Genomic DNA, 47,263 nt, shown 5'->3' with positions numbered 1-47,263 from the left:
CGGATGGAGATAGACTTTGCATCTAATCTAGTAGCAGAAGCTACCCTGTGGGAATGCGACTTCTTGTCGCACCATAACTCCCGTTATCGGTAGCAAATACTTTGATAGAATCCTTGTAGCTACAGGGATTCTTCTTTTTTGTCTGTTTATTTGGTATACAGGATTTTATACATCGTTGATGTAGCGGGGATTCTAGGGGTTTCCGCTATTCTTTTTTTTTGTAAACAACCTTGCATACTCTTAGTATGGTTTCTGATGAAGTGAGAACAAAAATAACGAGATATACATTTAAAGGGTCTCTTGGCTCGTCTGAGGGGATTATTTGTTGTGTACGGATAAGAAATTGAAGGTTAGTTAGAGATAAATCTGAAGTGTTTGAGAGGTATATAACAAGTTTGGGTATTGTTGATTTTATAGAAAAAAGATATAAAAGAGTCGTAGCAGTTTTTGAAAGAGCACCAGTAAAAAATTAGTGAAGGAGTAGCATTTGCTACTCCTTTTTATTTTGACAACTTTTTTGGTACTGAAAGAGTATTGAATTTTGAGTGGGGTAAAGACCTCCTAGGTGCAGTTTATTTTACTGGATAAATAACTCCACTTGCTTGACAACCAGTTTCTAATTCCCTTGGGTTTCCACAGTATAATCTCAATGAATATTGCGATAAATCACCAGTCTTTATGGTAGTAGTGAATCTCTTTGTATTATAAAATACATAGGTATCGTAATACTCACCATTACGATATATTATACCAACAATTGTACCTCGCCCTTTTTCATTAAATTTTTTGGGTTCTACGTTCATACCTAAATTGTCGCCACTATAAAGTTGTAGTCTAGATGTAGACTGCGACTTGTCCTGTGTTGAAAGATAAACATTTCTTGGAAGTTGCTCTTTAATTTTAAGGGCTGCAGCATATGGAGGTCTAATTATCGAATCTTCAGAATCTTTGTAATCATCATAATTTTTATCCACTAAAAGTTCAGGGTTTGTTGGGTAATATTTCTCCACCCCTTCTGGAAGAGATTTGATAGTGTCATCATTAATTGTATTAGCGCTAGCATTTTGCGTAGATCCTAAGATGATTGCACCGAACATAAAAGATGTTAATAATAGTTTTTTAATCCCCATAAGTTCCATAATCCTCCGTTCTTAATATTTTTTTCTGTTTACACAATAACCTTAACACGTTTCACAAATATTGTTAGTTTGTTTAACTTGATAAAATAATATTTGAATATTCAAAAATAAAAAATAAAATTGACATATGTCATGTGGCGGTAACTCTTTTAGCACTCTCGGTCATTTCATTATTAAATGCAACAAGTTTGCGCTTTCCTTTCCTAAACACAAAACGCGCATTATAAAACGCCCATTTCAAGCGATTTAACGATAGATTGTACACAAAACAAAAGATAATCGTCTTAAAATTGCAATCTCGGCAATCATTCTATAAATAGTTGTACATATATTCGTCGTTACACGATATGATTTTACTATTAGGGGTCACCATATCATTCCGGGAAAATTATACGCTAAGGATTACAAAACCTTATCATTACAGCATTTTTTTAGGTGAATACATGTTCAGAAAGATAAAAACTTAAGTTTAACTGAACATTGATTTGTTTACATACTTTATGAACACAGTTATAGATAGAAAACGTTGATATTATTAAGTTTTGCTCTCTGTTCATAAACATAAGGTTTTCTGGACAGATGCCTCTTAACGTACAGAAAACGTTTAAGATGTGTCCCAATTGTGTCTAAACGTACAATATTCCCGAAATGGTATGGTGATGCCTATTATATCATTTAGTCTTTTAAGACGTAGATTGTTGCATAGTTTTATGTTTTATGGAGAGGTACATTGTATCTAACAGTTGTAGGGAACACAAAGAATCCCCTTGTTGAAATTTTTATTAATTTTTTAATATATTTTGGTACGTGAAATTATATTCACTAAGGTGTTTCTTTGTTTTTCTTTCGAAAATTCTTATAGCATTCTATATAAATGTTGTGTTATTATATAGATAGAAAATTTGTTTCCATTGTTTATACTCTATTGTACGTAGCGTGAAGGACAAACCTTACGCCCAGTTAACTCGGGCGAGGTTTGTCCTTTTTTTTACTTTAAGGAGGAATTTACTATGAATAAAGTCTACAAAATTGGAGCAATTGTTACTACATTATGCGTTGCTTGTATCGCTATCTTTACTTTAACTAAAAATGAATCTGTTAACCCAGAGACTGTAACACCAAACAAAACAATTGTATCAGCTGCAGAAACAAAAGGATCGCCCGAAAATATTAAAGATATTTCAAAAGAAGAATTAAAGCAAAAAATACAATCCCATGAAGAGTTTATTGCGTACTACTATCAACCAACTTGTCATTATTGTAAAAAAGCAGCACCAGATATCAATAGTATGTCAAAAAAGCATGATAGAACCATCTATCGTATTGATATCTCTACGCCAGAAAATCAAAGTGCCTTTCAAGAGTTCGATATTCCTGGCACTCCAGTTGTTGTAGCTTATAACAGAGGTGAAGAAATTGAACGCCTAGAAGGTGCAGTGTCAGCTGCTACATATGACGGATTCTTTGCGAGACGTAATTCGAGCGCTAGTTAATATAGTGCTCGTTTTTCTTTTTAAGAAAGGGGAATTTACATGCAACAAAACGCCCGTATTTATTCTTTAGACGCAATAAGAGGTATAGCCATACTATGTATCCTGTTTTCTAATCTACCTACTATGACGGGACTAGATCCCTTTAACCAGGCCGGTTATTCCGGTACAGATAAAGGGATTCGTTTTTTAATAGATTTGTTTATACAAGCAAAATTCTATACTATTTTTGCATTCTTATTTGGGGTAGGATTTTATATCTTTATAAAAAACGCGGAAGCAAAAGGATATTCTATATATAAGCTATTTAGCCGTAGATTGTGTATTTTGCTACTCTTTGGTTTACTCCACTTTATCTTTCTATGGTATGGAGATATTCTACACGCATATGCCTTAGCTGGTTTTATCCTATTGTTCTTTTATAAGCGATCTACAAAGCTTATCTTTATAGTTAGCTGCATCTCTCTATTTGTTAGCTATACACTACATGCTATTTTATTTATACAAGCAAGTTCTTCTATTTCTGCCGTACCTAGTTACTATCAATATATGTTTACAGGCAACACTACCAATCACACTGTAAATCTATTTACACATTATTCACAACAAGTAAAAGCTCGTCTGTTCTTTTTAATAATCGAGGAATTTCAACAATTACTAATAGGAATTCCGGAATATATAGGCTTGTTCTTAATTGGTTTATGGGCTGGTAAGAAAGATATTTTTAAAAGGGTACCGGAATTAATAAAGGAAATTAGATTTATCCAGTGGAGTTCGTTATGCATTTCATGTCTTCTCTCTTGTCCTATTATCTACTATTTTATAAAAACGGATGTCTATTACTCTCAGGATATTAAACTATGGATTCTATTTGGAGGGAAAACGCTAGCTATATTCTATGTTTGTACTCTACTTAGGGTTTGTGAGAATAAAAAATATATAGAGCAGCTGCAACCCTTTATGAACGTAGGCAAGTATGCTTTAACGAATTACATTAGCCAAAGTATACTAACTCTTGTCATTCTTTCGTTGTACTTTAAAGATGTCTCACAGGTATATTACTGGCAATTATGTATCTTCGGGATTTTAATTATCTTTGCGCAAATTATATTCAGCAAAATTTGGAGTAAATATTTTCGCTATGGTCCCATTGAATGGATATGGAGAAAAGGAATTTACAAAAAATAACCTATTTTTCACCAGTTCCATGCAATTAACTGAAAAAAATGATAAAATATCATATGAAAGATTAAAGATATATTTGTGATTGTAAAATGATGTTATTAAAATTAAAGTGGTTCAAGTCAGAGGAAGGCACCTTAGGTGTCTTTTCTTTATTAAAATATGTATTTTAACAAAGCTTTAATACTTATGTATTAGATAATAATATTATTTAGTAAAAGGCATTTATGGATATAAGAGCCAATAAAAAAAGCCCTAACAGGGCTAAATAATTTTCTTCATACCACATTGACGACATTCTCTTAGAAAGATGAAATCTTTAACGGAACTCTTGAACGCGGTATTGCCACAGTTATCGCAACGGCCGCTAATCTTATCTGGCAGCTCTTTGTATGTGTATATTTTACTTAGATCGTAGTGTTGTTCAGGTTGTTTATTTTCCATTCGTTTCACCCACATAGCAATTTGAATTAGTATAGCTAAACCATAATAACACGAAGTGTCCGCATAGTGGCAGCTTTTTATTTTTTAAAGGATGTTTGTCCCAGCAGAACCCTATAGAAAAAGCTCCCACAATTAAAATGAGAGCTAACTTCATGCAAAAAATGTTTAAAAATAATATAGTACTTTACGAACTATGAAATAAAACTTTCCTTAATCCTTGCTTTAGAACCGTATAGATTTTTTCTTCTCAATAAATCTAACGTTAAGTTTTCCATTAAAACAAATTCTCCATTGATTAGTAATTCTGCTAATTCTATTGGATACTCGTTTGAACCTTCATCTAAAACCAACCCTTTATTTCCCGAAAGAAATATATAACCATAAATATACCCTTCTCTTTTTCCTGATTGAAATTCACTCATTGTAAAATACCTCCTTATATCTATTTATATATCTAAAATTATTATTTTAATGCATTGCTTTATTTTTCGACCAGTGGAATTAAACATCTTTATTGTTACTAATCACCACTTGTTAAAATTTTACCTTCATAAAAAATATTAAAAAATGTTTTCAAGTGCTACATTAAGCAAAGAAGAAAATTTAAAATTCGCTTGTGTTTCCTCCAAAGAATCAGCAATTCGAATTGTTCTTGTTCCAGCCTTCTTCCCTGCACATATATCGGTTTCTTGGTCACCAATCATATAACTGCTCGCTAAATCAATATCGTGCCTTTGAGCTAACTGCAGCAGCATACCAGCCTCTGGTTTTCTACAGGAACACCCATCTTTTGGCCGATGGATACAGGCAACAAATTCATGTATATGAGCATCGGCGTTTTCATTAATTAATTTTTCTTGCATATGTTCATGTATTTCTAAGAGCTTGTGACTTGAATCATAAATTTGCCACGATAGGAACCATTTACTTGCCGTAAACGGTTGTTATATGGGGAGTATTTTTATAATTTTGGAAGCATAACCTCGCCATAGATTCTATATTGAACCATAAGCTTGCCAAAATAACTAATAAAAATACCCCATTTGATTCCTGATAATAGCCTATTTACTCACTCCTAACGTATATCTCGGATAATTCACGCGAGATATACTACTATTTGAAGAATCATAAAATTGCCGCCAAAAGAAGCATAATTTTGCCGAAAATCAAATATTCTTGATTAATTAAAATAAAGTATACTCTGTTTATTAAGAAATCTAAAGTGAGGTTAAATTAATTTTCATTTGGAAGCTTATTCTAATACTAACTCAATAAACCTCTCGACTGCAGGAGACCGCCATTTATTTGACTTGACTAAGAGATATGAGTACATAAATTCAAATTCTTCATAGTGTTCCATAACATTTAAAGATCCATTCCCAACCTCATTTTTGACGGTTATATAGGGAAGTGCAGCGAATCCTAAACCACTCATTACAGCTTGTTTAATTGCTTCTAGACTCCATAGCTCCATAGTTTGAAAATTGAATATCCTATTATTAGCTAGGTGTCTCTCAAACATAGAACGATAGCTGCATCCCTTTTCATTTGTAATAAAGTAATCAGTAATTTTCTTGTTCTTGTAATCATCAAAATGTTTGTTTTTGTTTGGACCTGTGATTAAAACAATCTCTTCCTTGTGTAATTGATAGCAATCACACTTTTCTAGCTCTAATTTTGTCCAAATCATAAAAGCAACATCGACCTGTCCACTTGTCAGGTCTTTTTGATTTTCCCCACATGTTCCGTTACTCAATATAATTTTTACATCAGGATATTTAATTGAATACTCCCTCAAAATCGGCCCCAATCTAGAAATCGTTAATGATTCGGGTGCCGCAATTCGTAACTCTCCACTTACCTTATTCTTATGATTTCTTAGTTCGGATATACGTTTGTATGAATGGAGCAATTCATCAACTAATGGAATTAATTCTTTTGCCAAAGCGGTTAATTTTAACTCTCGTTTAACGTAAGAGAATAATTGCCCACCAATCTCCTTTTCCAATGCTTGAATATGAGAAGTAATGGTTGATTGCGTATATCCTAATTTTATGGCAGCATTTGTATAACTTCCAACATCAACAATTGTTCGAAATGTAATAAGATGTCTTATTTCCATATATACTATCCTCCTCTTATCTATTCAAAAAAATGATAATGACTATTTATAATTTTAATTTTACTGATAGATAGACCTATATTACAATGAACCATAGAATTTATTCAAATATTATCATTGAAGGGACGAAACAACTAGATGAATCTTATAGCATTCCTTTCTTATTTAATTATTACATCCATTACACCAGGACCAAGTAATATTTTGATGATGAATGAAGCGAGAAAATTTGGGTTCAAGGGATCTATACATTTCCAATTTGGAATTATTTCAGGATTTATTATTCTTGGTTTGATAACATCATTGTTAATAACAAGGATCTACCATTGGATTCCAATGTTAGAATCTTATTTTAAAATAGGCGGGGCTATATATTTGTTGTATCTCGCATGGAAAATTGCTTTTTCTAAAAAAAGTAATAATGATACCAGTTATAGCCAACCTTCTTTTGTTTCAGGGCTACTTTTCCAAATTCTTAATCTAAAAAGTATCTTATACTTCTTAACTGCAATGTCAACTTTCGTACTTCCTTATCATGAGTCAAGTGTAGCTATTTTCTCGTTTATGTCCTTAACAATACTAATAGGTTGTGCAGGATTACTACTGTGGTCCATTTGCGGCTCAGCTTTTAAAAGAGTATTTTTAAAATACGATAAGGTAGTGAATATAATCATGTGTTTGTTACTTATCTATTCTGCAATTACAATCTTTTAGCTGAAAATGTCCGAAAAAATTGATCCTTTTTTTATTTTTATGAAACCTACTAGATTTTATGTAATTGTTGCAATTTAATGTATGTCAGAAAAACGAAGTTTGGACGCTAACTTCGTTTTTGTTTATATAGTGCATGCATCATCTCACTTCCCTTCCATACAGATTATTAGACATAATCTATTTTTGAAACTATAACTTTGCCACAAGGATAAAGAACCATAACCGTGCCTAAACGGCAAATTTATGGTTCAAATCACAGAGCTCTTCTTGAGTCATATAACCCAATCCGACGCCCGCTTGATTTGTTGTTACTAGGACCATATATCCCTTTCTATTAAATATAGCAATTGCGTCAGCTGCACCAGGTAGCAGGTAAATATCTTCTGGTTTATTTACAAATCTAACACGATCTGTAAGTACTTGATTAATGACCCCATCACGGTCTAAAAATATTGCCTTTTTTTTAGCCAAGTTACTCTCTCCTTACCTACAAATTTTCTATTGAAAAATCTGAAGTATAACAATTATTAAGTTCATAGTAGCATGCACAACAAATGATACTAGTAACCTATTAGTACGTACATATATTGCCGCAAGTACAAGTCCAATTAGAAAATATCCAAATACAAAAGGAAAATCAAAATGCATGATAGAGAAAAACAATGCACTAACTAATATACACACAATTTTATTAAATTTACGGCTTAATATATTTATGGCCGCGTAACGAAATACAAGCTCCTCAACTAGTGGAGCAAGAATTACAATTGATAAAAGAGCAAGAGGAGAATTTGCTACAGATTCAATATTACTTGATGTATTTACTGATTGTGTAGTTAAGTGAAATATACTCTTATCCAAAATACTACCAATTGTCTGTGCAAAGAATACTGCAACTATTCCTATTAAAATCCAACCGAATAATACTCTTGATAATTTAATCGATAACTTCGAATCATTCATCGTTTCTTTCTTATATATAAGATAAATGAATATTAATATGAGTGAAAACCCTATTAGTTCCCAATGAACAAGTAGTTGCTGAATTGCTTTCTGTTGATTTCCCTTAATATCATACCAACCTGTCTTAGCTAGCAATTGTACTCCTATAATCCCAACAAGTTGAGTCATTACAAAGTAGATGAGTATAACATAACCTGATTTATGTAAATTACTATGATTCATTTTACTATATTCACCTTTCATTTACCTCCAAATTTTATATTATTCGAATTTTAAATCGAAATAGTATTATCTACTCTTCTTTAAGAATTTTATTTATACCTGTAGGTTTATACATAACAAAATCCCCTTCACTATTGCTGACTCTTTTTGTTTCAAAGTAGATTCGGTATTCTTCCCCATCTTTTTTTATTTCTGATACTAACTCTTTAGTTATCCAGTAATTTCGATTCAGCAGATCTCCTGGTACAGCAGTCATTCGAGAATATTTATTATCTGTATTTAATTTTTTCGCAACCATTTCCTCTGCAACTTTCACGTTACTCCTAGTTTGTTCCATCCTTATCTCATGATTCTTATCTTGTTCCGCCCTAAATTCCTGAGCAAATCTAGCACCGATACTGAGTATTAAGATTATGCCAATAAATATAAAGAATGCTTTTGCATTGAACTTTTCCATTTCCATAACATCAAATCCTTTCACTTCCTAATAATACGAAACCATTTTATTATTGTTTAAGGTGAGATAACCGAGAGAAATAATATATAACTACTGCTATATATAGAAAAATCGTTAAATTACTAATAGCCATTAACGTTTCTTCTACTGTAAAACCTTTAGTCATTGTCATTCTCCCTACCATCTTTAAATGTTTTTTTATTGTAAATTGTTCATTTCCTTAACAATTCGTTTCGTTCTTGCAACTAACCAAAATTCTAATACCATGAAAATAAAAGGAACTACATAACATGCTATAATATATAGCCACACAGAGACATTAGTATCAAACAAATCCTTAGTTACATTACCAAAAATAATACTGATAATTGCACCAATTAAAATAAGAAACGAAGATAAAACATTGCTCCCAAATTCTTCTTTCAAGTCTTTCATAGTTTGAAATTTATTCATAATTCATCCCTCCATTTTTTCTTCTCAAATAATGCTTTTTTAAACTTCTTTTAAATCCTCGTACAGAGGAATATGATCACTTTTCTTCATCTCCCTTTCTACACAAAACTCAAATTGTATTAAATTGAATTTATTCTGTGGAAATTCCAATAAACATTGATAAATTACCGGTAATCCTTTCACCTACTCTTAAAAATAATCCCGCTGGTTCTCCACCAATTAAATGTGACCCTATTAATAATTTACCTGTATAATCTCCATCCCACGTATCTATAGTGCAGTCCGGCATTTCAATATACTTTTGATAAATTTTATGTTGTTGCTCGTAGTAAGGCGTTTTATCTGCAGCTACTTCTTTCCCTTCATTGATGATGGAAACCCCACCGCCTTCCCTTCCAAATGTCGCTTTTTTCACATAATCTATATCATTTTCTTCAAATTTGTCCTTTGAGAAATAAGTTGGCAAAAAGTACTTTTCGATAATTTTATGTTCTTTTTCTGTAAACCATTTATTTTGCTCGTGAAGTTGCCAGATAAGAGCTAGTACACCTTTATTTTGAATTAAGAATGCTGAAGGAGGATTAATAATTTTCACTCTCCCCTGTGCAATATGGTCTAAAAATATAAGGCCGATTGATTTTCCACTATAGTCTTTATCTTCTAATAAGTACTCTAATGGATATAATCGATACAAATATTTAATTTTGACACCATCTGGTGTATATAACCCATCGTCTGCAACTATAATACTCTGTATCCCCACATAATCACTTGGATGCGGACAATATTTTTGAATAAATTTTACTGTTTGATAATCTTCTTCATGCCAATCATAACTAGTGAAATGTATAACATCATGAGGTTTTAATTCATAATCAGAAATGATTTTATGCCACGTTGTTTCTAGCTTCTCTTCTATGCGATTTGGATTTATAACTTGATGATAATCACATAATACTTGATTAGCTACAGATGGCTCCAAATAGCCAGTGGGTGTGTCTGCATTAATTTCTATTAGTTTGATTTCATCGTTTGCAACAATGAAATCAAGCCTAGTGAAATATGAAAATAAAACATCATAATTTGTTCTAGTCACTTCCCATAATTCGGTGGGTAATTTTAATTGTAAAAAACCCTCGTGACTTTCTAGTAAGTATTTATAAACCTTTTGAAAAATGGTTTTTACTAATTCAGTTGCTTCTATAATATTATCATATTCCTCTTTTTTGATTCTTTTAATACCAGTAGACATATACTGACACCATTCATCATTCTCTAATAAGCTTGGCCAAGTAAAACCACGTGAACAAGCTTGCTCAGATAAAGCAAACCATTTTTTCATATAATCTTGTTGCTGTTGATTGTCTAACATTTTTTCTCCTCCTATAAATTAAGATCCAGCTGGAGCTTTTGCATTTCCGATACCACTAGAACCACTGGTAACCTTGCTTGTTGAAGATGATTTTGATGGTTGAGTTGGATTAGTTGTTTTCGGTGTAGATGCGTTACTTTTATTCGTGTCACTTTTATTTAAATTAACTTTATCTTTTGATTCACTTTTATTTGTAGAAGCAGAATTATTTGCACCTCCACTACTTGTAGCAGCACTTGTACTTGTCCCTCTCCCTTTTTCCTTCTCTTTTTCTTTTGGAACTTCTGGTAAAGGTCTTTGTGTCATTGGTGGTCTATATGTATGGTTGGTATTATTATTAATTTGCCCTGGATTTTTCTTATTTAATGAATTAATTAACATCATGCCAGCTGCACCTGCGGCAAACGGAACTAAAGCCGAACTCCAACCATTATCATGCTCTACACTTGGATTATCCTGTTTTTCTTCGTGCTTAACTGGTCCTGTAGTTGGCATCTCTTCAAAACACTCATTTTCATTTATTTGATTAGACGTACATTGTTTTTGCGTTCCTTCATTATCAGTTGTGTCTTGATCAATTGCTAGTGAATTATTTTCTTCGAGATCTCCTACGCATCCCGTTAATAAAGCTGTTGAAATTCCAAGGTTTGCAGCGATTTTCATAAATTTTTTATTACTCATTTTCATAACTAAAGAGCCTCCTATATTTTCCATCCGTATGGTGAGTTCAAAATCAATTACAATAGCACCTTTGCTTTTCAAGGTTCTCTGCTACCATCATTATCACTAACCATATATAGTTATAAATACATTAAATCTTGTCCTATACTTGTTTAACTTATAAAGGATTAATTAAATCCCATTCATGTTGAACTTCCCAAAATTTTTTATCAGGATGTTTCCAATTACAATCACTATAAAACCCCTTTTTTATTACTAAGTATTCGTCAAAAAACTCATCATAAAAGTAGGCTAGTATATTATCTTTATTAACAGGATAGTAAATCCCCTCGACAGAAAACATATAGAGAGCAACTTGTGATTCTTTCGTATCTAATTCTAATTGTCCATTTAAATCAGCATTCAAAAAGCATTTAACACTTTGTTCTGGTATTGATAGCATTTCGATTCCTCCTATGTATACTTTTTTAAACTTATCTTGGATTGATGGAATCCCATGTTTGTTGGACACTAAAAAAACCCTCATCCAGTTCTTTCCAAATGCAATCACTATAAAATCCTTTTTTTATTACTAAGTATTCTTGGTATTCTTCATCGTAAAAGTAAGCTAATATATTGTTTTGATTTACTGGGTAGTAAATCCCCTCGACAGAAAACATGTATACATGTACAAAGTCGTATTCATCAACTTGTGGTTCTTCGGTATCTAATTGTAATTCTCCATTTATATCAGCATTCAAAAAGCATTTAACACTTTGTTCTGGTATTGATAGCATTTCGATTCCTCCAATATTAACTTTATAATTTTATATAAGGATTATATGATTATACAATCTAAATAAATCCCTATACCACTTAAACTTATGCTACTTGCAAATGCTTTAACCCAATCTCTAACGCGCCTGTTCCTCCAAAACCCTGATTAAATAAAAGCGGGACATCATACTTCTTTGCGTATTCTTTTGCTACATCAATAGACACATGACCACATGCACCTTTCTGCACTACAATAACATCACATTTTTTTATAACACTACGAAATGTTTTCTTTACACCACCATGATTTTTTCCATCGTGAAAAATCACCTGACAATCTCTTTTTTTAGCTAACTTCTCTAATGTTCTACCATTTGAACCACCTAAAACTAGAATTGTACTCATTTCCATTCACTCTCCACATCTTTATTTTTTTTATATGTACTTGGTGATACTAATAATACAATTGTACAAATGACAATATTCAGGAATACCACACCCACTATTAATACAATTGCGAAGACTGGTAACAATAGCATGAAAATAAAACCACTTACAAGCAAGCAGATGAATATAAATCCATTGCTCATGTCTTCATAACCATCTAATCCTGTTACAATATCTAAACTGTGCATCCAAACTGTGATACTATCCCAATTTGTTATCAACAGGTATCCACTACCTACTAATAAAGCCCACCCAAATATTGTCCCTAAAAGTCCCGAGCCTCTTCCAGAAGAATATCCTGCAAAATAGTTTGCTGCGGTTCCCAATAATAATCTCATTCTTTTTACCTCCACATCTATATCATTTCACTAATATATACAAATTTCATTTAACCATAACTTTATTATATCAGAAAATTAAGAATATTCAATAAATATTTTTAGGTACTCTTTATATTTTTTAATAAGGGCTGTGATTTTTATTCACAACCCTTATCTTTCAGTTAATCCACAGGAACTTCTTCTTGTCCATGTGGTATTTGTTCAATTGGTGTTACAATTTGCGCATATTGATTTACCTGAATTTTAAATTGTCGTGGTTCCAAGAAGTTTACCTGTTGTATTAAAACCTCTATATGAAATGTATCTACTTTTTTCCCGCGGTCAATTTTGGTAATACGTGCGTTGTAAAACTTATCTCCATTTAGGAAATATCTTTGAACAGCTTCTGTAGCAAGCATACGTTCATTACTTGTCATTTTCATTGGTTCAATACCAAATCCAGCCTTTGTAAACAAATACGGAACATCATAACTACTATTAGAAATTTTTCGTAGTAAATCCTCTACTGTTTTTGTTTTCGCAATATATTCTTCTTCTTTTGTATCAAATCCCTTTGGTTTATCTCCAAGCATTTCGATTTCATCTTGATTTACTTGTTCTTCCTCTTGCACTTGTGATTTCATCATATAATCATGAATAGTATTATAGGTGGCAACACCTGCCACTAGTACGATAATCCCTAATATGACCAAGTACTTACGAGGCATATTGGATAAAATGTTAATTATTTTCTTCATCTACTCTCGTCCCTTATCAGTCTATAACATTACGAATTTGCGTCATATGTTGACCTCTTGCCGTATAGTTAAGACCTGTAATTTGTACACCCTTATTATCACCAATATGAATCATTTTTTGATTCCCCATATAAATCGCAACATGCCCTGGATTTTCATAGAAAATTAGATCCCCTGGTTGCGCATGATTGATGTCTGGCACTTGTTTTCCTTGTCCGACTTGAGCACCAGTCCAATCTCCAAGTTGCACACCTATACTTGTTCTAAATACATACTGAGTAAATCCTGAGCAATCTGAAGTACCTCCTGGCGGATTACGATCCCCTAAGACATATCTCACTTTTCCTTGACCAAGCCATTTTTTCGCTTCTGCTAATACTTTTTGTCGTTTGTCATTCGTCATAATAGGAGAACCACCAGATGATAATCCTGGATCATCATTTTTCTTAAAGAATTTCATTGGATCTGTTGGTTGGTCGTTAATACGAATTTGGAAATCTAAATGGACAGCATATCCATTCATATTAAGTAAACCAGTATCTTTATTATAATTAGAACCACCCATCTCCCCAATTATTTGTCCTTTTGTTACCATGGTCCCTGGTGCAACTGATATTTTACTCAAGTGTAAATAACGAGATACAATGCCATTTCCATGGTCCACATAAACTCCTAAACCGCCACCATTTACATTGCCTGTTTGGTTTGTTACAATCCCTGCTTCCATCGACCACACAGGGTCTCCTGCTTTTCCGGCGGTCATGGCCCCAATATCTACAGCATTATGTTGCTTTCCACCACGAACTGCATCAAATGTATCTGTAATACGCCCTGATTTAGTTGGCCATTTCCAACCTTTATCGGAAATCCATTCTCCATCTCCAGATGCCACACAACCTAAATCTTTATAATATTTCAAAACTTTGGAAACGTACGTGTAATCTCCATAACACGCTCCAACTTTGGTTCGGAAGTTATTAGGGTCAGAACAACCTGCTGGATTTTCACCAGCATGCTCCCTAGAAAACGCAATGGCTGTTTCTTCTGAATATCCACCTTTCGCTAATGCATAACTAATGAATCCAGGACCGTAATTATAACTCTGTAAAGCAAGTGCTATATCTCCATTTGCCTTTGCTAAAACATCTTTAAATTCTTGTACACCTGCTTCAATAGAAATATTGGGGTCTTTAATACACCCTATACGAGCACTTCCTTTAAGACCTATACAATATGAACTTAAGTCTCCATAATGCCCTTCTGCAGCTTGCATCGGGTCACTTCCCTCTCCTTGTGATTCCTGCATCATTTGGGCAGCCAAAATACCAACATATTGAGCTACACCATGTTTTTCTGCCATTTCTTTAATTTTAGGAAGGTATCCTGTAACTTTAGCATTAAGGTTAACAGGTTCTCCGCCAGGGCTCACATTACCTACACACATACCACCAACAAAATTACTAGAAGGTGCCAGATGTCCATACAATCCTTCTAACATTCCTGCTGCTAATATCTCACGCGCACGATCTTTTTGACTCTCACTAAACTTTGCAAGCTCCATCGCTTTTTCTAATCCATGAGAAGAAACTGTTACTTTTTTACTACCACTTGCATTAATTTCATCTATTTTTTTCTTAAAGTCTGTATCTCCCAATATCTTTTTTACATCTGGTCCGGAATAACTTTCAGATTTTGTCTTTTGCATCTCCTTTTTCTTTTTTTCACAAGGTCCATTCGGTCCTGCCTCGCATACCTCTTTTTCCGTATATTCTTCATATTGGATATCCAAGAAATATGATATAGCATCGTGCGGATCTTTTCCAGTCAAATCATTATCATACCGCGCCATATCAAAAGCGACGACCTCTTTCCAGTCTACGTTTAGCGCCATTGAAATTTCCATATACTTTTTCACTTGTTCTTCTGTTTTACTTTCATCATCAGTAAATGGTACAAAAGATGCCAGAATCACACATACAGTAATAATAAGAGCCATAATGAGAGCAACAGGCAAACCTACTGCTCCCACGATAGCTCCGACAATTTTCACTACACCGGCTCTTAGCAGTTTGGCAGCAGCTTTCGCTGCCGCTCTTCCTGCTTTTCCTGCCATTTTTGCCATTTTCCCGCTTGCCTGCATCCCTTTTTTCTTAATAAAGTGAGATGTCGCATCTTTTAAAGGGTTACTTTTCTTCTGGTTATTTGGATCGTTAGGATTTTGACTCATAGACTTGTCACTCCATACTTTCCATTTTCATTATTTCTACTTCTTCGCTGTGCTAAGCGAGGGTTTGGCGCAAATGGAATCAGATTTTGTGGATCATGTTCTGATAAATTCAAATGTGTCTCTGTACGTACAACTTCGTCCTGTGTATAAGTTACTAAGATTTCTTCTCTCGGTTTAATACTGCTATCTTGCACTTCACAAACCCTTTCAATCCTTTGGTTTGCTTGTAATCGTGTATCTCCTTTTCCGAACGGAGAAATACGTGACACTGTACCGTCCGTAGTTGTCGCAACCATATAACTACGATCTCTTTCTACCACCATTTGTACATTCTGGTATCCCCCTTGGTCTAAATCAGACATATAGAAGTGACCATTGTCTACCTTATGGCTTACTGTAAGTGGCGGTTCACTAAATACTGGTTTCTGTTGTAAAGGTCTTTGATTTTGATTTCCTACTAATTGGTTTGGATTAATATTGATAGAACGATTGATACTAATTTTCCCACCACTAGAATCTTGAATATATGCTGGCGTTGCTTTCATACCATTACGGTACTGCGTTAATTGTCCATCCGAAATATTTAAGTCTTGATATACAACTTGTCCCGAACGAATGCTACTATCTCCACTACCATAACGAGATACAACTTGTGTCATTCCACTCGAATCTTTCGCTTCAATCCATGATTTATTATTTGTCGTAACAAGACGTACTGCACCTTGAGCAACTGATTGTCTTCCAGTCGCATCTGTTGTTGTTGGTACCATTTTAAGAATCTCTTGAATTTCTGTTGCCTCTGCTTGGACAGCTTTGTTATAAGGATTATGTTTGCTTACCATACGTGCAGTCGCTTGATAAGCACCTACACCACCAATCACACCTGCTGCATAGCTTAATCCTTTTGTCACATTGTAATGGCGTTCTGCTGCATTACCTCCTAATGAAGTATGAACGGCAGCTGCAGTTCCACTCATCACTCTTTGCACTGCATTTCCACCAGCCTGCTGAACAGCACTAGACGCATTAAAGTATGCTTTTGATACATTTTCCATACCTTTTGTATGCACGAGATGTTTGGCACCTTCCATCATACTTACACCAACCATCTTACTTTGCTGTGTCATACGTCCCACTGCTGAAGTTGGAATCATCATTTTCCCAGCACTTTGCGAAATATTTGCTACACTAGCTGATGCATCCGCATACGAGCGCTCAATTTCAGAAACAGACAGATTTCCAGCACGTGCCATACTCGCTTGCGTTTGCGTAGCTGCAAACACAGCTTTATTGATTGCACCACCTGTCGCAACACCGTGTGAACGAACACCTTGAATCGCACTAGTAATTCCAGAACCTACTTGTTGACTCACTGTTCCAAGACTAGCATGACTTTGTAAACCTTTCGTCAATTGCGAAGCAAAGACATCTTTATTAACATACGATTGATTATGAAGACTCTTTCCACTCGTATCTTTTGCCTGTACAGGCATCGCACCCGCTTGTACCGCCGCTTGCTGAGCGACTGCTTTAAATTCATTCCCTTTATCATTCAAGTGAGACTGCCAAGCTTCTACTTTTTGCGCTTGAGACATAGTTGGAGACAAGTTTTTCATAAAGTTTGCTTTGTTCTCTGCTGCATATCCTTGTTTAAAGGATTCTGTAGATGCTTGTACTAAATTCCCAACATTACTTACACCTTTTTGTTTCTGGTTTCCATATCCATTTGCTAAACTATGTGTTTTCACACCATTTACCGCTTTTTGAATGCCAGATACACTAGATACACCCATTGCATTTATATTTGGATTATTTTGTAATTGTTGTGATAGCTGAGAAGCAAAAGCTTCCTTATTAGCATAGCTAGTCCCATCTTTTTGTTGCACAATCCCTGCTTGTTCGGCAGCTTTCTGTGCATGATTTTTAAACCCTTGCACTTTTTGACTCAAGTGCTTGTTCCATGCAGCCTCTTTTTCTTGTTGTGGTACATCTGCAGGGAATTGCTTCATGAATCCAGCCTTATGATCTGCTGTATATGCCTTTTTAAATGCAGCAGTGGATGCACCCACAAGTGAGTCTACTTGTCCCATATTTTGATGGCCACTCTCTAGTGTTTCTCCTTTTACTCCTTCAACTGCTTTCCCAACTTTTCCAAGTGCAAGTTGAGAAGCAAAGGCATCTTTATTTACATAAGACTTATCAAACAGGTTGTTGCCTTGCTTATCTTTCGCATCAACTGGCATTGCTCCAGCTTTTATTGCCGCTTGTTCTGCATGATTTCTAAATCCCTGAACTTTTGAGTTTAGATGGTCATTCCATTTTTTCTCTTTCTCTTCCGCTGACATGTTTTCTGGTAATTGACTCATAAACGCATCTTTATGGTCTGCCTCATATCCTTTTTGGAATGCGTTAGTTGCAGCGTTAACTAAATCTCTAGCGTTTCCATATGGTGTAGCATTTTTCTTCATATTTTGTAAATCTTGTTTTCGCTGATTTTTGAAATGAGACATTTGATCACTATTTGTTTTTGCTACTTTTTTTGCAATATCTGCATCGGATGCACCAGGGAATGCTTGTTTTAAACGGCTCGCAACTGCAGAATCAGGATTATCAGCTTTCCAATTTTCAAAATCTTTCGTAGCTAAATCTTGTGCAATATCTTCATCTGTTAACTCTGGATATTGTTCTCCATTTAACCCTTTATACGTATCTAAACCTTTCTTCACACTCGAACCAATATGCTTCCCAGCACTAGTAACTCCTTCAAGTCCAGCTGCCAATGTTCTTCCTGTTACTGCACCAGGAACTCCACCTGCTTTACTTCCAGCAAATGTCCCTACTGCCATTCCTTCTGGCCCAAGTCCCGCGCCCATTGCTAACCCCGCGAGTCCGCCTGTTGCTTTTCCAACCATGCTTCCTATTTGACCTGCTTTTAACATACGAGCTGCACGAGATGTTGTACCTACATCTGTCCCTAAATTGGCTCCCAACGCGTTTTTAGGGTTATCAGCATCTTCTTTTTTATCTTCCTCGCCTTCTTTCCTAGCCTTTGTCTTCTCTTTATTACTACGATGGTCATCACGTATCCCTTTAACGATACCTGCCATACTTGCTAAGGCTCCCATTCCAAGCATCGTACCTGCTCTATTTACTGCTCCCGCCGTATTTGTACTTAAACCAATGAACCCTTTTACAATTTCACCTATAGGAATAAACATAGCAAATAAGATTAATTTAATAATGGTATTATCTGATTTGCCTACTAGTACAAAAATCAACCATATAGTAATCGCATGGATACCTTGGATGAGTACTGTACCAACAAATTCACGCATCCAATATAGAGTTTGTTGTTTCTTTTGAGGAAATAACCACATACCAACCATAATCGGTCCCATTAACATCAAGATATAAAGAGATACCGCTCGCATTAAATAGAAGAAGTTTGCCCAAAGTGACAGTCCAACTTCAATCAACATCGCAAAAATTTGAAATAAATAATCATCCTTATTTTTATCCATAGACAATTCAGTAATTGTCTGACCTGGTTTAAAAACATCTAGTGATTGTTCTCCTATTGCTCTTTTAAACTCCGATGCTACCCAAGTATTAATATCAAATATAATGTTATAGAAGAAATCTAAATGCCATATACAAATAGAAACAATCATTAAATCCTTCGCATATTCAATGATATATGTTCGATTTGTTGGATTAATGGCAGCAGCTGAATACTTTGCACCAGCAATTACAGCACTGACTAAGACTAAAAAGGCTGCAAATTTAAACATGACTGGTAATCCCGTATTTAATACATTCCCAGCTGTGTCGTCTTTAAATAAAAAATTTAATTTTGCACTATCCCCACCAAAAATTAAATCGGGGATAGTATCAATTAATTTATAGATTGGAGAAAGAAAGGTCTTGACCATAGAAACAATTAAGCCGCCGACCCATCCTATTATCTTATCAAGCATAATTTCACCTTCCTTTTCAAAGGTACGCTATTATCCTGCGTACCCTTGTACTTTCTTCATATTATTTAAAAGCTCTTGCAGTACAGCTTCATTGGATTCAATGAACATCATTTCTTTATCTGATGGATCTGTTTGAATCCAAACTGAACTATCTCCTATGCGGAAAATCCCTTCACCTTTCCCTGGATTGTTGAGAATAATGTCAAGCTCCCCAGCAGTTAAGTTAAAGTTCTCTTGGATTTTTTTCTTATCAATCTTATTTTGCTCTAAGAAGAAATAAGAGAAAGTAGATTGCAAGATACCACGCGCTTTCACATTTTCTAAAATACGAACAAAGTCCTGACTTGCCCAACACATACCGGCATTTCTTTTACGTGAACGACGTGCTACTTTTTCTAAGAAGTTAACAGTTTGTTCATAGTCGATAAACTGCCACATCTCATCCACATATAACACTTTTCGTTTGATAGCGTGTTCTGGACTTTTAATCCAATGCTCCCAAATATAGTTCAGGATAACGTGGAAGGCGATCGGCTTTAAGAAGCCCTCTTCTAAATGACTAATATTAAAGTTAACAACACGTGATTCATTTAACTGTGTTTCTACACCGCGTCCAAAATTACTTTGTCCATCAAATAATGGTTTTGATCCATCACGTAAAAATGGACGAATCGCAGCAATTAACTCTTCTGCTTTCACATCGTCTCCATGGTTTTCCACTATTACATCATAAATTTCTTTTAACTCTGGCTCCGGCTTTCTCACTTGAGACTGAATTAATTGTCCATCCACCTTCTTCACTTCATCCGTGTATAGAGATGAAGGGTGAGAAGTAATCCCATGTTTACTGAATACTTCACGAATCGCATCTTCTAACATTGTGCGCTGAAATACATTTAATCCTGGTTGATCAAAATCTTGTCCGCGAATAATAATGTCAAAGAATCCTAGTATTTCATTAATTTTCTCTAAAATAGGCACAAATCTCACATACTTCACGCCATCACGCTCTACGAGTTCTTTCTTGTCATATTGTTCAAGCGCTTCTAGCTCTTCATCTTTATCTGTAATCTGAAGTTCTGTTACTGCAATTGCACAAGGATTAATAATGATATTACTTTCAGGTGAAATATTTAAGTTAATACCACCTAATCGTTTGGTGATTTTTACGAATTCCCCCTCTGGATCTATGATCATCGCATGTGTATCTGCAAGTGATGTTTCACGAGCTAGCTTCATTTTTAAAAGTAAACTTTTACCGGAACCTGAAATCCCTGTCACACCAATGTTATAGTTTGGCGGACGATAATCTGCGTTACCAAATGAATTTAAAAATTCTACTTGGCCAGTAATTTTGTTCTTTCCTATTGGTATACCACCGTTAAATCTTCCGGATCCTGATACAAAGGGAGCAAATGTACATAGAGCACGTCTATCGATATTTCGATATGTATCTTGCAGAGTATTTGGTGCACCTAGTGGCATAACCGCTTTCAAACCACTCTTCACACGATTCCAGGTACTCGCTATTTTAAAGTGAGATGCTTGCATTTCATCTTCAATATACTCACATAAAACATCTAATTCTTTCTTTGAGTCAGCATACGCAACGGCCATGGTACTTACCATATAGGAGTCATTCTCATTAAATTGAATTTCATCCATTAGATTGTTTGTATCCTGAATTTTTGCATCTAAGTCTTTTTCTTGGTCAATATTTCCGCGTGTACGTTGGAAAGAAAGGTTCGAACGTAACATCGTCAGCTGCATATCTAACGATCGCATCGCTTTTGCTTTTGGCTCTTTATGAATATCAATCATGACATCAACTTCTCCAGCTGAAGTTAACATGTTCAGCCAATTGGTCTGCATCATACGAGGGTATCCATCACGTGGAATATAAAATGGACGGAAGAAAGTATTACTTCCTAATGACTGCTTAATTACCCCATAGTCTTCTGCATCAATTTTCATTCCTTCTGGGGCAATGACATCAAATACAGTTGTTTGATTGTCTAATTGAGGCGGAACTTCTTCTTGTTCGTACTCTTCCTCATCTAGTTCCAATTCATCATTCTTTTCAGCTTCTAATTTCTTTTTTTCTTTTTTCTTCTTTCCAAACAATTTCATACTTATGCCACCCCATTATTTGATTTTTCAGCTTTTTCTTCCGCTAGAACTTTCTTCATTAACTCTAGTTTTCTCTCATTTGTTTCACCTGTTGAATACAAAGAGAAGTTCTCATTTTCAATTAAATCTTGGAAACGTGCTTTCACCGCTTTACGACGGTTAAACGCTACGTATAAGAGTTCTATTAATTTATCTTTTGTTAACATTTCTACACTAATTTTTGCTTTCGATAGTAGATTTCGGGAAGCATTATAGCGACGATATAATTCGTTAAACGCTTTATCTACAATCTTTTCTTCCAATTCTTCCTCTGTATCAGCTGTAATCGTACTTATATCCACTTTGTATGGATAAATTAAATATCGCTTTTGTTCATATCGAGGCTGCGAACGTTGCCAGTACTCTAAGTTGTCGATAACTTCTTGCCCATAAAGTACTGTCTCTGGTGTAAGGTCCTTCGCACCTTTCATTGTTTCTGTCATTTTTCGTACAGGATCTGTTAAATCTACAAACTTACTTTGGATATATACCTTCGTATTAAACTCTAATGTGGTTAACCATGATTCAATTTTGATATCAATCGCTTCTTGTTCCGCATTAGAAAGCAGGTAATAGTTTACTGGGTGTGCCTCAGCGATTAGAACAAACGTATCATCATGATAACGAATCATATGATTTTCAACTTCCTTAATGTCTTCTACAAAAGCACTAAAGAAATCCACATTATCTTCATCAATTTCCTCTGTAGCAGGCGTATTCTTTTTATTTTTCTTTCCATTTTTTTCAGCAGTACGTTTCTCTACCCCGCCCTGACTTTTCCCCTTTTTCTTAAAACCAAACATTGGTTTTCCATTCATTTTCCGATAAAAGAAAAACCCTACAATGGCTACCACCGCAAAATATATCATTTCTAACATCTATAAATTCTCCTTTACCCATGTAATTGGCTCGTATCCTTTTCTCCACTTACCTTTTTCAGAACGGCTTCGCATTTTGATAAGTAAATATTTATCTAAATACATGTGTTGTTTTTCTTTATAAATAAAGGCAAACGTTATTACAACTACTACTGTTGGTATTGCTAAAATTAAGCAAATAAAAAATGCTACTGCCGCATTAAAAGGTGCAAATAGCCGCCATAAGAATGGCACATATAAATAAAGGGATGCTCCTCCACCCAATAGATAAATCAATTGGCGTTTGCTCAGCACACCTAATAGCGTTTTTTGTTCCGAAGTCATATCAACAGGAACAGTTACTTTTCTCATTTTATTTCCTCCCTTGTATAAGAGAAGCTCTCCCCAAATAGAGGAGAGCTTTTGCAAACTCTTATGTTAAATTTTTGTAACCCAAGAAGCGATGTCGTATGCTTTGATCATGACAAAGCCTCCAATTGCCGCACAAGCTAAACCAATCATAGCTTGTGTACGGTTTTCAGGGTTTTTACCTTGTGCACCAGATAATTTAATAGCTGCAAATACCACGCAAGCTGCTACCCAAATACCCCCAAAACCAATTAGTGTTGTTACAAGGGTATTCATGCTTTTTTGTACAGTGGTAGCATCTGTACCACTGGTGTGCCCTTTAAGACTATTCTCAAAACTAGTTTTTGCCAGTAGAAAATCTCCTACTGGTGTTGTCATAAGTTTTGCAGACAACCAATTCAACATAATTCCTGCACCTCCGGGTGTTTTTTGCTCGCAAAACGCAAAAAGACCCCAATACACGCACACGTCCCCTAAGGACATGGCGCATATTGAGGTCTTCTCTTATATGCGAACTGATTAATTTTTTATTTTATTGTTAAATCTTATTACATTTATATTATAGCAATACGATTTTAAAAAAACAAGCCTTATTTACGCCTAAAAAGTAAAATTGGACTTTTCGTGTTCCGTTTTATTTCATTTTTTTTTATCCTCTTTGTTTGGATCGTACCATACCATTTGAATTTGAAAAATATCACTGTCCTTAAGACCCAAAACATTCATTTCCTCTTTCAATGAGCGCCATGGTTCTATTTTTATAGATTTTATACTTTTGTCTCTAAGCGTATACACATGTACATAATATGCTTCTTTTTTCTTTTTCATAATACAAATAACTTCCCCTTATATTCTTTATATTTTTTTAATAACAGAATAATTGAGTATGTAAAAATTACACACTTCAAATAGCATTTCCTCTTGTTACTTTCATAACTATTCCCCCTTCCTTCACATCTATTCACTTACTTTCATTAAATCAAAAAAACAGGTAATCGTGTGTACCCACAATTACCTGTTTTTTTATCATTTATATCTACCTTTTATTTCTTATAATTTCATTAACCTCTTCAACACTTAATTCTGCAACTTTTGCAATTTTTTCTATAGGTAATCCTATTTTAAACATATTTTCAATCATCTCTATCTTAGTTGCAATTTTAGTTTCTTCTGTAGCTATTTCTGCAGCTTTTTTCGCAGCTCTTTCTTCTGCTGTCTCTATTTCTGATATTCTATCTTTTATTGCTTTTTCTCTAGCCTCATATAAGCGTAAAAAATCCTTATCGCTACTTAAACGCTCCCAATCCTCTATTGCTTTTTTCAAAACTGGATCTTTTTCCATTGCTATCGCCTCCAGGATTGTTGTTAATCTCTCATCCTCATGCGCAGGAAATAATAGTAACCAACGCGCTAAAGAATCTTCCCACGGATCCATTCGTTTTCCTTGCCATTCTTGAATCACTTTTGGAATTTCAAGAAAATGCAACTGCATATTTTCGGTAATGATACGTTTAGATTTTTTGTTCATCACTGTATTAATACTATGAAACTCCTGCTCTTCTGGAAATAGAATGAAATCCACTATATTAATACAAATGGTTGGTCTTAATTCTGTATATTTCATCCCTTGAGTCATTTGAGAATAATACATACCTGACCAATAGAACAAAGAACGTTCTATCATATCTTTTTTGTCTCGAACTTGAATCTCTATATTAATTTTTATACCACTATTTAGCGTAGCTCGCAAATCTAAAATAGACAATTTATCATCCTTCTGCTCTCTTGGAAGATGCGGATCATCTAAGTGCAAAGATGTAATTTCTTCATCAATAGATGATTGTAGTACCGCGTTAAGAAACCCAATTAATATATCTTCATTTCCTTCTACTCCAAACAAACGCTTAAAAGCATAATCAACTCGTAAATTTACTAGATTCTTTTTTACATATACACTCATGTTTTCCCTCTACCTTTCTCGTTTTAAAATTGTATTTAAGAGCATAAAAAAAGATAGAATTATATTCTATCTTTTTCTCCTCTATTCATCTCATCAAATATGGCTACTAGTTACTTACTATATAAGAAATATCCTCTTCACACATATTTGTCGCATTTGCAATTGTCGTGATAGAAACTCCCTCATTATAAAATCGTTGAATGAGTTCCATTCTTTCTTGTTCCCTAGCTTTTTTATCTACGTCCATTAATTGTTGCATAATATCCATAATACTTAATACACACCTTTCTTTTATATAAAGTCCCCTAGCTAAACTGTTAAGTGTTTTGTTAAAAGAAAGTTTTACACTAATACTTCTACTTTGTTGTAAAATGTACGACTTTCTTTTAACGTGTACAATTTTGTTTTAACTTCACAATTATGATTTTTTATATTGTGCGAAAAACTGGTTTGAAAGCAGCTTGCATTGCATCATCCAGTCCTTTCCCTTGTGCTGGGTTCCATGCCGCAATAATTACGTTATAGCCCTCTTTCTTTAACTCTGTCGCAAAAGCAATTAAGGCAGCTCTTACTTTTTCATTCTCTACTAAGTCAGCATCAAATGCTAAGTATACATTTTCTACGCCCATATCTTTTAATACTGGCATAACGATTCTCCATGCATTTACACCTGGAATCGCAAGAACTGTTGTCCCTACTTTAGCTATTTCTTCTTTATTTAGTCTTTGAGGAAGTAAATCGGCAATCAAATCCGCCTTCATCGGCCCTTCTGTAATCATTACTGATTTTGTTTTGTGCAGCATACCAGACTTCCAATGTTTCAAATGTGAGCTTGGTACCGCTACATGTACAGGAAGTGGATTTTCACTACCTCCCGCACCGGTTCCTTCATTTTTATTTGCTGAAGAGATCCATAAGTATTTTTGACCTTTATGTATCTTTACAACAACCTTTTCCCCGTCGATTAATAATTCTTTATTTTTCCCTATTTCTAGTTTTCCTTCATAGATACAATCCTCGTTTTTCGTTATTTTCACAACATTAGGCTGTTGGACTAGTTCGGCTTGTATACCTGTAGGTCCAGATTTCACATGAACAGAGTTCTTTACTTCATCTACACGTACTTGCCAACCAACAATTTGATTATATTGGTTTCGGAATGGAATCATAATTCCTGGAAAACCTGCCATTAAACGAAGAGAAGTTTGTCCTTTCTTCATTTCATAAAATCCAGGTATTCCCTTCCAACAATCTTTTTTGCCAATTTGTTTAAATAACTTTTCCCAAATAGTTGTGTACGTATTATCATCTTCCAACACAATTTGTTGCTTTAAAAACGAACGATATTGACGTACCTGTACTTCTTCTTCAGTCATTTTTCTATCTTGCAGTAAATGTATATGATGCTTCTCCTCTAACGGCAAAAATCCGATTAAATTACGATTAAATACATCTAATTCTTCCTTACTTCGCTTACTATGCCCCTTTACTACATCTACCTCTGGTAATTGGTATTGCTTCTTACCATTTAGATAATGGATATAACTTGGATTACTTGAATTTTTACCGTATACCCACTTACTTTCCACACGGGTACATGCTACTTTCTCCTGTGAAACATGCAGCATACAGTTTCCAATACCATTACAGATTGGGCATGGAACACGATAAAATTCCCACCAACTTCCTCTTGGATGTGCAGTTGTTAAACGAAATTGTCCTTTTTGTATGTTATAATTCATCATTTCCCACTCCTTGTATACTATTTATTATATATGGAACAGCTACTTCCATTAAACTCTTTATACTTCTATTTAGATGTTCTCTTTGTTCTCCTAACGGATAGACAAAAGAATATGTATCACAAACTAAATAATCGTTTCTATGTTCTTGATCTAGCAAAGCTGATTCTACATATGCTTCAAATGCTCTAGCAAACATCTCATGATTTGTAGACCAATACTTTTTGGTTCTCTTCTTATCTAACTTAATGGCTGTATCAAAGTATATAGACCCTTTCACTTGATAGGATATTTCAACAAGTTTTTCGCCAGTTTTTTTATAATGATATGCAGCTAACATTTGTGCGGTTTTCTCGAATTCTTTTTCAATTTTACGCTCCATACGCGTTTTTGTAGCTCCTGATAAAGTATCAAGCTTCCTACACAAACTAGCATGATGTGATTCTAAAATATTTGAAAGATTTCCTTTAAACACATCATAACTATCGATAACACCACCATAGAAATACCACTTTCTACTGTAGGCATTTTCCACGTTGATTACTCTGGCAACTTTTCCTTGTTTACAAGCCTCTAACACAGCTTGCATCTTTTCCTTGATAATAGCAGGCAAGATATTCCCAATACTCTTCCCGCTTGATAAGAAAGCAAGACTACCATTTTGAAAATCGTGACTACAATCATATAAGAAATGATCCAATGCATGTCCCCATTCATGACACAATGCCCCGACTCCATTATCACGAGTTAAATTAATGACTTTGGTAGAAGGTTCATAATGTGCTAATGCATTGCCGCTTCCTCTCGCACCAATAGCAAGTCCTAAGCGTCCTCCTAACCCTATATACTCAGGTGGAATTCCCAATATACGAGCTAAATCCTGCAATGCTTCGGATACATGCCCGATATGTTCTTTTGCATATTGTTCGGTGCAATAATGACCAAATTGCATCCCCTTCAACCCAAACATAGCAACTACGTCTTCAGGTTTGGTAGCAATTTCTACTTCTGGTCCTTTTCTTTGCAGAGTATCTGGCAGTTTCCTACTCCAAGCAGCTGCGGATTTCTTACGAGTCGTAACCTTTTTCGTAAGTAAATCCTTCCATGTTAGTTCATGTGATACACGAAGATACGTAGAATTAATACTTTTTGAATTTGTGCAAAGTGATATGAATTTCTTTCCTAATATTAATAACTCCATACCATCTGCATCAATAAACTCATCAAAATATTCCTCTACCATTCTTTTAAATGTGAATGTTACATTCTTATTTTTTCTAAATGCAGACCAACTATTGTTCATTTCCATTCCATAAGAGACCACAAGATCTACCCATTGTTCTGAGGTATGTACCGACTGTATATCATGCCATATTCTTCTACATGCTTGAACATATAGTTTCCTTGCAGTCGGTGTATCTACAATTGGCTTCTTATTAATTCTGCCCACTAGCAGTTGCTTTAACTTTGCAACACGTGGTGGGACATCATTTTCTTTTTCATGTTCAAAAGAGAATGGAATCAATGTATTTCGATCCAATGCATTTAGCGCCTCTACTGGAGATTCTTTTTCAATTTCAGCTAAAATTTCTAAAGAAAATGATACTAAAAATGATTCTTTTAAAGCTCGTATCTCTTTCTTTGCTCCCACTAATTTCTCACCTACATCATAACTGTATCGATTGCGAACTTGTTTATCTGTTCTCACATCTTGTACCATTACGTCTTCTCCAACCTCTAAACCAAACAGTTCAAATAAATTCATACTAAAATCCTCCTGAATAAAATAAAAGACAGAAATTCATAGTCATTTTGCACTACGGATTTCTGTCATTCCCTCTGTCTGTACACTTCCATATAGTTATGTAAATTACTCATTACGATACACTCACACCTGTTAAAGAGAATAGATCCTCTTTTGTCGGATTTAGTGCTTGTAACCAGCTATCTACCTCTAAGAAGTTTACTTTTTTTAATTGTTCGCCTTTTTCCGCACGCTTAACCACCTCTAAACCTCCATGATGATGCACAATCATTACAAGATCATCTTTCTTGAAAATACAATCTACATCTGCAGAGTTTATGTGGTGGTTACGTAGAATTGGTTTCCATTTCTTAAGTGAATACCCTTCTACATTTAAAAAACCACGGATAGCAGTAAAGCGAAAACTCGTTCCTCTAAAACATCTTTCCAATAAAAAAAGGAAATCCCGTACACATCCATTAAAATGAACATGATACAAATAGATTTCCCCTGCTTGTTTTGCTGCTCGCTGTGACAAGTTTGATGGTTTAATGGAAAACTGATAACAATCTCGTTCCCAAAATGCTCCTTCTTTTGTAACTCTCATTCGTAATGCACGTAAACTTGGAATAAGTTCATCTGGATGTGCAGAACAAAATAAAGATACTTCATAACTGATATTCATAAATAAATCCCCCTAAATAATAATTTTGCCCAGTGTAATAATGGGTTCTAACAATCAAACAGACTTGAAAACAACACAAAAAGGGCTTCTTCAAGTCGATTAAAAATGTGCATAGCAAAATAAGCTATATATACACTAATCGGCTCAAAGAAGCCCTTTCATAAGTGAAACAAGGCGCAACTTGCTTCTACAACTCAACCACAACACAATAAGGTGTGGGAATAAACGGAATCAATTAAACAATAAATATAGTTATATATTATTAAATTTATTAAGTATTATCAAGTATCGTTATATATTTATAGTATTTAGCGGTATAATACAAATATATAAAGGAGGTAGAATATTTTGCAAATAGGGTATGATTCAAATAATCCAAGATTAATTCCTTCAGTTGTATCTTTTATCGATGTATTAGGATTTTCGCAATTGGGCATGAAAGCGATTAATTCCGACGAAGGAGATGTATTTTTAAATCAGATACATACATCATTAAACAAAGCTCGACACGCTATCACCAATCAATTGTCGCTAGCAAAGGTTAAGGTTTTTACTGACAACGTAGTAATTGGATGGCCTATTTATGGAGATGGCGAGGGAGAATTAGGAACTACTTTCCTTAACCTAGCACAATATCAATTCTCTTTAGCGCTTGATGGATTCTTTATACGTGGTGGAGTAAGTGTTGGTCCTCACTTCATGGATGAAGAAACTGTTTTCGGCCCTGAATTGATTACAGCATATAAACTAGAATCTCCAGTAGCTGTTTATCCTAGAATTATTCTAGGTGAAAAAAGTATAGAACAAGTACATAAATATATGGCTTATTACCCATCACAATATGATAACCCTTTTTATTTTGAACTGCTTGAGGATATGGACGGAGAGTGGTTTTTAAATTACCTATATGTTTTATTTGAATTGTACGAGGAAGAAGCGTTTAATGGGGATTTCACACCATTCTTCCCCCATTTAGAAACACATCGTAATCAGATTTTAAGTGCATTACATACCTATGCAAATAATCATAAATTACTAAAAAAATATTCATGGATAGCAAATTATCATAATTATTTTTGTGATGAATTTGTACCTGATGCACCTGATGATCTTAAAATCGATTCTCCAATAAAAATGTCACAACCAAGAAGAATAATTACATAAATCATAAAAGCATTCTTACTAAGTAAGAATGCTTTTATATATCCACCATACTATTTTTAACAATTTAGCATTTCAAATATTTTATAGTTATATCGCGCATATTCTTTTTCATTTTCTTGAAATCATGTATAATTAAAGTATCCTACACGAGATATTGAGTCATATCTCATCGTCATTTTAAAAGACCTCCATTTTATATGGAGATCTTTTTTTAGGGGATAAATAAATAACTACTAATTTTACACGGCAGGAAATTCCCCCTACACATTCTCTATTAATATCCACCCATCTTAATTACTAACATAGTCATAAACATACTAAACATGAGGCTTTTTAAGTACTTATTTTCATCTTTTGCTCTAAAAAGAGCTAAACAGCAGAATAAAGCCCACCCTAACCAAAATAGCATTCCTAAAATCATTGGTAAATCAGTCAATTAAATCTACTCCTTCGAATGTTTTATCTATTACACTATTTAATATATTCATTTTGACTTCATATTTTAAGCCCAAAATAAAAAAGACAGAAGTTTTTCTGTCTTTTTTATTTATCTTAAAGTAATCCATTCATAACTTGCCCACTCTTTTGGTTTTTTATCGTACTTAATACGACCAGTCGTACAGAAGGAAGCAATCATCCATTGTATAATGTTCATCTTGGCATATGGATCAATACAATCCTCTATTTTTTTTAATTGATAGCCTGTACTATTTTTCTGCCAAATTGTATATAAACGAAAATGTGTTGTAGTAACAAGCCTAGCTTTTGTTGTAACTTGCCATTTTGCAATTTTCGTTAAATCCTCTTTGACTTTTCTCTCATACTCTTGTTTTATCACTTTATAAGTCTTGTCTTTATTAATTAATCCATTAGAGAATGTAAAAGGCATTTGATGCACCTCATAAACTGTTCCTTCTTCATCTCCTAAAATATTTGATTCTACTAGGAATATGTTTTTTAGTTTTAACTGTTCCGTTAATTCTTTTCCGCTCCGATAAAACGGTTTTTTTATCTTCTGAAGCAAGACAACCTGTACAATTAATCCGATAAGTAACGGATACGCTAGTATAAACACCATATTAATAAACATATTGGTAATAAGTACCCCTACTAATGCGAATATCGTGAAGTAAATATACGTTTCTCTTTGATGAATGATTCTACTATTCAAGCTAAAATACCTCCGTTTTGATAAATAGTGAAAGCAACATATACAATTGCTCCTAATAAAATAGAACAAGCCCCCGGAAAGCTCTGTATCAGCTGTATTTCTTTCTTTGGTAGTTTTGCCCCAAATATAGAAGCAGCATGCTCCAATTGATCTCTAAACGCTCCCACAAACCCTAAAATTTTAATTAATCGATACACACTAGCAACCCAAAAGAATAGTAAATGGAAAGCAGTTAATGTAATAGCAGTAAGGATTGCTGATTCTTCGACTAAATTACTAACATATATAGCTACCACCACAAGCATTTTTGTATCACCAGGTGAAGAAAATTTAAATGTTTCTAACAACAAACCACACGCTAATGCCATAACTAGTACAATCACAATCTCTTTTCCTGTTCTTATTCCAGCAAAATGCGTGATTCCTATACCTACAATTAAAAATAGCAAATGCCATATATTTTTCGTTTTTCTATATTTCAAATCAGTAAATACATTCAGGGCCATATATCCTAGTAGTATTCCTATTACATAAATACTCATAATTTTTCTCCTTTTTTTCTGTTTTGATAAATTCTTACGGTCCACTCACTAGAGACCAAGTGACCGTAGAAGTATAAGTAGCTTGCCGATTCTTCCCTACATAAGTTGTCCCTGGATCTAACTGCAGTTACAATCCATTTAGACCAAAATCGAGTTGATATTCTCCAATTGCTACATCTTTCGAAGCCCGGATAATAGTGTGTGCTGCCCCATTATCAATAGGTGTATTTGGAATCTGTACAATAGGTTTCCCTGTCTCTGGCCCCTTTAATTTTGTTACACTCACTTGATTCTTTATGAATAGAGAACCCTTTGGCAATTGTTTTGCAATGTTCGACTCTGTAAATGGAGAAATAGTCATATTCAGTTTCCATCCATCCGCTTGATTTCGACTATCATGTATCATGAGTTTCCCTAATGTACCAAATGAATTTTGCTTTTCTCCATTTAGTTGAATAGGAGTAAACTCTACACTTTTAGGAACAGTAAGCATGTCTACTCGTCCTTTTTGTGTTGTAGCAATATGCTTCGTTACACTTTTATTCCCAGCTTTATCTACTGTTCGGATATGTACATATTGTGGATTGGCATAATCAGTTGGAAACTGAATGCTAGTCTGGTTTGTAAATTGAACACCACTCACTTTATCAAGCGATGTATCTGCTTTATCGTTCACTACAAATTCATATCCCTTTACGCCACTTGTTACAGTTGCAGGAACTTCCTTAGAAAAATCCGAAACGCCATTCCTGCCAACTCCACGAATTTTATAATGATAGGTACTCCCTTCATCTTTAGCAGGGGCAAACGTTACTTTAGTTTCTTTCAGTTCTCTATTTTCAAATTGAAAGCTTTCAGGTGTTGTTGGCACTGCCTGATCTTTTGCTTCTTTATCTACATAGTCAGAGAGTCTGCCCTTATATATTTGCTGATTCCCCCTGTATACTTCCGCTTCCGATGCATATCCCACTTTTAACTCATCCACATAGGTAATCCCTTCTGAATAAGCAAGCATATAAAAAGTTACGCCTCGTTGCTCGGTAATATAAAACGGATTATTTGCAACTTGAGTATTCATACTAAACGTAGACCATCCATTTATATCTTTATTAGAATCATTCTTTGTGATCGTACGATTATTTGGTAATTGGATAGGCGCTGCCCATTTTCTTGTTTTTAGGCGATCACCTTGTTTCATCGGGGTCACAATAGGACTATTTAATATTATCTTTCCCTTTCCAGAACCATCCTGATACGGTATTACCTTTTCAATCATAGGGGAATCTTGATACACATCTTTGTTTATATCCGAAGTTATATGTCTTCTATCCCTTGGTATGTTGGTACCCGGTTCCCTCTCTGGAAACAAAGAGATATTACTAATTTCTATTTCTTTTGAACCACCTGGAACATCTTTTAAAACAGTAGCGTTATAATAGTCAAATTCTCTCCCTGTTTCCCAGCTTCCATCACCATAGAAACTAATTCTCCCTAACCCTTGTGACTTCGCTTTAAATGTTGCTGAAATATAAGCATTATTAGGTACGTTTAATCGCTTAAAAACAGCAATGGAACTCTCTCTTACTGTATAAGGATATAAGACACGATTCCCTCCCGATTTTGTATCAAATACCTTGTATCCACTAGTATCTGTACCATTTGGATAAAAGACTTCAGATTGTAAACTTTGATTCCCGTTTCCGTAAAACTCTCCCCAACCACTCATCAAATTAACGTCTTTGGGGTTATTAAAATCAATTTTCCATAAGACGTCCTGCTCTAAGATATCAATCGCCCATTCTAGCTTCACTTCATTTTCTTTTCCACTTGCAGTGAGTGTTGGAATACCACTTTGCTGTTTTACTATTTGATCAGCTAATACATAGTTATCTTTTGAATCACTAATTAAGCACGATACACCTAAAAGTATGATCGAAGTAAGAACCTTCCCCCATTTCACTGTTTCCTCCCCCATTCCATTTTTATGCTATCTATGCTGCCTTATTTTGCTCCTTCTGATTTTCATGTTTCTTTCTCCACCATACAAATACAAACATTGAAATAACTAATATGAAAACACCTGCGGCTATTATATATATTTGATTAGAATATCCAGGCAACACTTTTATTGCACCTGTTTGTTCCGCATACTCTGTCACATTAGAAGCAGTTATGCGTATCTGTTCTGTATATGTTTTTGGTATACCATTCTCTTTTATAGTGACTTTTAGTGTATACTTTCCATCTTTGTATTCTTTCGCTTTCCATGGGATTGCTAATCCTACCTTAGATTTTGGAGCTACATTGAATGCTGGAATATTACCATGAAACAGAACGTTATCCTGGGATATAACTTCATAGTAAACTGCTACATCCCTTACAATATTTGCATTTGTATTTTGAATAAGTGCATGGACTTGTGGTTGTGTTGGATAAGATTCAACAGTTGTGCCATTTAGTTTAAGAGGTGTTTTATTAACTGAATTTTCAGTCTCTTCACTATTCAATTGTATTGCTACCGCATATTCAATGCGATTATGTACAGAAAAGTTCAATCCGTCCTTTTCAAGCTTCTGTCCTTTAGTATCGTGCGCTAACTCAAATAATAATCCACCCAAAAATACTCCAGCTTGATTTGGTGTCGTTAAATGTACCTCTATAGTTTTCGTTTGATTCCCCTCTAAAGTAACAGCGTCAGGAGCTTGTACATACTGATCCATATAGAAATCTGTATCTGTTAATATACTTTGTGAGACTTCACGATTTGGTACATACATAATACCTCCGTTTGTAGAGGTGAGAGCGTTAGCAACTTTTACATTGACTTTGATTGGAGTATTAGCTTTATTGTGTACATCCATTTTTACTGTTTGATTCTGTTTCTTTTTCACCTGTAAATTAAAATAATTTTTTATATCACCTAGTTGATTATCCGGGACATGAATGCTTACATCAAATGGTAAACTATCTTGTTTTTCTTCTGCATAAACTACTTTAAAAGGTTTTAAGCTTATACTTAAAATGAATATAATCACAACCAAAATACTAATTAAAATTTTATATACATAGCTTTTCATTCTGCCCCTTCTTTCTATGTACAGAAGAGAATCATACATACGTGATTCCCTTCTATATGATAAATTTCTTTTAAGGTCCTGTTACAATAGAATATGTCAGTTTTGACTCATATGATGTAGCACCAGCCTTATTCTCAACATACGTACTATGTGGATTTAACGTTAAAGCTAGAGACTTATCATTGAAACTAACATTATATTTCCCCATACCTTCATCTTTTTTCGCACTTAAAATCGTAACTTGATTATCAGTATCTATAATAAAGTTAGTCGTTTTAAACTCCGGATTTGGTGAACTTGTCCCTCCAACTTTCGTTATAGCAGCACCACCACTATTCAAAACTAAGGAACCCTTTGGAAGTGTCCGATTTGACTTTGCATCTCCACTCACTTTAAATTGATCTGCTTTTACATTGATTCTCCAACCATTCCCAGAACCAGTTGCATCTGTCACTGTTAGTACACCAGGATTTGCATGTGTCACTTGTGTTTCTCCACTTAGTGTTACCGCGTTAAAGTTACTAACTGGTGTAACAGCAATATTATGTTCCCCACCTGTTATACTTTGATTTAGTTTTGTATCAGCTGTTGTTGCTGCACTTGCAGGTGTACCCATTAGTGACATACCAAGGGCTAATGTTGCTAATGTGGGAATCATCACTTTACTAAATCTCATCATAGTACCTCCTTATGTTTTAAAAGGAGGGAGCTATATAAAACACGCCCCCTCTTATTTTCAAACAAAATTTATTTTTTGTTCCAAGAATCTACATCCGCATTGCTTGATGCTTTTGTGAATCGAGCTAGAATTGTATCATAACCACCTTGGATTGCTTTCCATACAAATGGCCCAATTACTAATACGATAATGACCGCCAAGGCAATTAACATACCGTTTTCTGATGATAACTGTGAATCCTCATTTTTTAACCAATTTTTCATTTTTGCTAACATTGCATTTCGTCTCCTTTATATATCAATTTTAAGAATTTACTAAAATAAGAACTTAACTATTAAAATCTTTTATTACTTATTCCAAGAATTCACGTCCGCATTGCTTGATGCTTTTGTGAATCTTGCCAGGATCGTATCATAACCACCTTGGATTGCTTTCCATACAAACGGTCCAATTACTAATACGATAATGACCGCCAAGGCAATTAACATACCGTTTTCTGATGATAACTGTGAATCCTCATTTTTTAACCAATTCTTCATTTTTCCTAACATGATTGAATCTCCCTTATCCATTTATTTGATCTATACGTAATAAGCATCATTCATCTAAAACTTCTATTACTTGTTCCATGTATTCACATCTGCATTGCTTGATGCTTTTGTGAATCGAGCTAGAATTGTATCATAGCCACCTTGGATTGCTTTCCATACAAATGGTCCAATTACTAGCACAATAATTACCGCCAAGGCGATTAACATACCATTTTCTGATGATAATTGTGAGTCTTCATTTTTTAACCAATTCTTCATTTTCGTTAACATATATTTTGCTCCTTTACCTATTCCATTTTGAATAATGTTTTTCTATATACTTGCAAATCCTTGCATTAAGGATTGAATAAGAATGACCATCGGAGAAGTAAGCATACATCCAATAAGCGCAACGTTAAATTTATTCATTTCCATTGGCTTATTCTGAATGAGACGGTTATAGTTCTCATGTTTTAACTCACGCATCATTTTAATCTGTGCATCCATAATACGAAGACTTTGTACCTTGTCCGTTTTTTGTGCTTGTTGTAACGCAATCGTAAAAGTATTAACTTCTGGACTATTTAAGGCTGCTGCAAAGTTTCTAAATGGTTGATCCGAACCCGCATACATTTCTAATTCCGCTGTAAGTGTAGATACATACGGTCGAAGATGTCTTCCAGCATATATCTGCGCCTTTTTTACTGCTTCTAATGTTGTATGTGTTTTTAACAACTGCAGCATAGGAATTAAATACTCCGGTAATTCGAACTTCCTTGCTTCTATCGCCTGCTTGATTCTTATCTTTAATAGATAATCTGGATAGAAATAAAGCAGTGGTGAAATCAAAACGCCCACTTTAAATAAGTAGTAATCGTGAAACACTGTACATATCAAGAAAACAGAGGTGAAAATGATGGGATATGCTACCTTCATTTTCAAATATTCTTCTGGTTTCGTATCCAAACCAGCTTCTTCTAATTTTTTCTGGATCAGCTCTTTCTTTTCTTCTGTCAGATACTTATGTGATAGCGACTGGAAGGGAGCGAGCATCATTTGATTTAAATTCTTTTTTTCAATTCGTTTTGCATTTTCTACATAGTTTGTAAGTAGGCTACCGCTGTCTTTTTTACTTTGTAGAAAGGTAGAGAATACCCAGTACATGACAACGAATACCACTAAAGCTAGAATCGTAGCCAATTTATTCCCCTCTTTCTGTTGGATTATAATTTGCAATCTTTTCTACACGGGTCGCTAAGAAAAATACAATGAACATATTTACCGCTAATGCAATTTTCCCCATCATAGAGCCTGCTACAAATCCATATGCTTCTTTTGACATCAACATAATCACAATCGGCATGGCAATCACGATTAAGCAATTCTGTACAAACGCACGTTGTGCTTGTGACAAACTAGAACGTAATCTTGCCAAATATAACTTTTGTTTTTCGAAATCTTCTGCAATATCTAATAAGACTTGTACTGAATTCGATCCGCCTTCTCGACTACACACTTCCAACATTTCATGGAAGAAAACCAATTCTCTAAAATTAAAAGTTTCATTGAATCCTTTAAATGCACGGTGCATTGTAGTTCCACCTTCTAATAAAAGAGAAACTTTTTCTATTTCTTCTTGAATGCTCTCGTGCATCATTGGCTTTACTTGTACTAACACGCGTTTAGCGTTATTACTAATTTGAAGCGCATTCGCTACTGCCTTCATATAAATAGAAAGACGGTCAATGACAACTAAGTAGTAACGTTTTTTTCTTCGATAGAGAAGAAATTTCGGAACTAAAAATCCACATAAAGCAGAAATCAGTGTAAAAGGATCTCTTCCAAAGGAGAAGTAGAATATTGCTGCTATACTCATTCCGGAAAGAATCGTATATACCCAGTACATGCTTTTCGTCAATTTCCACTCGTACTTTTGGGCTTCTTGGATAACAGATTGTGGAAGATACATTCGTATGCCTTTAATATTCCTTAATTCCAAGCGCCTTTCTTCTTTCTCATTTTCTTGTACAAATTGGGAAAGTGCAGAACCTTTAGATTTTGCAAAAAGTAAAACAAGTAATACTACACTAATAAAGATTAATAATATACATCCATAGGCGAACAAACTATGCATACTGCACCTCCTGTTGTGATAGGAACGGTGCATAAAGAGCTGGATTTACAGAAGTAGCAGAACGGAATTTTTTCTCCAATTTAGCTGACATTTTCCCTGTAATAATGTGCTGTCCATGAATTTTTCCTATGTTTTCATTTATCTCATCCTGTTCCTCGTATGTCGGGATAAACTGAGAAAGTTCATTAAACTGTATATCACCTCGATAATCTAATAATTCAATCATCTCTGTAATATAACGATTCCCATCATCTTTCTTTTCTAAAAAGACAATCACATCGAATGTCTGTGAAATTAATTCATATAAATACTGGGCATCAATATTCGCACCACTTTGCAGACACATGAGCATTAAACGTCTGACTGCTTCTATGGCACTTCTTGCATGGACAGAGGTAAAGCCAGGATGGCCTGTTTGGAAAAAGTTAATCATTTTTAATGCTTCTTTACCCCTCGATTCCCCTACAATTAATCGCTTTGGTCCTTGACGTAGTGCATTCGTTAACAATCTATCAAAATCAATTGCATTTTCTTCTACTTCCGATGCCCTACATTGCATCGGAACAAAGTGATGTTCTGGAAAAATTCGATGCAAATATAATTCAGGGTTATCTTCTACTACAAGAGTACGTTCTTTTTTCTTTCCTTTCGGAATATGAGAAGCAAGAAATTTCATAAACTCTGATTTCCCTGTCCCTGTTGCTCCAGCGACTAGAATATTCATTTTGGCTTTCACGGCTGCAGCCAAAAAGCCCAACATCTCTTTTGACGCTTGATTAGTAGATAACATTCGCTCTTCAGAAGCACGAAGATGATCTGCATTCTTACGAATCGTTATTGTTGTCCCGAGTCCCCCAAGTTCATCTAAAGCAATATTGATACGGATATAGGGAAACACGCAGTCCACATATGGTTTTGCTGTATTTAATGACTCTGACGTACTATTTACCATCTTATAGGCTAAAGCCTTTACCTCTTCTTCCGTCTCAAATCGGTAAGGGAATGTTAACTCTCCCTCTCCAATTTTTTCGTAAATAATTTCTTTTGTACCATTGATATAAATATCGGTTACATCCTGATCTTCTTTTAAAGGTTCTATAATTCCAAATCCCACAATATCATCACATACCATATTTAATAATTGTTCAGAAGGTACATCTGAAATGACGACTTGATTACTTAATAGAAAGCTTTTAATGATTTGTTCTACAGCTGCTCTCTTTTCTTTATTCATAAAAGATTCGCTTAAAATATCACGATGGTCTTTTACTAAAAATGCACGAATTTCATCCGTGATATCTTTAATTTGTTGAGCTGTAGTTGTTCCTAACTTTCGAGCTGATTTGGAACGAATCATATAACCAAAATGATATAAATCAACTCGATTTCGCTTTAAGGCGACTTGTTTTCCCTGTAAATAGCCCCACATACTACTGCCTCCCTTTTAATTTCGTAAACCAAAGAGACCCTTTTTCATAGAGGATGTATGCTGGGTTGGAATATCAAGACCAGCTGCTTCCATAATGTGATGGACCTTTGTATTAATTTGCGGGGAACCAAACTGCATCCCCCATTCATAACTCGTACGATCCCTGTCATACGGAATTGTCACCGCAATTTTTTGGGAAGAAAGCTTTTCAATATCTTCTACACAATCCTCATCTCCCATATTTAAAACATGAATCATACGAGGCAATGTTAGCTTTGCTTCTTCTAGTAGTTGTAATTCTCTTTTAATTGCTATTGCACCACGAGGGTTGCCGTTTAACACATGAATTACAAGGTCTGATTGGTATAGGATTGGATAACTCAGAACCTCAGATAATTCAGTTGGTACTGATAGAATGATAGAATCGTATTCTGTATCTACAAGTGATTCTATAAATGTCGTTACAAACAGTTCTTTGTTTTGAATCTCTGGGAATTGAGCTAAGTTATAACCTGATGGAAACACTAGAAAATCCATCTTATCGTGCAATTTTTGCATCAACCTTGGATTCATTTTTCTCTCTAATAAATCTTGCTTGGTACAAATATATTGCGAGAGATTGTATTCATTTTCTTTTCTTACAAGTTCTAAGATGTTTTTACTATCGTGGCTAAGACCAGTTCCAACCGCAAAACTAGGTCTTACTTGGTCTGCTTCAACATAAAGCACCTTTTTCCCTAAATGAGCTAATTCATTTGCCATCGCAATACTTAATGTGCTTTTCCCTACATTTTCGTTTGTTGCATAAAAGGCAATGATTCTTGTTTGCCGCTCCATCTTAATAACCCCTTTCTTACTTAGATTCATTCAGATACTGTGCTACATACTCTTTTACATTTTTAGAAATTGGATTAGTCGAATGCTTCTCTACATAGTCTAAAATGTTCTTTTGATCAGATATTTGTGAGAATCCTTCAGCTGGTTCTAATTCTTTCCCTGTTTGCTCCACCTTTTGTCCAACTGCAACAGGAATGACATCTCCAAGTGTTTTTGCACGATTTAAGTATTGAAGTTGTTCAGGGGAAACAGCCAGTGTGTATAATCGCGTTACTTTAGGCTTTTGTTTTCCTTCTTGTTCCTCTTTTGATTCTTTCTTTTCTAGCACAAATGCATCTTCTGTATTGCTATCTTTTGCAGCCGTCACACGTACACGTTGGAACAGACCACCAAAGACAACCTTCTCATTGTCCCCTTCTTTCACAACTTGTTTGAAATACAAGTCCACATACGTGTTTGGGATAATACTATTCCCTGAACTTGTTTCCAAATCAACGAGTAACGGGAAAGCAACTTCTCCATCGTTCAAATTTAAAATAGCAGAGTCCGGTAACTCCTCTTTCTTTACTACTTTGTTTTTAAAGAGATAGCTATTTTCTGTAATGGGTTGCCCATCATTTGTCCACTTACCTACAACCTCTTTTTTATTTACACGTAATGCATTTGGGGGAATCGCATCACCAGGTAAAGTTCGTTCCACTAGCATGTCTTCTTTAATTTCTGTATGTGCAGGTATATCCTTTGCGGCTACAACAATCTTTGTTGGTTTTACAGCATTTTCTACTGCGAAATGATTGTATCCATAGATACCCGCTACTGTTGCAGCGGCTAGACCTACCGCAACAATCTGCTTCTTTTGAAACTTAGATGGCTTCAATGTTTGTATTCCTCCTTATGTAGCCTTTAAACGCAAAAAAAGGACACACCTATGGCATAATGCGCCTTAGGTGTGTCCTTTTAGCTAATCTAAAGTCTATATGAAAATGTTGGATTTGGTTTCTTTAATATTACAATTTCAATATTATGATATATAGAGTTATATGTCAATCATTTCTAAAAAAAATATTATTTTTACCATTTCAAGCCTCTGATTTCAAACCTCAAAAACCCTTAAAAACATTGTCATATCAAGGTTTTCAAGCTATTAACCCACCCGTAAATATGGTATAATTAATATAACGTAACTGAATATTTCAGGGTGGTTGGTTGCTTTCCTTTCTCTTTCATTTTATGGAGAAAGGAGGTGATCGCATGGAAATACTTTTCACGATAGCAATTGAAATTTTAAAAGTAATTGCTAGAGAAGTCGCTGTATTTTTTGCAAAACGAGTAGGTAAATACCTATCAACGTCTTGGAAGAAAGCACAAAAAAAGCGACGAAAAACGAAAAGAACCACCCACAATGTGAACTGGACCCGAAAAGTTAGACATATATTTAAGCAGCTAATAAGGATTGAATTCTGTATTTTACAGGAGGCAATCCTTTTAATTTTGCCTTAATCCTTTTATTATTGTAATAATAAATATAATTCTCTAGTTCTTCCCTAAAGTGTTCCATACTTTCAAAATCTTTAAGATAAAGTAATTCAGATTTTAATAAGCCAAAGAAATTTTCAATGACTGCATTATCTAAGCAATTTCCCTTACGGGACATACTTTGAGTTATATTATTTTCTCTTAAAATATATTGATATCTATCCATTTGATAGTGCCAACCTTGATCTGAATGAAGGATAGGAGTATCTTCTTTATCCAAGCATTTTAAAGCCTTATCTAACATCCTTTCGACTAGAAGGAATGTAGGGCGTTTCTCAATATTATAGGAAATAATCTCACCATTAAACAAGTCTAGAATAGGAGATAGGTAGAGTTTTTCACCAAACAAATGAACTTCAGTAACATCTGTAACCCACTTTTCATTAGGCTTAGAGGCCTTGAAATCACGCTTCAAGACATTTGGCGCTACCTTCCCAACCTTCCCGCGATAAGAGCGGTATTTAGTGATTCTTACCAACGATTTTAACCCTAATTGATTCATTAAGCGAAGGACGGTTTTGTGGTTAATGGTATAGCCCTGATTACGTAATTCAAGTGTGATACGCCTATAGCCATATCGCCCTTGGTGTTCCTGAAAAATCTGCTTAATACTTTCTTTAACCTCGTTATATTTATCTTCACGACTCATTTGTTTCACCCAGTAATAATATGTACTACGAGCCATTTCAGCCGCTTTAATCAAGTCGATAATTTTATATTCATGCCTTAACTCATATATTATGTGTGCTTTGTCTTTTTCAGAGATTGTTGTTTTTGTTGAATTAAGGCGTGTAACTTTTTTAAATAAGCATTTTCCATGCGTAAGTATTCAATTTCTTTTTGTAAATCATTTTGAGAGTTAATATTTTGTTTTTTCTTAGGTGCAATAGCCTGTTTCTTCTTCACAGTGGAGTACCCCTTACTTGTTTTACGAAGAGCATCTATCCCCTGTGATTCTAGCATTGATCGCCACTTCCTAACGGTACGAGGAGATGGAACGTTGAACATAGCGGCCGCTTGTAGGGGCGAAGCTCCTGTATTGTTCATAAAATTCAATACTTCCATTTTAAACTGAATGTCATACCTTGTACATTTAGAGTTTAAGGACTCTATTCCTTGTTCTCTAGTACGTGCCACCCACTCTTTTAATAACGATATACTGACTTGATATTTTTTGGCAGTCACTTTAAAAGAATCATTTGTATTTAAATAATGTTCAACGGCATTTCTTTTTAATTCGAATTTATATTTTCTAGACATAATAAAACCGCACCTCCAATTGTTAGTTATTTGTCTAACAAATTGGGTGCGGTTCAAATGCCTGCAAGCGTGTGAAGGGCGGTTCTAAGAAAAAATAAACTTTTTTAGTAACTAGCCACCTTGCGGTAACAGTTACATAAGGCGAGATGTTGGAGCATCTCGTCTTCTTTAGTTTATGCAAAAACTATTGTTATAATACTTCTACACTTATTATAACATCAACTATTGTACATGTCATGCAGATTTATCCGCGATAGTTGATAATAAAGACATTATTATTAAAACGAAATCAATTTTGTTCCTGTTTCAAAATACTCTGCAGGAGCATAACTTGTCCCATTCCGATCTTGAAATTCATTTCCAATATATAACGATACAATCATTGCGATTACTCCAAGAAAAATTACTCGTCTCACACGCTGCTTTTTCTTTTTATCCACTCAAATTTCCCCTTTCTATGAAAAAAGGCACACCCCATTAAGGGGTGTGCCTTTGGTTTATCCATTCAGCTACTAGTCAAGAAGGATTATATACTTTTGTCGATTCAAGTCATTATACAATACTATTTAACTAATTTCTATTCTTCATATAGTACCAATTTGATAAATCAGTAATAATATTTTCCTTTCCAACCCAATTCCAACCTGGTGTTTGCACAGGGAATGGAAGATCCGCAAGCACCCTTCTCTTTTTAAAATCATCGTACGCAACACCTTTAATTTCAACTTCATCTGTCAGGCACAAACTCATTTCATTCACACCTGCTGGGTTTGTTTCAACATTGAACGAATATTTTCCATCTTTTGTTTTTAATGGCGCATACCATTTGCGTTGGCCATCAATAATTTTTTCCTTCCCATCCCAATATAAAGACTTAGTTGGTCTTTTACTATCAAAGACATGTCCTGTTACTTCAGACAAATACATATTTTTAGGTAGGAATTTTGATGTTAAGCCATTATTAGAAACACTCTCTAAATCATATGCTGTTTTTAGTCCTTCATCTGCAAATGGATACTGTGCCGTTGCTTTTGTAAATACACCTGGATAATTGGTATTCCAATCATTTTTGTATTTTCCATTAACTTCATAAGAAAAACCATACCCCGAATGGAGCTTAGATGGTTCTAAATTATCAATACTTCCACTTAATGTTTCATAGAACATTTCTCCCACTGTGTCCTCTTTTGACACACGTTCACTTACTGTTTCTACCACACCTTTTACACTCGTTACTCCGCACATCCCCTTTTCATGAGATGGTGCATAGATAGCTGTTTTAATAGGATTATTTTTGTATGTGGTTTCTTCTATATCTAGACGGTTACCAGCAGGGTTAATTTCTGCCTGAATTGTTCCTTTCCCCTTATGTTGCCAGCCAAGGTTCAAGGTTTTCTTTTCTCCCTCAGTTAACCTTACCTGTTGTGACGCTACTTGTTGTCCGTTATGCTTGAGCACGACTACTGTTTCAGGATTTGCATATTTTGCTTCTAATGAATCTAACTTTTTAATTTTATTTTTCTCTTTTTCTAGTTTCTGTCTTGCTGTATCTAGCCTATTTGCAGCATCGTCTAATCTATTTTCTTCCCAAGAACAGTCTCTATCAATGTAGTAATCATTGCCTTTTTCATCTTTCTCATGAATTGGATTACGACGACAATAACTCAAACTAGACTGTGCACTGTCCCTACCTGATTCAGCGCTATATACTTCCTGTTGAGATTTATTAATATTATTATTCACCTTTGCTCTATATTGGTCACGTTCCGGTTTAAAATTATCACGTGATACATCTATTCTTGTTTTTATATTCTTTCCTTCTCTTGCTGTTTCTCCTTCAATTCGGTCAGCAGAGAAATCAATTTTATATTTAAAATCATCTTCATCACCTGGATCTGGATTAGGTGTTACTTCTGTACCACAGTTTCCATCTACAATGAAATCAACTGTTTTCTCATTTGAGTCCCTTTGAACTCCATCAATAATTTTTAATTTTGCCGTATATCGACCACACATCTGAGGTTGCCACCTTATATCTTCTTTCGTAAATCGTCCTGCATCACCTTCATTTGGTTTTTGATTATCTTTTTGTGGCGTTGAGCGCAAGTAATTTTCTTGATGATGCACTTTTTCACCATTTTTAGTGATATCCAACAGCCATTTCACACGATTCCGTTCACCCGCTATCGATGAATAAGGGTTACCTATATCGAGTTTGGGACCACGTTCTGTATATCCTTTATCTTTACTTACGTACTCGAAACCGTAAAATGTAAACTTAACAGGTGTATCCTTCTTACCATTAGAAGCTTTAAAATCTTTTATTTCAGGTTTACTAGATCGTACATACCATAGGTTATATTTATTTATTCCATTTACGCCGCCAGCACCTGCATATCCACCAGAAAGGTAAGCTATATCACGAATCCAGTAAAATGCTCCATAATTCTCAGAACCTGTATTATTAAAAATGACATGACTGTTTATATTATCTAAAACAAATTTAGGATTTCCCCAATATTTATCAGATATAACACCATTATTCACTCTTTCGATTTCTGTAACCATCCGATCTCCCACTGTGACAGCCTTATTCCAATAACCATCGTTTGAAATCCGCACATAAGGCTCACTTAGGTCTTCTCGTTGTACCAAGTTTGCTTGTGGGTTTTCAAAACTAAAAGAACCATTGTAAACAGCCGGATAGTGAAGGTCTCCTTTGTACGCTAAATCTATACCAGGTGGTGCATAATCTCTTCCAAATCGATAGAATTTACCTTGCATTTGTAAATCTTTTGACTTAAGAAACTTATCCTCATTTCCATTCAGAAAAGGTACATCGGCATTTTTTGCCTCGACCATTGTAGGCATCGCTAATAAAACAGAAGTACAAACCAACAGTAGTTTACTTTTTATTTTCATTATTTCCCCCCCTAAAACATAAAAAAGGACAAACCTGTACCATTGGTTAGGTACGTAAGGTTTGTCCTTCACGCATATCATTTGTTTATCTTATTATAATTATAAATTATTATATCATTATTTAGAATGAACGTCTACATACATTGTGTGATCAGCCATAGATTGTCCAATGCGAATTTTATAGTTTCCTTTTTCATAGTTGTTTATTTTTCGTGCATCAACCGTTTCTTGAATTTCCTTATCTAGATTTAAGCCACTTAGTAAAGTAGTCCATTGTTTCGCTAATTCAACAGTCGCTTTGTTGTTATCTAGGAAATATATTTTAAAATCACCTGAACTTCCAACTACAGAAAATTGTGCTCCAATAGAACCTTCTGGTAGATACATATTACTATCTAATAAATCAATAGAACCACCAATCTCTTTATATTTTAAGCTTGTACTATAGGTACTATTAATATCTTTGATGATACTCTGAGCTTCACTAGATACTTGTTTCTGTACTATTGGGTTTTTTAATGCTTCTGGATAATAAACCAATTTCTCATTTGCTAAACTAGCATCTAAGCCTGCTGGTACTTCTGGCTTTGTCTCTGGCTTAGTTTCAGGTTTTTCCTCTGGTTTTGTTTCAGGTTTTGGATCTGGTTTCACTTCTGGTTTTTCCTCTGGTTTTGTTTCAGGTTTTGGATCTGGTTTCACTTCTGGTTTTTCCTCTGGTTTTGTTTCAGGTTT

The 47,263-nt window shown here is 34.6% G+C and carries 46 protein-coding genes and 4 pseudogenes; 4 read left to right on the top strand and 46 right to left on the bottom strand.

All coding sequences use genetic code 11. From position 1 onward, the window contains the following. Nucleotides 1-572: 572 nt before the first annotated feature. The gene (locus tag PDK19_RS24920; RefSeq protein ID WP_002081503.1) at nt 573-1,130 is read right to left on the bottom strand and encodes a hypothetical protein; all 558 of its coding nucleotides are present in this window, start codon (nt 1,128-1,130) and stop codon (nt 573-575) included. 1,019 nt (nt 1,131-2,149) lie between these two features. Here PDK19_RS24920 and PDK19_RS24915 point away from each other — a divergent pair. Both PDK19_RS24915 and PDK19_RS24910 read left to right on the top strand, forming a co-directional pair. Continuing rightward, on the top strand, nt 2,150-2,632 hold the full coding sequence (locus PDK19_RS24915) for a thioredoxin family protein (RefSeq protein ID WP_001045585.1): 483 nt from the start codon (nt 2,150-2,152) through the stop codon (nt 2,630-2,632). Between the two features lie 39 nt (nt 2,633-2,671). Then, nucleotides 2,672-3,817: a DUF418 domain-containing protein gene (locus PDK19_RS24910; protein WP_001186865.1), complete on the top strand. Its 1,146-nt coding sequence runs from the start codon at nt 2,672-2,674 to the stop codon at nt 3,815-3,817. 258 nt (nt 3,818-4,075) lie between these two features. Here PDK19_RS24910 and PDK19_RS24905 read toward each other — a convergent pair whose 3' ends face one another. The 4 genes and pseudogenes from PDK19_RS24905 to PDK19_RS24890 form a co-directional block, all read right to left on the bottom strand. Then, nucleotides 4,076-4,255, bottom strand: a complete 180-nt coding sequence (locus PDK19_RS24905; protein WP_000428650.1) for a hypothetical protein — start codon at nt 4,253-4,255, stop codon at nt 4,076-4,078. Nucleotides 4,256-4,446: 191 nt separating this feature from the next. Then, nucleotides 4,447-4,677 carry a hypothetical protein gene (locus PDK19_RS24900; protein WP_001288775.1) on the bottom strand — a complete coding sequence of 77 codons (231 nt, stop codon included), beginning with the start codon at nt 4,675-4,677 and terminating at the stop codon, nt 4,447-4,449. A 138-nt stretch (nt 4,678-4,815) separates the two neighbouring features. Next, nucleotides 4,816-5,142: pseudogene (locus PDK19_RS24895) on the bottom strand (HAD-IIIA family hydrolase); the annotation flags it as partial. A 365-nt stretch (nt 5,143-5,507) separates the two neighbouring features. Next, nucleotides 5,508-6,377 carry a LysR family transcriptional regulator gene (locus tag PDK19_RS24890; RefSeq protein WP_000405669.1) on the bottom strand — a complete coding sequence of 290 codons (870 nt, stop codon included), beginning with the start codon at nt 6,375-6,377 and terminating at the stop codon, nt 5,508-5,510. A 138-nt stretch (nt 6,378-6,515) separates the two neighbouring features. Here PDK19_RS24890 and PDK19_RS24885 point away from each other — a divergent pair, with 138 nt between their 5' ends. After that, nucleotides 6,516-7,091, top strand: coding sequence for a LysE family transporter (locus PDK19_RS24885; protein WP_001048818.1), 576 nt, complete (start codon nt 6,516-6,518; stop codon nt 7,089-7,091). Nucleotides 7,092-7,337: 246 nt separating this feature from the next. On the opposite strand, the pseudogene PDK19_RS24880 reads toward PDK19_RS24885, so the two are convergent. From PDK19_RS24880 to PDK19_RS24770, 23 genes and pseudogenes are all read right to left on the bottom strand, one after another. Then, nucleotides 7,338-7,562, bottom strand: a pseudogene (locus PDK19_RS24880) (HAD-IIIA family hydrolase); the annotation flags it as partial. Nucleotides 7,563-7,589: 27 nt separating this feature from the next. Then, entirely contained in the window at nt 7,590-8,297 is a 708-nt protein-coding gene (locus PDK19_RS24875) for a CPBP family intramembrane glutamic endopeptidase (protein ID WP_000675655.1), read from the bottom strand. 49 nt (nt 8,298-8,346) lie between these two features. Then, nucleotides 8,347-8,739, bottom strand: a complete 393-nt coding sequence (locus tag PDK19_RS24870; RefSeq protein ID WP_000425107.1) for a hypothetical protein — start codon at nt 8,737-8,739, stop codon at nt 8,347-8,349. Between the two features lie 192 nt (nt 8,740-8,931). Continuing rightward, nucleotides 8,932-9,186: a hypothetical protein gene (locus PDK19_RS24865; RefSeq protein WP_001032086.1), complete on the bottom strand. Its 255-nt coding sequence runs from the start codon at nt 9,184-9,186 to the stop codon at nt 8,932-8,934. Nucleotides 9,187-9,316: 130 nt separating this feature from the next. Then, nucleotides 9,317-10,558 carry a glutathionylspermidine synthase family protein gene (locus PDK19_RS24860; RefSeq protein ID WP_000886561.1) on the bottom strand — a complete coding sequence of 414 codons (1,242 nt, stop codon included), beginning with the start codon at nt 10,556-10,558 and terminating at the stop codon, nt 9,317-9,319. 18 nt (nt 10,559-10,576) lie between these two features. Continuing rightward, nucleotides 10,577-11,245 carry a hypothetical protein gene (locus PDK19_RS24855; RefSeq protein WP_000784091.1) on the bottom strand — a complete coding sequence of 223 codons (669 nt, stop codon included), beginning with the start codon at nt 11,243-11,245 and terminating at the stop codon, nt 10,577-10,579. A 151-nt stretch (nt 11,246-11,396) separates the two neighbouring features. Next, nucleotides 11,397-11,681, bottom strand: coding sequence for a hypothetical protein (locus tag PDK19_RS24850; protein ID WP_000949089.1), 285 nt, complete (start codon nt 11,679-11,681; stop codon nt 11,397-11,399). A gap of 31 nt (nt 11,682-11,712) precedes the next feature. After that, a complete protein-coding gene (locus PDK19_RS24845) occupies nt 11,713-12,015 on the bottom strand; it encodes a hypothetical protein (protein ID WP_000949087.1) in 303 nt (100 codons plus the stop codon). 85 nt (nt 12,016-12,100) lie between these two features. Beyond that, nucleotides 12,101-12,406 carry a DUF2325 domain-containing protein gene (locus PDK19_RS24840; protein ID WP_000426065.1) on the bottom strand — a complete coding sequence of 102 codons (306 nt, stop codon included), beginning with the start codon at nt 12,404-12,406 and terminating at the stop codon, nt 12,101-12,103. Then, nucleotides 12,397-12,780, bottom strand: a complete 384-nt coding sequence (locus PDK19_RS24835; RefSeq protein ID WP_001237979.1) for a membrane protein — start codon at nt 12,778-12,780, stop codon at nt 12,397-12,399. The genes PDK19_RS24840 and PDK19_RS24835 overlap by 10 nt, the downstream gene beginning before the upstream one ends. Nucleotides 12,781-12,944: 164 nt before the next feature. Further along, nucleotides 12,945-13,520, bottom strand: a complete 576-nt coding sequence (locus tag PDK19_RS24830; RefSeq protein ID WP_000720696.1) for a hypothetical protein — start codon at nt 13,518-13,520, stop codon at nt 12,945-12,947. Between the two features lie 16 nt (nt 13,521-13,536). Beyond that, on the bottom strand, nt 13,537-15,747 hold the full coding sequence (locus PDK19_RS24825; RefSeq protein ID WP_000081402.1) for a lysozyme family protein: 2,211 nt from the start codon (nt 15,745-15,747) through the stop codon (nt 13,537-13,539). Beyond that, complete coding sequence (locus PDK19_RS24820) at nt 15,744-19,724, bottom strand: hypothetical protein (RefSeq protein WP_000884602.1); 3,981 nt, start codon at nt 19,722-19,724, stop codon at nt 15,744-15,746. Before PDK19_RS24820 ends, PDK19_RS24825 begins: the two co-directional genes overlap by 4 nt. A gap of 30 nt (nt 19,725-19,754) precedes the next feature. Further along, complete coding sequence (locus tag PDK19_RS24815) at nt 19,755-21,854, bottom strand: VirB4 family type IV secretion system protein (protein WP_000765113.1); 2,100 nt, start codon at nt 21,852-21,854, stop codon at nt 19,755-19,757. A 2-nt stretch (nt 21,855-21,856) separates the two neighbouring features. Next, nucleotides 21,857-22,771, bottom strand: coding sequence for a hypothetical protein (locus tag PDK19_RS24810; protein WP_000892015.1), 915 nt, complete (start codon nt 22,769-22,771; stop codon nt 21,857-21,859). Further along, nucleotides 22,772-23,122 carry a PrgI family protein gene (locus PDK19_RS24805; protein WP_001233525.1) on the bottom strand — a complete coding sequence of 117 codons (351 nt, stop codon included), beginning with the start codon at nt 23,120-23,122 and terminating at the stop codon, nt 22,772-22,774. Nucleotides 23,123-23,188: 66 nt separating this feature from the next. Continuing rightward, entirely contained in the window at nt 23,189-23,524 is a 336-nt protein-coding gene (locus PDK19_RS24800) for a hypothetical protein (RefSeq protein WP_012477834.1), read from the bottom strand. A 234-nt stretch (nt 23,525-23,758) separates the two neighbouring features. After that, nucleotides 23,759-23,947, bottom strand: a complete 189-nt coding sequence (locus tag PDK19_RS24795; protein WP_000727316.1) for a hypothetical protein — start codon at nt 23,945-23,947, stop codon at nt 23,759-23,761. 208 nt (nt 23,948-24,155) lie between these two features. Continuing rightward, entirely contained in the window at nt 24,156-25,079 is a 924-nt protein-coding gene (locus PDK19_RS24790) for an Rpn family recombination-promoting nuclease/putative transposase (RefSeq protein WP_000118205.1), read from the bottom strand. A gap of 106 nt (nt 25,080-25,185) precedes the next feature. Next, entirely contained in the window at nt 25,186-25,347 is a 162-nt protein-coding gene (locus tag PDK19_RS24785; RefSeq protein ID WP_000353863.1) for a hypothetical protein, read from the bottom strand. Nucleotides 25,348-25,507: 160 nt separating this feature from the next. Further along, nucleotides 25,508-26,821, bottom strand: a complete 1,314-nt coding sequence (locus PDK19_RS24780; RefSeq protein WP_001108764.1) for a DUF3854 domain-containing protein — start codon at nt 26,819-26,821, stop codon at nt 25,508-25,510. Continuing rightward, entirely contained in the window at nt 26,811-28,586 is a 1,776-nt protein-coding gene (locus PDK19_RS24775; protein ID WP_001048059.1) for an LPD1 domain-containing protein, read from the bottom strand. Before PDK19_RS24775 ends, PDK19_RS24780 begins: the two co-directional genes overlap by 11 nt. A 112-nt stretch (nt 28,587-28,698) precedes the next feature. Beyond that, nucleotides 28,699-29,250, bottom strand: coding sequence for a hypothetical protein (locus PDK19_RS24770; RefSeq protein ID WP_001027668.1), 552 nt, complete (start codon nt 29,248-29,250; stop codon nt 28,699-28,701). 348 nt (nt 29,251-29,598) lie between these two features. Between PDK19_RS24770 and PDK19_RS24765 the strand changes: the two genes are divergently transcribed. Further along, on the top strand, nt 29,599-30,414 hold the full coding sequence (locus PDK19_RS24765) for a hypothetical protein (RefSeq protein ID WP_001165542.1): 816 nt from the start codon (nt 29,599-29,601) through the stop codon (nt 30,412-30,414). Between the two features lie 274 nt (nt 30,415-30,688). On the opposite strand, the gene PDK19_RS24760 is transcribed toward PDK19_RS24765, so the two are convergent. The 18 genes and pseudogenes from PDK19_RS24760 to PDK19_RS24675 all read right to left on the bottom strand — a co-directional run. After that, nucleotides 30,689-30,850, bottom strand: a complete 162-nt coding sequence (locus tag PDK19_RS24760) for a hypothetical protein (RefSeq protein WP_000130911.1) — start codon at nt 30,848-30,850, stop codon at nt 30,689-30,691. A 111-nt stretch (nt 30,851-30,961) separates the two neighbouring features. Continuing rightward, a complete protein-coding gene (locus PDK19_RS24755; RefSeq protein ID WP_001088469.1) occupies nt 30,962-31,585 on the bottom strand; it encodes a hypothetical protein in 624 nt (207 codons plus the stop codon). Beyond that, nucleotides 31,582-32,127 (bottom strand): hypothetical protein, encoded by a 546-nt coding sequence (locus tag PDK19_RS24750; protein ID WP_000029927.1) that lies wholly within the window; start codon nt 32,125-32,127, stop codon nt 31,582-31,584. Before PDK19_RS24750 ends, PDK19_RS24755 begins: the two co-directional genes overlap by 4 nt. 34 nt (nt 32,128-32,161) lie before the next feature. Beyond that, nucleotides 32,162-34,087 (bottom strand): annotated as a pseudogene (locus PDK19_RS24745) (WxL domain-containing protein). 31 nt (nt 34,088-34,118) lie between these two features. Continuing rightward, a complete protein-coding gene (locus PDK19_RS24740; protein WP_000844611.1) occupies nt 34,119-35,204 on the bottom strand; it encodes a DUF916 domain-containing protein in 1,086 nt (361 codons plus the stop codon). A gap of 70 nt (nt 35,205-35,274) precedes the next feature. Next, nucleotides 35,275-35,880 carry a WxL domain-containing protein gene (locus PDK19_RS24735; RefSeq protein ID WP_001212542.1) on the bottom strand — a complete coding sequence of 202 codons (606 nt, stop codon included), beginning with the start codon at nt 35,878-35,880 and terminating at the stop codon, nt 35,275-35,277. 71 nt (nt 35,881-35,951) lie between these two features. After that, a complete protein-coding gene (locus tag PDK19_RS24730; protein ID WP_000879954.1) occupies nt 35,952-36,158 on the bottom strand; it encodes a hypothetical protein in 207 nt (68 codons plus the stop codon). A 72-nt stretch (nt 36,159-36,230) separates the two neighbouring features. Further along, the gene (locus tag PDK19_RS24725) at nt 36,231-36,434 is read right to left on the bottom strand and encodes a hypothetical protein (RefSeq protein WP_000900859.1); all 204 of its coding nucleotides are present in this window, start codon (nt 36,432-36,434) and stop codon (nt 36,231-36,233) included. Between the two features lie 66 nt (nt 36,435-36,500). Further along, on the bottom strand, nt 36,501-36,704 hold the full coding sequence (locus tag PDK19_RS24720; protein ID WP_000956355.1) for a hypothetical protein: 204 nt from the start codon (nt 36,702-36,704) through the stop codon (nt 36,501-36,503). Between the two features lie 42 nt (nt 36,705-36,746). Then, entirely contained in the window at nt 36,747-37,613 is an 867-nt protein-coding gene (locus PDK19_RS24715) for a hypothetical protein (RefSeq protein WP_000201160.1), read from the bottom strand. Between the two features lies 1 nt (nt 37,614). After that, nucleotides 37,615-38,547: a hypothetical protein gene (locus tag PDK19_RS24710; RefSeq protein ID WP_000555803.1), complete on the bottom strand. Its 933-nt coding sequence runs from the start codon at nt 38,545-38,547 to the stop codon at nt 37,615-37,617. Next, a complete protein-coding gene (locus tag PDK19_RS24705; RefSeq protein ID WP_000264621.1) occupies nt 38,540-39,976 on the bottom strand; it encodes a CpaF family protein in 1,437 nt (478 codons plus the stop codon). The genes PDK19_RS24710 and PDK19_RS24705 overlap by 8 nt, the downstream gene beginning before the upstream one ends. A gap of 15 nt (nt 39,977-39,991) precedes the next feature. Further along, a complete protein-coding gene (locus PDK19_RS24700) occupies nt 39,992-40,813 on the bottom strand; it encodes an AAA family ATPase (protein WP_000442124.1) in 822 nt (273 codons plus the stop codon). 16 nt (nt 40,814-40,829) lie between these two features. Next, nucleotides 40,830-41,690 (bottom strand): Flp pilus assembly protein CpaB, encoded by an 861-nt coding sequence (gene cpaB, locus PDK19_RS24695; RefSeq protein WP_000804794.1) that lies wholly within the window; start codon nt 41,688-41,690, stop codon nt 40,830-40,832. A 558-nt stretch (nt 41,691-42,248) separates the two neighbouring features. Next, nucleotides 42,249-43,609 (bottom strand): IS3-like element ISBce15 family transposase gene (locus PDK19_RS24690; RefSeq protein WP_085963576.1). Its coding sequence is split into 2 segments (ribosomal slippage): nt 42,249-43,153 and nt 43,153-43,609, totalling 1,362 coding nucleotides; the frame shifts between segments, so codons are not numbered across the junction. Between the two features lie 278 nt (nt 43,610-43,887). Then, the gene (locus PDK19_RS24685) at nt 43,888-44,049 is read right to left on the bottom strand and encodes a hypothetical protein (RefSeq protein WP_000358425.1); all 162 of its coding nucleotides are present in this window, start codon (nt 44,047-44,049) and stop codon (nt 43,888-43,890) included. A 130-nt stretch (nt 44,050-44,179) separates the two neighbouring features. After that, a complete protein-coding gene (locus PDK19_RS24680; RefSeq protein ID WP_000695235.1) occupies nt 44,180-46,531 on the bottom strand; it encodes a hypothetical protein in 2,352 nt (783 codons plus the stop codon). A gap of 117 nt (nt 46,532-46,648) precedes the next feature. Further along, nucleotides 46,649-47,263: pseudogene (locus PDK19_RS24675) on the bottom strand (S-layer homology domain-containing protein); the annotation flags it as partial.

The sequence above is a fragment of the Bacillus cereus group sp. BcHK124 genome (genome assembly GCF_027712065.1).
GTDB lineage: Bacteria > Bacillota > Bacilli > Bacillales > Bacillaceae_G > Bacillus_A > Bacillus_A pacificus.
The sequence above is the reverse complement of the archived record's forward strand: the minus strand, read 5'-3'. Positions and strand labels throughout refer to the sequence as shown.

Bases quoted from the DNA above. Each gene is read 5' to 3' on its own strand.
- PDK19_RS24920 (WP_002081503.1), bottom strand. From the start codon at position 1,130: ATGGGGATTAAAAAACTATTATTAACATCTTTTATGTTCGGTGCAATC.
- PDK19_RS24915 (WP_001045585.1), top strand. From the start codon at position 2,150: ATGAATAAAGTCTACAAAATTGGAGCAATTGTTACTACATTATGCGTT.
- PDK19_RS24910 (WP_001186865.1), top strand. From the start codon at position 2,672: ATGCAACAAAACGCCCGTATTTATTCTTTAGACGCAATAAGAGGTATA.
- PDK19_RS24905 (WP_000428650.1), bottom strand. From the start codon at position 4,255: ATGGAAAATAAACAACCTGAACAACACTACGATCTAAGTAAAATATAC.
- PDK19_RS24900 (WP_001288775.1), bottom strand. From the start codon at position 4,677: ATGAGTGAATTTCAATCAGGAAAAAGAGAAGGGTATATTTATGGTTAT.
- PDK19_RS24890 (WP_000405669.1), bottom strand. From the start codon at position 6,377: ATGGAAATAAGACATCTTATTACATTTCGAACAATTGTTGATGTTGGA.
- PDK19_RS24885 (WP_001048818.1), top strand. From the start codon at position 6,516: ATGAATCTTATAGCATTCCTTTCTTATTTAATTATTACATCCATTACA.
- PDK19_RS24875 (WP_000675655.1), bottom strand. From the start codon at position 8,297: ATGAAAGGTGAATATAGTAAAATGAATCATAGTAATTTACATAAATCA.
- PDK19_RS24870 (WP_000425107.1), bottom strand. From the start codon at position 8,739: ATGGAAATGGAAAAGTTCAATGCAAAAGCATTCTTTATATTTATTGGC.
- PDK19_RS24865 (WP_001032086.1), bottom strand. From the start codon at position 9,186: ATGAATAAATTTCAAACTATGAAAGACTTGAAAGAAGAATTTGGGAGC.
- PDK19_RS24860 (WP_000886561.1), bottom strand. From the start codon at position 10,558: ATGTTAGACAATCAACAGCAACAAGATTATATGAAAAAATGGTTTGCT.
- PDK19_RS24855 (WP_000784091.1), bottom strand. From the start codon at position 11,245: ATGAAAATGAGTAATAAAAAATTTATGAAAATCGCTGCAAACCTTGGA.
- PDK19_RS24850 (WP_000949089.1), bottom strand. From the start codon at position 11,681: ATGCTATCAATACCAGAACAAAGTGTTAAATGCTTTTTGAATGCTGAT.
- PDK19_RS24845 (WP_000949087.1), bottom strand. From the start codon at position 12,015: ATGCTATCAATACCAGAACAAAGTGTTAAATGCTTTTTGAATGCTGAT.
- PDK19_RS24840 (WP_000426065.1), bottom strand. From the start codon at position 12,406: ATGGAAATGAGTACAATTCTAGTTTTAGGTGGTTCAAATGGTAGAACA.
- PDK19_RS24835 (WP_001237979.1), bottom strand. From the start codon at position 12,780: ATGAGATTATTATTGGGAACCGCAGCAAACTATTTTGCAGGATATTCT.
- PDK19_RS24830 (WP_000720696.1), bottom strand. From the start codon at position 13,520: ATGAAGAAAATAATTAACATTTTATCCAATATGCCTCGTAAGTACTTG.
- PDK19_RS24825 (WP_000081402.1), bottom strand. From the start codon at position 15,747: ATGAGTCAAAATCCTAACGATCCAAATAACCAGAAGAAAAGTAACCCT.
- PDK19_RS24820 (WP_000884602.1), bottom strand. From the start codon at position 19,724: ATGCTTGATAAGATAATAGGATGGGTCGGCGGCTTAATTGTTTCTATG.
- PDK19_RS24815 (WP_000765113.1), bottom strand. From the start codon at position 21,854: ATGAAATTGTTTGGAAAGAAGAAAAAAGAAAAAAAGAAATTAGAAGCT.
- PDK19_RS24810 (WP_000892015.1), bottom strand. From the start codon at position 22,771: ATGTTAGAAATGATATATTTTGCGGTGGTAGCCATTGTAGGGTTTTTC.
- PDK19_RS24805 (WP_001233525.1), bottom strand. From the start codon at position 23,122: ATGAGAAAAGTAACTGTTCCTGTTGATATGACTTCGGAACAAAAAACG.
- PDK19_RS24800 (WP_012477834.1), bottom strand. From the start codon at position 23,524: ATGTTGAATTGGTTGTCTGCAAAACTTATGACAACACCAGTAGGAGAT.
- PDK19_RS24795 (WP_000727316.1), bottom strand. From the start codon at position 23,947: ATGAAAAAGAAAAAAGAAGCATATTATGTACATGTGTATACGCTTAGA.
- PDK19_RS24790 (WP_000118205.1), bottom strand. From the start codon at position 25,079: ATGAGTGTATATGTAAAAAAGAATCTAGTAAATTTACGAGTTGATTAT.
- PDK19_RS24785 (WP_000353863.1), bottom strand. From the start codon at position 25,347: ATGGATATTATGCAACAATTAATGGACGTAGATAAAAAAGCTAGGGAA.
- PDK19_RS24780 (WP_001108764.1), bottom strand. From the start codon at position 26,821: ATGAATTATAACATACAAAAAGGACAATTTCGTTTAACAACTGCACAT.
- PDK19_RS24775 (WP_001048059.1), bottom strand. From the start codon at position 28,586: ATGAATTTATTTGAACTGTTTGGTTTAGAGGTTGGAGAAGACGTAATG.
- PDK19_RS24770 (WP_001027668.1), bottom strand. From the start codon at position 29,250: ATGAATATCAGTTATGAAGTATCTTTATTTTGTTCTGCACATCCAGAT.
- PDK19_RS24750 (WP_000029927.1), bottom strand. From the start codon at position 32,127: ATGAGTATTTATGTAATAGGAATACTACTAGGATATATGGCCCTGAAT.
- PDK19_RS24740 (WP_000844611.1), bottom strand. From the start codon at position 35,204: ATGAAAAGCTATGTATATAAAATTTTAATTAGTATTTTGGTTGTGATT.
- PDK19_RS24735 (WP_001212542.1), bottom strand. From the start codon at position 35,880: ATGAGATTTAGTAAAGTGATGATTCCCACATTAGCAACATTAGCCCTT.
- PDK19_RS24730 (WP_000879954.1), bottom strand. From the start codon at position 36,158: ATGTTAGCAAAAATGAAAAATTGGTTAAAAAATGAGGATTCACAGTTA.
- PDK19_RS24725 (WP_000900859.1), bottom strand. From the start codon at position 36,434: ATGTTAGGAAAAATGAAGAATTGGTTAAAAAATGAGGATTCACAGTTA.
- PDK19_RS24720 (WP_000956355.1), bottom strand. From the start codon at position 36,704: ATGTTAACGAAAATGAAGAATTGGTTAAAAAATGAAGACTCACAATTA.
- PDK19_RS24710 (WP_000555803.1), bottom strand. From the start codon at position 38,547: ATGCATAGTTTGTTCGCCTATGGATGTATATTATTAATCTTTATTAGT.
- PDK19_RS24705 (WP_000264621.1), bottom strand. From the start codon at position 39,976: ATGTGGGGCTATTTACAGGGAAAACAAGTCGCCTTAAAGCGAAATCGA.
- PDK19_RS24700 (WP_000442124.1), bottom strand. From the start codon at position 40,813: ATGGAGCGGCAAACAAGAATCATTGCCTTTTATGCAACAAACGAAAAT.
- PDK19_RS24680 (WP_000695235.1), bottom strand. From the start codon at position 46,531: ATGAAAATAAAAAGTAAACTACTGTTGGTTTGTACTTCTGTTTTATTA.